Annotated in this window: 49 protein-coding genes and 4 pseudogenes (1 of these 53 cut by a window edge); 33 read left to right on the top strand and 20 right to left on the bottom strand. The window is 72.2% G+C overall.

The features are described from left to right. The 3 genes in view from ADL22_RS13150 to ADL22_RS13140 are tightly spaced (at most 17 nt apart) and all read left to right on the top strand, a layout consistent with a single transcriptional unit that may run on beyond the window. Positions 1–394: the final stretch of an amidohydrolase family protein gene (locus ADL22_RS13150; RefSeq protein WP_066977579.1), read on the top strand. 632 nt of this gene lie to the left of the window's left edge; 394 of the gene's 1,026 nt are visible here — the last part of the coding sequence; its start codon lies beyond the left edge, outside the window; the stop codon is at positions 392–394. Between the two features lies 1 nt (position 395). After that, entirely contained in the window at positions 396–1,328 is a 933-nt protein-coding gene (locus ADL22_RS13145; protein ID WP_066977575.1) for a VOC family protein, read from the top strand. Positions 1,329–1,345: 17 nt separating this feature from the next. Next, a complete protein-coding gene (locus ADL22_RS13140) occupies positions 1,346–2,305 on the top strand; it encodes a fumarylacetoacetate hydrolase family protein (RefSeq protein ID WP_066977572.1) in 960 nt (319 codons plus the stop codon). Positions 2,306–2,314: 9 nt separating this feature from the next. Here the strand turns inward: ADL22_RS13140 and ADL22_RS13135 are convergent, their stop codons facing one another. From ADL22_RS13135 to ADL22_RS13125, 3 genes and pseudogenes are all read right to left on the bottom strand, one after another. Next, a complete protein-coding gene (locus ADL22_RS13135; protein WP_066977569.1) occupies positions 2,315–2,680 on the bottom strand; it encodes a helix-turn-helix domain-containing protein in 366 nt (121 codons plus the stop codon). A 507-nt stretch (positions 2,681–3,187) separates the two neighbouring features. Beyond that, a pseudogene (locus tag ADL22_RS13130) lies at positions 3,188–3,523 on the bottom strand (thioredoxin family protein); the annotation flags it as partial. Positions 3,524–3,527: 4 nt separating this feature from the next. Further along, positions 3,528–3,920 carry a MerR family transcriptional regulator gene (locus ADL22_RS13125; RefSeq protein ID WP_066977566.1) on the bottom strand — a complete coding sequence of 131 codons (393 nt, stop codon included), beginning with the start codon at positions 3,918–3,920 and terminating at the stop codon, positions 3,528–3,530. A 374-nt stretch (positions 3,921–4,294) separates the two neighbouring features. Here ADL22_RS13125 and ADL22_RS13120 point away from each other — a divergent pair, with 374 nt between their 5' ends. From ADL22_RS13120 to ADL22_RS13095, 6 genes are all read left to right on the top strand, one after another. Then, positions 4,295–4,945 (top strand): hypothetical protein, encoded by a 651-nt coding sequence (locus tag ADL22_RS13120; RefSeq protein ID WP_234430672.1) that lies wholly within the window; start codon positions 4,295–4,297, stop codon positions 4,943–4,945. 120 nt (positions 4,946–5,065) lie between these two features. Continuing rightward, positions 5,066–5,809 carry an IPT/TIG domain-containing protein gene (locus ADL22_RS13115; protein WP_066977561.1) on the top strand — a complete coding sequence of 248 codons (744 nt, stop codon included), beginning with the start codon at positions 5,066–5,068 and terminating at the stop codon, positions 5,807–5,809. Positions 5,810–5,906: 97 nt separating this feature from the next. Then, a complete protein-coding gene (locus tag ADL22_RS13110; protein ID WP_079064082.1) occupies positions 5,907–7,298 on the top strand; it encodes an IPT/TIG domain-containing protein in 1,392 nt (463 codons plus the stop codon). A 132-nt stretch (positions 7,299–7,430) separates the two neighbouring features. Continuing rightward, the gene (locus tag ADL22_RS13105) at positions 7,431–8,603 is read left to right on the top strand and encodes a glycosyltransferase (protein ID WP_324615543.1); all 1,173 of its coding nucleotides are present in this window, start codon (positions 7,431–7,433) and stop codon (positions 8,601–8,603) included. Between the two features lie 314 nt (positions 8,604–8,917). Continuing rightward, complete coding sequence (locus ADL22_RS13100; protein WP_066977555.1) at positions 8,918–9,322, top strand: hypothetical protein; 405 nt, start codon at positions 8,918–8,920, stop codon at positions 9,320–9,322. A 479-nt stretch (positions 9,323–9,801) separates the two neighbouring features. Next, positions 9,802–10,659 carry an IPT/TIG domain-containing protein gene (locus ADL22_RS13095; protein ID WP_066977552.1) on the top strand — a complete coding sequence of 286 codons (858 nt, stop codon included), beginning with the start codon at positions 9,802–9,804 and terminating at the stop codon, positions 10,657–10,659. A gap of 109 nt (positions 10,660–10,768) precedes the next feature. Here the strand turns inward: ADL22_RS13095 and ADL22_RS13090 are convergent, their stop codons facing one another. Beyond that, positions 10,769–11,776 carry a tyrosine-type recombinase/integrase gene (locus ADL22_RS13090; protein ID WP_199836282.1) on the bottom strand — a complete coding sequence of 336 codons (1,008 nt, stop codon included), beginning with the start codon at positions 11,774–11,776 and terminating at the stop codon, positions 10,769–10,771. Positions 11,777–12,527: 751 nt separating this feature from the next. On the opposite strand from ADL22_RS13090, the gene ADL22_RS13085 reads away from it, so the two are divergent. From ADL22_RS13085 to ADL22_RS13070, 4 genes are all read left to right on the top strand, one after another. Beyond that, the gene (locus ADL22_RS13085) at positions 12,528–12,734 is read left to right on the top strand and encodes a DUF5988 family protein (RefSeq protein ID WP_066977546.1); all 207 of its coding nucleotides are present in this window, start codon (positions 12,528–12,530) and stop codon (positions 12,732–12,734) included. A 75-nt stretch (positions 12,735–12,809) separates the two neighbouring features. Beyond that, on the top strand, positions 12,810–14,144 hold the full coding sequence (locus ADL22_RS13080) for a beta-ketoacyl synthase N-terminal-like domain-containing protein (RefSeq protein ID WP_079064081.1): 1,335 nt from the start codon (positions 12,810–12,812) through the stop codon (positions 14,142–14,144). A 30-nt stretch (positions 14,145–14,174) separates the two neighbouring features. Beyond that, positions 14,175–20,501 carry a type I polyketide synthase gene (locus ADL22_RS13075; protein WP_066977543.1) on the top strand — a complete coding sequence of 2,109 codons (6,327 nt, stop codon included), beginning with the start codon at positions 14,175–14,177 and terminating at the stop codon, positions 20,499–20,501. A gap of 343 nt (positions 20,502–20,844) precedes the next feature. Further along, a complete protein-coding gene (locus tag ADL22_RS13070; protein ID WP_234430670.1) occupies positions 20,845–21,372 on the top strand; it encodes an ATP-binding protein in 528 nt (175 codons plus the stop codon). Positions 21,373–21,509: 137 nt separating this feature from the next. On the opposite strand, the gene ADL22_RS13065 is transcribed toward ADL22_RS13070, so the two are convergent. Further along, positions 21,510–22,922, bottom strand: a complete 1,413-nt coding sequence (locus ADL22_RS13065; RefSeq protein ID WP_066977540.1) for a transcriptional regulator — start codon at positions 22,920–22,922, stop codon at positions 21,510–21,512. 568 nt (positions 22,923–23,490) lie between these two features. Between ADL22_RS13065 and ADL22_RS13060 the strand changes: the two genes are divergently transcribed. Then, positions 23,491–24,168 (top strand): hypothetical protein, encoded by a 678-nt coding sequence (locus ADL22_RS13060; RefSeq protein WP_066977537.1) that lies wholly within the window; start codon positions 23,491–23,493, stop codon positions 24,166–24,168. 131 nt (positions 24,169–24,299) lie between these two features. Here ADL22_RS13060 and ADL22_RS35340 read toward each other — a convergent pair whose 3' ends face one another. Further along, on the bottom strand, positions 24,300–24,614 hold the full coding sequence (locus ADL22_RS35340) for a hypothetical protein (RefSeq protein ID WP_066977534.1): 315 nt from the start codon (positions 24,612–24,614) through the stop codon (positions 24,300–24,302). Between the two features lie 423 nt (positions 24,615–25,037). Here ADL22_RS35340 and ADL22_RS13050 point away from each other — a divergent pair, with 423 nt between their 5' ends. Beyond that, positions 25,038–25,904 carry a GNAT family N-acetyltransferase gene (locus ADL22_RS13050; protein WP_066977531.1) on the top strand — a complete coding sequence of 289 codons (867 nt, stop codon included), beginning with the start codon at positions 25,038–25,040 and terminating at the stop codon, positions 25,902–25,904. A 584-nt stretch (positions 25,905–26,488) separates the two neighbouring features. On the opposite strand, the gene ADL22_RS13045 is transcribed toward ADL22_RS13050, so the two are convergent. From ADL22_RS13045 to ADL22_RS13020, 6 genes are all read right to left on the bottom strand, one after another. Next, entirely contained in the window at positions 26,489–27,421 is a 933-nt protein-coding gene (locus ADL22_RS13045) for a hypothetical protein (RefSeq protein ID WP_066977528.1), read from the bottom strand. Next, positions 27,418–27,774 (bottom strand): PadR family transcriptional regulator, encoded by a 357-nt coding sequence (locus ADL22_RS13040; protein ID WP_066977525.1) that lies wholly within the window; start codon positions 27,772–27,774, stop codon positions 27,418–27,420. The genes ADL22_RS13045 and ADL22_RS13040 overlap by 4 nt, the downstream gene beginning before the upstream one ends. A 258-nt stretch (positions 27,775–28,032) precedes the next feature. Then, positions 28,033–29,331: an MDR family MFS transporter gene (locus tag ADL22_RS13035; RefSeq protein ID WP_066977522.1), complete on the bottom strand. Its 1,299-nt coding sequence runs from the start codon at positions 29,329–29,331 to the stop codon at positions 28,033–28,035. Continuing rightward, complete coding sequence (locus ADL22_RS13030) at positions 29,328–30,476, bottom strand: PLP-dependent cysteine synthase family protein (protein ID WP_066977519.1); 1,149 nt, start codon at positions 30,474–30,476, stop codon at positions 29,328–29,330. The genes ADL22_RS13035 and ADL22_RS13030 overlap by 4 nt, the downstream gene beginning before the upstream one ends. An 864-nt stretch (positions 30,477–31,340) precedes the next feature. Then, positions 31,341–31,781, bottom strand: coding sequence for a hypothetical protein (locus ADL22_RS36650; RefSeq protein ID WP_066977516.1), 441 nt, complete (start codon positions 31,779–31,781; stop codon positions 31,341–31,343). Positions 31,782–31,958: 177 nt separating this feature from the next. Further along, entirely contained in the window at positions 31,959–32,864 is a 906-nt protein-coding gene (locus ADL22_RS13020; RefSeq protein ID WP_066977514.1) for a LysR family transcriptional regulator, read from the bottom strand. A gap of 138 nt (positions 32,865–33,002) precedes the next feature. Here ADL22_RS13020 and ADL22_RS13015 point away from each other — a divergent pair, with 138 nt between their 5' ends. Both ADL22_RS13015 and ADL22_RS33850 read left to right on the top strand, forming a co-directional pair. Continuing rightward, positions 33,003–33,509, top strand: a complete 507-nt coding sequence (locus tag ADL22_RS13015; protein ID WP_066977511.1) for a nuclear transport factor 2 family protein — start codon at positions 33,003–33,005, stop codon at positions 33,507–33,509. 100 nt (positions 33,510–33,609) lie between these two features. Beyond that, positions 33,610–34,231: pseudogene (locus ADL22_RS33850) on the top strand (SDR family oxidoreductase). A gap of 516 nt (positions 34,232–34,747) precedes the next feature. Here the strand turns inward: ADL22_RS33850 and ADL22_RS13010 are convergent. The 3 genes and pseudogenes from ADL22_RS13010 to ADL22_RS13000 form a co-directional block, all read right to left on the bottom strand. Next, on the bottom strand, positions 34,748–35,488 hold the full coding sequence (locus ADL22_RS13010) for an SDR family NAD(P)-dependent oxidoreductase (RefSeq protein WP_066977629.1): 741 nt from the start codon (positions 35,486–35,488) through the stop codon (positions 34,748–34,750). A 656-nt stretch (positions 35,489–36,144) separates the two neighbouring features. Further along, positions 36,145–36,687 carry a GNAT family N-acetyltransferase gene (locus tag ADL22_RS13005; protein WP_199836285.1) on the bottom strand — a complete coding sequence of 181 codons (543 nt, stop codon included), beginning with the start codon at positions 36,685–36,687 and terminating at the stop codon, positions 36,145–36,147. A 546-nt stretch (positions 36,688–37,233) separates the two neighbouring features. Then, positions 37,234–38,201, bottom strand: a pseudogene (locus ADL22_RS13000) (LysR family transcriptional regulator). 95 nt (positions 38,202–38,296) lie between these two features. Here ADL22_RS13000 and ADL22_RS12995 point away from each other — a divergent pair. Together ADL22_RS12995 and ADL22_RS36115 are read left to right on the top strand one after the other, a co-directional pair. Continuing rightward, the gene (locus tag ADL22_RS12995; protein WP_066977505.1) at positions 38,297–39,454 is read left to right on the top strand and encodes a nuclear transport factor 2 family protein; all 1,158 of its coding nucleotides are present in this window, start codon (positions 38,297–38,299) and stop codon (positions 39,452–39,454) included. Positions 39,455–39,831: 377 nt separating this feature from the next. Continuing rightward, positions 39,832–40,068: pseudogene (locus ADL22_RS36115) on the top strand (SDR family oxidoreductase); the annotation flags it as partial. 634 nt (positions 40,069–40,702) lie between these two features. Here the strand turns inward: ADL22_RS36115 and ADL22_RS12990 are convergent. The 3 genes from ADL22_RS12990 to ADL22_RS12980 are packed head-to-tail and all read right to left on the bottom strand — an operon-like array spanning position 40,703 to position 43,445. Continuing rightward, entirely contained in the window at positions 40,703–41,680 is a 978-nt protein-coding gene (locus tag ADL22_RS12990) for a sugar kinase (RefSeq protein ID WP_066977501.1), read from the bottom strand. Beyond that, on the bottom strand, positions 41,677–42,303 hold the full coding sequence (locus tag ADL22_RS12985) for a bifunctional 4-hydroxy-2-oxoglutarate aldolase/2-dehydro-3-deoxy-phosphogluconate aldolase (RefSeq protein WP_066977497.1): 627 nt from the start codon (positions 42,301–42,303) through the stop codon (positions 41,677–41,679). Before ADL22_RS12985 ends, ADL22_RS12990 begins: the two co-directional genes overlap by 4 nt. A gap of 2 nt (positions 42,304–42,305) precedes the next feature. After that, a complete protein-coding gene (locus ADL22_RS12980) occupies positions 42,306–43,445 on the bottom strand; it encodes a mandelate racemase/muconate lactonizing enzyme family protein (RefSeq protein WP_066977494.1) in 1,140 nt (379 codons plus the stop codon). Positions 43,446–43,726: 281 nt separating this feature from the next. Between ADL22_RS12980 and ADL22_RS12975 the strand changes: the two genes are divergently transcribed. From ADL22_RS12975 to ADL22_RS12960, 4 genes are read left to right on the top strand one after another with little or no spacing between them, the layout of a single operon-like run. Then, on the top strand, positions 43,727–44,404 hold the full coding sequence (locus ADL22_RS12975) for a GntR family transcriptional regulator (RefSeq protein WP_066977491.1): 678 nt from the start codon (positions 43,727–43,729) through the stop codon (positions 44,402–44,404). Next, positions 44,401–45,189: an SDR family NAD(P)-dependent oxidoreductase gene (locus tag ADL22_RS12970; RefSeq protein ID WP_066977488.1), complete on the top strand. Its 789-nt coding sequence runs from the start codon at positions 44,401–44,403 to the stop codon at positions 45,187–45,189. Before ADL22_RS12975 ends, ADL22_RS12970 begins: the two co-directional genes overlap by 4 nt. A gap of 50 nt (positions 45,190–45,239) precedes the next feature. Further along, positions 45,240–45,623 (top strand): sensory rhodopsin transducer, encoded by a 384-nt coding sequence (locus ADL22_RS12965; RefSeq protein ID WP_066977485.1) that lies wholly within the window; start codon positions 45,240–45,242, stop codon positions 45,621–45,623. Positions 45,624–45,678: 55 nt separating this feature from the next. Beyond that, the gene (locus ADL22_RS12960) at positions 45,679–47,124 is read left to right on the top strand and encodes a sugar porter family MFS transporter (RefSeq protein ID WP_066977482.1); all 1,446 of its coding nucleotides are present in this window, start codon (positions 45,679–45,681) and stop codon (positions 47,122–47,124) included. A gap of 185 nt (positions 47,125–47,309) precedes the next feature. Here ADL22_RS12960 and ADL22_RS12955 read toward each other — a convergent pair whose 3' ends face one another. Beyond that, on the bottom strand, positions 47,310–48,194 hold the full coding sequence (locus tag ADL22_RS12955; RefSeq protein ID WP_107116283.1) for a TIGR03619 family F420-dependent LLM class oxidoreductase: 885 nt from the start codon (positions 48,192–48,194) through the stop codon (positions 47,310–47,312). A gap of 458 nt (positions 48,195–48,652) precedes the next feature. Further along, positions 48,653–49,423: an MBL fold metallo-hydrolase gene (locus ADL22_RS12950; RefSeq protein ID WP_066977479.1), complete on the bottom strand. Its 771-nt coding sequence runs from the start codon at positions 49,421–49,423 to the stop codon at positions 48,653–48,655. A gap of 226 nt (positions 49,424–49,649) precedes the next feature. Here ADL22_RS12950 and ADL22_RS36110 point away from each other — a divergent pair, with 226 nt between their 5' ends. From ADL22_RS36110 to ADL22_RS12900, 10 genes are all read left to right on the top strand, one after another. After that, on the top strand, positions 49,650–50,084 hold the full coding sequence (locus ADL22_RS36110) for an N-terminal phage integrase SAM-like domain-containing protein (RefSeq protein ID WP_234430669.1): 435 nt from the start codon (positions 49,650–49,652) through the stop codon (positions 50,082–50,084). A 71-nt stretch (positions 50,085–50,155) separates the two neighbouring features. Continuing rightward, positions 50,156–50,374, top strand: coding sequence for a hypothetical protein (locus ADL22_RS36105; RefSeq protein WP_234430668.1), 219 nt, complete (start codon positions 50,156–50,158; stop codon positions 50,372–50,374). Next, on the top strand, positions 50,371–50,610 hold the full coding sequence (locus tag ADL22_RS36100) for a tyrosine-type recombinase/integrase (protein WP_066977470.1): 240 nt from the start codon (positions 50,371–50,373) through the stop codon (positions 50,608–50,610). Before ADL22_RS36105 ends, ADL22_RS36100 begins: the two co-directional genes overlap by 4 nt. Positions 50,611–50,667: 57 nt before the next feature. Continuing rightward, positions 50,668–51,489, top strand: a complete 822-nt coding sequence (locus ADL22_RS12930; RefSeq protein ID WP_066977467.1) for a HipA family kinase — start codon at positions 50,668–50,670, stop codon at positions 51,487–51,489. Beyond that, complete coding sequence (locus ADL22_RS12925; protein ID WP_066977464.1) at positions 51,486–51,881, top strand: DUF3037 domain-containing protein; 396 nt, start codon at positions 51,486–51,488, stop codon at positions 51,879–51,881. Before ADL22_RS12930 ends, ADL22_RS12925 begins: the two co-directional genes overlap by 4 nt. 287 nt (positions 51,882–52,168) lie before the next feature. Continuing rightward, on the top strand, positions 52,169–52,930 hold the full coding sequence (gene fabG / locus ADL22_RS12920; RefSeq protein WP_066977461.1) for a 3-oxoacyl-ACP reductase FabG: 762 nt from the start codon (positions 52,169–52,171) through the stop codon (positions 52,928–52,930). 43 nt (positions 52,931–52,973) lie between these two features. Continuing rightward, positions 52,974–53,774, top strand: a complete 801-nt coding sequence (locus ADL22_RS12915) for an SDR family oxidoreductase (RefSeq protein ID WP_066977458.1) — start codon at positions 52,974–52,976, stop codon at positions 53,772–53,774. Positions 53,775–53,939: 165 nt separating this feature from the next. Then, positions 53,940–54,914: an aldo/keto reductase gene (locus ADL22_RS12910; protein ID WP_066977455.1), complete on the top strand. Its 975-nt coding sequence runs from the start codon at positions 53,940–53,942 to the stop codon at positions 54,912–54,914. A gap of 169 nt (positions 54,915–55,083) precedes the next feature. Beyond that, positions 55,084–55,752, top strand: a complete 669-nt coding sequence (locus ADL22_RS12905) for a uracil-DNA glycosylase (protein WP_066977624.1) — start codon at positions 55,084–55,086, stop codon at positions 55,750–55,752. A gap of 182 nt (positions 55,753–55,934) precedes the next feature. Then, on the top strand, positions 55,935–56,429 hold the full coding sequence (locus tag ADL22_RS12900; RefSeq protein ID WP_234430675.1) for a hypothetical protein: 495 nt from the start codon (positions 55,935–55,937) through the stop codon (positions 56,427–56,429). The last annotated feature ends 257 nt before the right edge of the window (positions 56,430–56,686 follow it).

The raw sequence follows: 56,686 nt of genomic DNA, 5'->3' as shown, positions 1-56,686 counted from the left end.
CGCCCTCTCCCACCTGATCTTCTCCGGCGTCCTGGACCGCCACCCGGACCTGACGCTGATCGCCGCGCACGGCGGCGGCTACCTCCCCACCCACATCGGCCGCTCCGACCATGCCTGGCGGGCCCGCCCCGACGCCCGCGGCTGCGCGCACCGGCCCAGCAGCTACCTGGGGCGCCTGTACTTCGACTCCCTCGTCCACGACCCGTACGTACTACGGGAGTTGGTCCGCGCCGCGGGACCGGACCGCGTCCTGCTCGGCTCCGACTTCCCCTTCGACATGGGTACCGGCGACCCCGTGGCCGCCCTGCGCGCCGCCGGCCTGCCCGATGCCGACTTCCACGCCGTACGCGGAGCCAACGCGGCGGCTCTCCTCCCGCTTGCGCGAAAGGACTGATATGCGTCTGCTCACCCACCTCCGGCACGTCGACCTCGCCGTGCCCGACTACGGCAGGCAGCTCGACTTCTACGCCGGTGTCTGGGGCCTGACCAAGGTCGCCGAGGACTCCGGCCTCGCCTTCCTGGCCGCCGAAGGCTCGCCCGAGAGCTACGTCATCCGGCTGCGCGAGGCCGCTGAGAAGCGCCTCGACCTGGTCTCGTACGGCGCCGTGGACGCGGCCGCCGTCGACACCCTCGCCGAACGGCTCCTCGCCGGCGGTGTTCAGCTGATCTCCCGGCCGGGCCGGATCGACACCCCGGGCGGCGGCTACGGCTTCCGCTTCTTCGACGTCGACGGCCGCACCCTCGAGGTCTCCGCCGATGTCGGGGCCCGGCGGCACCGCCGGATCGAGGAGAAGGAGGCGATCCCGGTCCGCCTCTCCCACGTCGTGCTCAACTCCCCGGATCTGAACCGGACCAGGGCCTGGTACGAGCGCTTCCTCGGCTTCGCGCTGAGCGACACCCTCAGCTCCCCGCGCATGGGGGAGGTCATGCACTTCCTGCGGATCAGCAGCCAACACCACTCCATGGCCATCGCGCAGGGCCCGCACACCGCCCTGCACCACGTCTCGTTCGAGATGCGCGGGCTGGACGAGTACATGCGCGGGTCGGGGCGGGTCATGCGGGCCGGCTTCCGCAAGATCTGGGGCCCGGGCCGGCACCTGGCGGGCGACAACACCTTCACGTACTTCCTCGACCCGCACGGCAACACCGTCGAGTACACCACCGAACTGGAGGAACTCGACGAGGACACCTGGCATCCGCACGTCTACGACTTCTCCCGGCCGGAGGTCACCGACCAGTGGGGCACCGCCAACCCGATGAACGAACTGGTGGCGAAGGAGTCCTTCAACGACGTGGACCGCGGCGTGTTCGTCGCCCCGCCGGTCTGACCCGCCCTGGAGCCCTCATGCGCTTCGCCAGTTACGCACACCTCGGCCGCCCGCGCCTCGGCGTCGTCGGGGACGGCGGCCGCCTGCACCCCGTCCCCGGCCACGACTCACTCCTCGACCTGCTGCGCGCCGGCCGTCTCCACGAGGCGGGCGCCGCGGCGCTCGGCGCACCCGAGGGCCCGCGGCTGCCGGACGTGGCGCTGCTGCCGCCCCTCCAGCCGCCGACCGTACGGGACTTCGTCACCTTCGAGGAGCACGTGGCGGGCGTCCGCCGCTCCGTCGACGGCACCGCCGGCGTACCGGACCAGTGGTACCAGGCCCCGGCCTTCTACTTCACCAACCCGTACGCCGTCATCGGCCCCTACGACGATGTCCCCGTGCCGCCTGGTTCCGCCGTCCTCGACTTCGAGCTCGAAGTGGCCGCCGTCATCGGCCGCGCGGGCCGCGATCTCACCCCCGGGCAGGCCCGCGACCACATCATCGGCTACACCGTCTTCAACGACTGGTCGGCCCGCGACCTCCAGTCCGCCGAGATGGCGGTCGGCCTGGGCCCCTGCAAGGGCAAGGACACCGCCACCACGCTCGGCCCGTACCTCGTCACCGCCGACGAACTGGAGCCGTATCGCGACTCCGACGGCTTCCTGTGCCTGGCCCTGACCGCCGCGGTCAACGGCGAGGTCGTCGGCCGCGACCTGCTGTCCCACATGAGCTGGACCTTCGAGGAGATGGCGGCGTACGCCTCCCGCGGCACCTGGGTCCGGCCCGGTGACGTCCTGGGCTCGGGCACCTGCGGCAACGGCGGCTGCCTCGCCGAACTCTGGGGCGTACGGGGCGAGCAGTCACCGCCGCCGCTGAAGCCCGGCGACACCGTCACGCTCACCGTCGAAGGCATCGGCACGGTCTCCAACACCGTGGTGCCCGGGGTCGCGCCCGTGCCCCTGACGGCCGCCCGCAGGCGTCCCGGGCCCCGGCGGTGACACCTCGCGTCAGCGATGCCCGCTGTCCCGCCCGCGCTGCGCGTCCGGTTGCGTCTCGCCGTGTCCGCCGCGCAGTTGCTCGTTGATGCGCTGGGCTTCTTCGAGTTGGTCCTCGAGGATGACGATGCGGCAGGCGGCCTCGATGGGGGTGCCCTGGTCGACGAGTTCGCGGGCGCGGGCGGCGATGCGCAGCTGGTAGCGGGAGTAGCGGCGGTGGCCGCCTTCGGAGCGCAGCGGGGTGATCAGGCGGTGCTCGCCCAGGGCGCGGAGGAAGGCGGGGGTGGTGCCGAGCATCTCGGCGGCCCGGCCCATGGTGTAGGCGGGGTAGTCGTCGTCATCGAGGGGGGTGGCGGGGCGGGTACTGCGAGGGGGCATAGACCTCTTCTTCCGGGGGGACGCGTCGGGGGGCCCGGGTGCCGTACGGCACCCGGGCCCCGAGCTTTCACACCATCTGCCGGCTGACCGCGCCGGCTCTTTGCTTCCGCAGGCACCGCCTGGGAGGGCGGGGCTGCGGGGATCGCGGTTGCGTGACCGGGGACCACCTTCCAATCGGGGCCTGCGGTACCCGGGCGGACTGCTTCCTCACCCGGGCGATCCTGATGGCGTTCTGCTCCTTTACCTTCGGTTACTCGGTTGTACTGCTGGATACCGCGGGTACTGCTCGCGGCCTTGCGGGGCCGCGTCCTGCTTCACACCTGCACGGCAGTTCGTCTCTGCCGCGCCTTCTCCGACTTCCTGGTTACGCCACAAAGCTAACCCTGCAACGGGCCAATGTCTACTGCGACCGCGATAGATTTTCTACGTGGCTAATGCACGGAGTTCTGCCGCGGGCAGGATCGGAAGTGTGGCCCCTCCGGTGGAGTCGGACTGATCCTCCCGCTGCACCTCGGCGAGTTCCTGGAGCAGCCTGCGCTTCGACCGGGCGCCCACCATGGACCGCACCGGTTCTCCGTCGCGGAACACCATGAACGTGGGCGCCGATCGCACGGCGTAGGAGAGGGTGGTCCGCGGGCTGGTGTCCACATCGATCTGGACGACCTTGAGCCGGTCGCGCTCCTCTTCCGCGACGGCGTGCAGGACCGGCGCCATCTGGCGGCAGGGCGGGCACCAGTCGGCGGTGAACTCCACCAGCACCGGAAGGCCGGAGTTGAGCACCTCCTCGTGGAAGGTGGCGTCGGTGACCTCCCGCAGTGCCCCGGTCCCGTTCTCCATGGTCATCCCCTCATCCCCTCATCTCGCAGCGCGGTGCCGGTCCGCCGGGCAAGTCCGCCTCCGCCCGCACCAGTTCCGCGGCCACCTGGTCGCGTACCGAGTTCAACTGGCCGATCAGCGCGTCGAGTTCGTCGATCTTGCGGCGGTACTGATCGAGTGACGCCGGGCAGGAGTCCCCCTGCGGGTGCCCCGCCCGCAGGCACTCCACGAACGGCCGGGTCTCGTCCAGGCCGAATCCGAAGTCCTGCAACGTGCGGATCTGCGCGACCAGGCGCAGGTCCTCGTCGTCGTACACCCGGTACCCGTTGACCGCTCGCCGTGCCGGCAGCAGGCCCCGGGACTCGTAGTACCGCAGGGTCCGGGTGCTGACCCCGGCCCGTTCCGCAAGCTCACCGATGCGCATACGAGGACGCTAAACGTTGACGCCGGCGCCAAGGCAACGCACCGGCCCGGCCGGGCAACGCAACCTTCGCGCGGGGCCATCCGGGTGATAGGGGATCGGGGGCATTGCCCGCCTTGCCACCCTGATGGGTTACTGAGGGCGTCCAATCCGGTGAGCCGCCCATCTTCTCCGGGGGAGCAAGTGACGGCGGTCCCTGTTCGCTTCCCGGTTTGGAGTACCAGCCCCGCACCGGTTCGAGGGCGATGCCGCGCAGGTTTCCTCGGCAGAGGATGTGCTTCCACCGCCCGTGCCTTCTGCGGACACGGCGGGAGCACCGGCTCGCATGACCGCCTGGGGGCATCATGCCAACTGCTCGTGCTCTTCGCTCCGCGCTCGTGCTCTGTTCCCTGACCGCGGTACTGGCCGCCGCCCCGGCCACCGCACACGCTCAGATACCCGTCCTGTGCAATGAGAACGCACTGGTGGCCGCCGTCAACGCGGCGAACGCGGCAGGCGGGGACACCCTGGCCCTGGCTCCGTTCTGCACGTACACGCTCACCAGCGCGCACGGCAGCGCCTCGGACGGGCCGGTCGGGCTGCCGCCCATCACCACCCCGATCACCATGGCGGGACTGGGGACGACCATCACCCGTGCTGCCTCGGCACCACCGTTCCGGGTGCTCGAGGTGCAGGGGGACGCGAACGTCCCGGGAACCAACGGCCAGCTCTCCCTGGCCGCGATCACCGTCCGAGGCGGCAACGCCCCGGCCCCCGACCCGGGGGGCGGCATCAGCAACCGGGGTGGCGCGGTGACCCTGGTGTCCAGCTCGGTCACCGGCAACAGCGCCGTGGCCGGCGGGGGCATCTACGTCGACAACGGAACGGTGTCGCTGACGGCCAGCGGCGTCACCGGGAACTCCGCCACCACCGCCGGCGGCGGCATCTACCGCAACTCCGGCGTGGTCAGCCTGCTGGTCAGCAATGTCAGCGGGAATACGCCGGACAACTGCGCCCCCGCGGGGAGCGTTCCCGGCTGCACGGGCTGACGGCCCGGCACCCGCACCGCCGGCCCGCCACCGGCCACGGCGCCGCACGTTCGCGGCGGCCTGAGCGCGCCCCTCCCGGCGGGCCCCCACTCGTCCTGACGACACCTCAAGGAGACCCGCATGCCCATTTCTCCCAACCAAGGCTCCACCGGCGGCGGAACAACCGTCACCATCACCGGCACGAACCTCGCCGGCGCCACCGCCGTCCACTTCGGCTCCAAGCTGGCGACGATCACCGCCAACACCGCGACCTCGGTCACGGTGATCTCCCCCTCCGGGACGGGGACCGTCAACGTCACGGTGACCACCGCGGGCGGCACCAGCAACCCGCTGCCGTTCTACTACGTGGGCGCCCCGTTCAAGTCGAGCATCAGCCCGATCTCCGGGGTCACCGGGGGCGGCAACACGGTCACCATCAACGGCACCGGCCTGTCCACCGCCACCTCGGTGGCCTTCGGCGCCGCCACCGCCGTGCCGACCGTGGTGAACGACAGCCAGCTCACCGTCGTCGTGCCGCCCGGTGCAGGACCCGGGTCGGTCGGCGTCAGCGTGACCACCGCGGGCGGCACCAACAACGGGTTCACGTACACCTACGTCGACGCACCGACCATCGCCACCGTGCTGCCCGCGGCCGGACCGACGTCCGGCGGAACGCCGGTGGCGATCACCGGCACCGGCCTGACCACCACGCAGTCGGTCACCTTCAACGGGGTACCGGCGCCGTTCACCGTGATCAGCGACACCGTCGTTTCGGCCGTCACCCCGCCCGGCGCCGCCGGCACCGTGGACGTCGTGGTCACCACGACCGGCGGGTCCGCGACCGCCATCGGAGCCTTCACGTACACCGCAGGGCCCGGCATCTAGCGATCCGGGTCGCTGAGCCCGGCCGTCCGGCCGGGCAGCGCGGGGACCTGTCCGCCCCCCTCCACCCCCTGGGCAGGTCCCCGCGCCTTCTCGCTCCATGAACACCAGCCACCCCGGGCCGGACCCGGTACGGGCGCCGGCCGACCAGCAGCACGAGGAGCCGATCCCCTTGAGCGCATCCCGCCACCCCTCCAGCACATCGTCCGCACCGGCCGCCGCGGCACCACCCGCGGTCTCCTCCCTGTCGCCCGCCTCGGGGCCGCTCGGGGGAGGGAACAGCGTGACGGTGAACGGCACGAACTTCACCGGAGCCACCGAGGTCCGCTTCGGCGCGAACCGGTCGCCGTCCTTCACCGTCGTTTCCGACACCCGGATCACCGCCATCGCCCCCGCCGGGACCGGGGCCGTCCAAGTCACCGTGACCACCGCCTCGGGCACCAGCTCGCAGTTCGTCACCTACGCGTACACCCAGGTGTCGGGGCCGGTGCTGAGCTCGGTGGCGCCGTCGTCCGGCCCTCCGTCGGGCGGGACGCCGGTGACGCTGACCGGGGCGGGGCTGTCCGGCGCGACGGCGGTGCGGTTCGGGTCGACCCCCGCGTCGTCCTTCACGGTGGTCTCCGACACCCAGGTCACGGCGGTGGCCCCGGCGGGTTCGGGGACCGTGCAGATCACGGTGACGACACCGGGCGGGACCAGCAACGGGCTGGCGTACACCTACGCGACGGTCCCCGCCGTGAGCGCCGTGAGCCCGAACCAGGGGCCGCTCTCCGGCGGGAACACGGTGACCTTGACCGGCAGCAACTTCTCCGGGGCGACCGCGGTCACCTTCGGCGCCACGCCGGCCACCGCCTTCTCGGTGGTCTCCCCGACCACGATCAGCGCCGTCGTACCGGCGGGGCTGCCCGGACCGGTCCAGATCACGGTCACCGGGCCCGGCGGAACGAGCTCCCCGGGCGTCACCTACTTCTACGTCGCGGTCCCCGTCCTCAACGATGTCCAGCCCGGCTCCGGCCCGCTGGCCGGCGGCAACACCGTGACGCTCACCGGGAGCCATCTCCTCGGCGCGACCGCGGTGCGGTTCGGGTCAACGGCCGCGTCGTCCTTCACCGTCGTCTCGGACACCGCCATCACCGCCGTCGTGCCGCCCGGCTCCACGGCGGGCGCGGTCCCGGTCACCGTCACCACCCCCGGAGGGACCGGCGGCGGAGTCTCCTATCTGTACCTCGGGGCGCCCGTACTCAGCGCGCTGAGCCCGGCCCAGGGGCCGTTGTCCGGTGGCGAGACCGTCACCCTCACCGGCAGTGGGCTCGGCGCGACCACCTCGGTGCGGTTCGGTACCGTCCCCGCCGCGTTCACCGTGGTCTCCGACACCGCGGTCACCGCCGTGGCCCCGCCCGGGCCCGCGGGACCGGTCGGCGTCACGGTCACCGCCCCCGGCGGAACCAGCGCCGCTGTGACCTTCACCCGCGTCCCGCCACCGGTGATCTGAGCGCCGGGTGCGGGCCGACCGCCGCCACCGCCCGGGGGACAAGCGGTCGGCGGCCGAGAGGAGTTGGCCGTGCGCACGCTCATCGCGTCCGCCGGTTCGTATGGGGACGTGGCACCGTACACCGGCTTAGGAGTGCGTCTGTCGGCGGCCGGGCACGAGGTCGTGGTCGCCACCCACGAGCGGTACGCCGGCCTGGTCCGCCGTTGCGGGCTGGGCTTCCTGCCGCTGCCGCTCGACCGCGGTCCGGCGGCGCGGGCCCCGCACCGCGGACACCGCGCACCGACCAGGAGGCCCGGCCTGTCCGGCATCGAGCAGATACGGCTGGTACGGGACCTGGGGCCGGTGATGGCCGACGCGCTGGCGGACGCCTGCGCGGGCGGCGCGGAGGCGCTGCTGTACTCCAGCAGCCTGGCGCCCCTGGCGCTGGTGGCGGCGGAAGGGCTGGGGCTGCCCAGCGCGGGGGTCTTCCTCCAGCCGCTGGCGCCGACCCGGGAGTTCCCCCCGGTCATACACCGCGTTCCCGCGCTCGGTCCGCTGGGCAACCTGGCCGCGGGCCGCGGTGCCCAGGCAGTGCTGGACCACGTCTTCGCCCCGGCGGTGCGGTACTTGCGGCGGCGGATGGGGGTCACGGCGGAAGCCGTCGCGCTGCGCCGGGCGATGACGCCCGTGTGCCACGGTTTCAGCCCCAGGGTGGTGCGCAGACCCGCCGACTGGCGGCCGGGCATGGAGGTGGTGGGGTACTGGTGGCCGGCGTCCGATCCCGACTGGACGCCGGACGCCGGGCTGGTGGAATTCCTGCACTCCGGCCCGCCACCGGTATTCGTCGGTTTCGGCAGCATGGCTCCCGGAGACCCCGAAGAGCTCGGCCGCCTGGTGGCCCGCGCCCTGAAGCTCGCCGGGGTGCGCGGCGTGGTGCAGACCGGCCCGGCCGGACCGGCCCTCCGGGGCCCGGACGTGCTGACGATCGGCGAGGTGCCGCACGACCGGCTCCTGCCGCACATGTCGGCGGTGATACACCACGCGGGAGCGGGCACCACCGCGGCCGGACTGCGGGCCGGGGTGCCGGCGGTGCCGGTGCCGATGATCCTGGACCAGCCGTTCTGGGCGTCCCGTCTGACGGCCCTCGGGGTCAGTCCCGGCGCGGTGCCGGTGCGGCGGCTCTCGCCGGAACGGCTCGCGGAGGCCGTACGGCGGGCCGTGTGCGATCCGCGGTACCGCGAGCGCGCGCAGCGCCTCTCCGCGCTGATCGGCGCCGAGGACGGGGCCGGGGAAGTCCTCGCCGCGGTCGAGCGGTTGGTGCGCTGAGCCGGTGACGGCCGCCTGCTCCGTCCCCCAACTGCCGTATTCTCAGCGGGAGTTGCTCCAATAGGGTGAAGTGGAGCAATTCCTTGACGCGGGGGATGCCTGGCTTGGTTAACTGGGCCCATCCGAACCGGCGGGTCGCCCACCCTTTCTCCGGGAAGTCGGCGTCCGACACCCGCCCGCTCGCGCCTCAACAGGCAAACCTCTGGCGGCAGTTGCCACTTCCCCTGCGGTCCCTCGGCAGAGGGGCCCGGCGTTCCCCCCGGTACCAATCCGCCTCGCCACTCGGCGAGGACACCTCCGCATGGGAGTTCCACATGAACCGCATCCGCATCGTCACAGGCACGGCCACCCTCGCGGCGGCTCTCGTCCTGGGCGCCGCTCCCCTGGCCTCGGCCGCCGCCCCCGCCCGGGTGGCCGTCTCGGCCTGCGTGACCGACCTCCAGGCCGCGCAGTCCTCCAACAACGCCGCCATCTCGGCCGACCAGGTCAACAACACCGCGGCGGCCCGCAACCACAACCTGTCCACCGCGACCTCGCTGCTCTCCGCCGCGGTCGACTGCCTCGGGCAGCCCTCGACGGTGACCGCCAACGTCCTCACCGCGACGACCAGCAACGCGGCCGCGGTGGTGTTCAACCTGCTCGGGGCGTCGGGCGCGGCCCTGGACTCCGAGCGGTCGACGGCCTCGGCGATCAGCCAGGCCCTCGCCAACGCCAGCTGACCGCAGGGTGATCAAGTGAGTGCCCGGGCCCCAGGCCCGGGCACTTCGCCGTGTCCGGCTCACGGCCCCGGCAGGCTTCCGCACCCCGCCCGGCCGTCACGGCGGTGGAGCGACCGACCCCGTTCCGGCGTATCGGTTGTCATTCCACCGGAACGCACGCTGAGCCGAACGAGTGGCTCCGCGTCAATGGCATTGTCTGGCGACAACCCTTCTGGGTTACTGGTAATGCCTGGTTGGCGGGCCGTCCATCCCCCGCGGGCTTCAGTGGTCGGCCACCCCCGGTCCCCGCGTTCGGGACCGGGCGGGAAGCCCGGCAGCGCGACGGCCCTCATCGCTCGCGGTGAGCGAGCCCTGACCGCCCCCTCGGCGTTTCCCCGCCGGTACGGCCGGCTGCTGTCCGTGCCCGGACCTCCGGCTCACGCACCACACCGGTCGTGAGCCGGGCCGGGCGACAAGCCGCAGACAGCAGGAGGACTTCCGTGTCCACACCCACAACCCACCCCACTCCGCAGGCCCAGCTCCAAGTCCCGCCGTTCCCGCCGTTCCCCTTCCCGGGCCTCGGCCCGGTGCTGCTCGCCGTGCTGCCGAACTCCGGCCCGGTCGCGGGCGGCAACACGGTGACGCTGTTCGGACTGGGGCTGGCCGGCACCACCAGCGTCCTGTTCGGCAGCACGCCGGCGACCATCGTCGGCCAGGACCCGCTCGGGCTGACCGTCACGGTGCTGGCCCCGGCACACGCGGCGGGCGCCGTGCAGGTCACCGCCACCAACGCGGCGGGGACCAGCAACCCGGTGACCTACGTGTACGTGGCGCCGGCGGGCCCGCAGGCCACGCTGATCATCCCCACCAGCGGTCCGGTCGCGGGCGGCACCCCGTTCGCCATCATCGGTTCCGGACTCCAGAACGGGAGCGTCACGTTCGGGGGCACCCCGGCGACCGTCCTGGGTACCGACCCGAGCGGCACGGTGCTGTTCGGCACCACGCCGGCCGGGCCGGTCGGCGGCGGCAACGTCCCGGTCGTCGTGACGACTCCGGGCGGCAGCGCGACCGTCCCCGGCGGGTTCACCTACCTGCCGGTCGTCCCGCCGCCCCCCATCGTCACCGTCCCGATCACGCCTGTCTCCGGGACCGCTGGCCTGACCTTCACCATCACCGGCACCAACCTCAGCGGGGCCACCGTGCTGTTCGGCGCCACCCCCGCCACCGGTGTCACCGTCAACGTGGGCGGGACCGTCATCACCGGCCTCGTCCCGCCCGGGACGCCCATGACGACCGTCCCGGTGACGGTCCAGACCCCGGGTGGCAGCGTGAGCGCCGGCACCTTCACGTACCTGTGAGGTGACGGCCCTCCCCAGGCCCAGGCCCCGGCGCACGGCCCCAGGCCGCCGGCGCCGGGCCTGACGGGGAGCGCGCGGTGAACCAACCCCCGTCCGGTCCCCGTCCCGTTCAGGGACGGGGACCGGACCTTTGCGGCGGCACCCCCGGGGACGCCTCCGGTACGGGGCCGTCAGCCGGGGGGAGATAGCGCCGGAGCTCGGCCGGGGAGGGACGCTCGGCCACGTCGTTCAGCACGGACAGCGGCACACCGGCGGCGGCCAGCCATGTCAGTCCGGTGGGCCGCAGGTCCTGGCGCAGCAGGAACTCGTGCCCGAGCTCCACCACGACCTCGTCCCAGCCGGTCGCCTCCCTCAGCAGCGGGGTGGAGAAGCGGCCGCCGGTCGGCCCGGTGAACAGCCGCGCCTGCGGGGTGTGGCGGGCCGCCCGCAGCCTCGCGGCGAGCAGCATCCGGGCCGCCGGACGCAGCGGCACGGTGCGCCGGCTCTTGCCCCGGTACCCGCAGTCGCGCAGCCCGCCCGGCACGAAGACCGTGTGCCGGCACACGTCCCAGGTCCAGTCGACCGGGTCGATGTCCCCCGCGCGCAGCGCCGACACCTCACTGAACCGGGAGGCCGTCCAGGCCGCGAAGCGCACGATGTCGCCCCAGCCCTCGTAGCCGTCCGGGGACCGCTGGACGAGCCGGGCCGCCAGGCGGTCGAGCGCCGCCGGGCCGGGCAGCGCCAGCGACCGCGGTGCGGTCCGTTCGCGCTGGGCGCGCTGGTACTCCCGCTGCCAGCCGATGATGCGGGCGGGGTTGGCGTCGAGGAGGCCGTCCCGTACGGCTTGTTCGAGGACCCGCACCAGCACGGCCAGGCTGTTCTTCACCGTCGAAAGACCGCACTCATCGGCGATCCAGCAGTGCAGCGCCCGGTTGACGGCCCGCCGGGTCATCGCGCGGACCGGTACGTGCCCCAGGCTCGGCAGGACCCGCAGCCGCCACCCGGCCTCGTACGGGCACATCGTCAGCGGCTCCAGCCCGCGCATCGCCGTGGCCCACCGGGATTCCCCGTACTCGGCGAGGGACATCGTGCCGCCGGCCGCCGCGCGGGGAGACCGGTGCGAGGAATCAATCGTCATTCTCGAAATAGCCCTTGTCTGAGGTGGGTTGGGGCCGTGCCGGATGGCGGGATGTATTCGTACGGGCCCGGAACGGAGCTCTCCCTCACCGAAAAAGACTGCCGAGGCAACCAAATGCGCGGCGGCCGGCGTCCTGTTTTCGCAGGAGGCATGGGAGGGCTGCGCCGGTCATGGATGAATTAAAAGCATCCGGCAATGCCGGTGCGCAAGTCGCTTGGTGTGCGTCAGCGGTTTTTCGCGCTGCTCCGAATGGGTGGCCTTATCGGTTGACTGTTGTCGCCCGACCTGAGCCCGTGGATAACTTGACGCATCCAACCGGTGGGCCGCCCACCCTCTCCGGGGAGCGGCATCCGGCCTACTCGTCGGCCCGGCCCAGTGCCTGGTTGCGAGTTGGACCGTTGCCGTATGGGCGTCCCCGGCAGAGGGTTTTGGATCCGTCAGCCGGTGCCGGTATTTCCGGCACCGGCTGATCGGCCCCACCTCAGCCAGGGGGCGTCATGCGATCGATTTCCGCGTGGTGGCCGATGCCCCGGACGCCACACGCGGCAGCGGCTTCCGCTTTCCCCGCTGCCGGCGGCGGCCGCCGGCCGGCACGGCCCGGCAGTACGCCGGGCCCAGCCCTCGCCGCCGCTCCGCCACCCACCGCCCCGCGGTGACCTCCGCGCAGGTTCCCCCACCGCACCTCTGCACCGCCATCGGCCGGAAGCCCGGCCGTGGCCCGCGAACCCGCGAATGAACCCCGGAGTGGACCATGCCACGGAAGAGCATCGTGATTCTCGTCGACGAGCCCGGGGGAACAGCCCTTCCCCATATCTCCGATAACGATGTCCGGGATCCGGTACGCCTCGTGCGCGGCAGCGGATACGAGCGTTTCGAATTCTACGGCGAATACGCGGAGCTGGACGGTGAACAGGTCCCCGTGTATCGCTGGCATTACCGCACGTCTATTGCCGAATAGGCGTCGCGCTCCCGCAGAAAAACCAGTTCACAGGGGACGGTATCCGACGGTCCCCGTGAGGGACGGAGTCCTGCCATGCAGCCGCAATCCAGGTATCCCGAAGACTACGACACCGGCCGGCGGGCCGTGGTGACCGGTGTCGGGTTCTGCCTACCCGGCACCAACAGACCGGTTTTCACAGCCGATCAGGCGTGGGAGGTCGCCGCGAACGGCCGGTCCTGCCTGCAGTACGACGAGGTCTACTACGGCACCGTCGGCCTGACCCAGGAAATGTTCGACGAGACGTTCCCCGACCTTCCGCCGTTCTTCTCCCGCCATTACACCGCGGCGCACCGCTACGGCCTGCTCTCGCTGGCACATGCCTGCGAGGACGCCGGGCTGGACTTCCGCGGCGGAGAACTCGGCAACGCGGCAATTCTCGTCGGACGCGGGGGAGTGGACGCCAACATCGACAGTTATCTGTCGGTGCTCCGCGCCGACCCCGCGACGACCAGCGCCCCGGAGGCCATGGAACTGTTCGTCGCGGCGCAGCAGGCGGTGACCCCCTCCGATGTCGCCCTGGTCCAGTCGGCGCTGGTCCGCTCCAACGGCCCGGCCTACACCGTCTCGTGCGGCTGCGCGTCGTCCGCCGTGCAGATCGGCCACGCCCGGCAGATGATCACCCGCGGCGAGGCCGATATCGCCGTCGTCACCGGCGTCGACGTCTTCAACATGCGGCTGATCCAGAACATCCAGCGGCTGCTGCACGGGGCCCAGCAGACGTACGAGTCCGTGCGGACGCCCGGGATGCCCGACGCGGTGCCGTCGTTCCTCTCCCTGATGCGGCCCTACGACCGCCGGGCGAGCTCCATCAACCACGGCGAGGGCTCCGCCACGCTGATCGTCGAGAGCTGGGACCACGCCGTCCGGCGCGGTGCGCACCTCTACGGGCAGATCCTCTCCACGGCCATGACCCGCGACGGCCTGGCCAACCCGCTCGCCTGCGACGAGACCGGCGCCGAACTGGCCGCCGCGGTCCGCCGCTGCCTGGGCGACCGCTGGGACCTGGGCAACATCCCGTACGTGCACGGCGGCAGCGACGGCAATGTCGTCGTCACCGCCTTCGAGGCCGCCGCCGTCAAGGAGCTGTACGGGGAAGGCCGGAGCCCGCTCGTGACGTCCCAGGAGGGCTGCTTCGGCCACAACGGCGCGCCGGCCGGCTGCGTGGGCACCGCCCTGACGCTGATGATGATGGAGCGCGGCCAGGTCTGTCCCACCGCCAACTGCGAACAGCCCGCCGACGGGCTGACCTTCGACCCCGTCCCCGGAGTGCGGCCCCGCCCGCTCGACTTCGACTACGCGCTGACCCTCAACTACCAGGTCGGCGGGGTCAAGAACGCCATCCTCCTCGGCAGCACGCAGGCCGTGTGACCGCGCCCCACGCCAACGTACGGAGATCCGATGAGCAACCACACGCTTCCGCCGGCCGCCGCGCCGCAGGCCCCCTCCGATACCGAGCGCATCGCCGTGATCGGCATGGGCTGCCGCCTCCCCGGGGACACCGCGTCACCCGCGGCGCTGTGGCGCCTGCTGGCGGAGGGCCGGGACGCGGTCGGCGCGCTCCCTCCCGAACGCCGCCGCCTCCTCCAGGGCGAATCGCTCGGCCGGGGAGACCCCGGGACACCGGCCTCCCCGCCGGGCGGCTACCTGCGCGAGGTGGCCGGCTTCGACGCCGCCTTCTTCGGCGTCGCGGGCCGGGAGGCCGATGTGCTGGACCCCCAGCACCGCCTGCTGCTGGAAGTCACCTGGGAGGCACTGGAACACGCCGGCCTCCCCCCGGAGCGGATGCACGCCACACCGACCGCCGTCTTCACCGGCATCAGCTACGGCGACTACATGGACCAGCTGACCGGAACACCCCACGAACTCGAGGGGTCGATCCTGACCAACGGCCACTGCGTGGCGGCCGGCCGGGTCTCCTACCTCCTGGGCCTGCACGGGCCGAGCGTGGCCCTGGACACCGCCTGCTCCTCCTCCCTGGTGGCCGTCCACATGGCGCGCCAGGCACTGTGCGCCGGCGAATGCGATCTGGCGCTGGCCGGCGGCGTCACCCTGACCTTCCAGCCGCGCGTCACCCGCTCCTTCGCCAGGATGGGCATGCTCTCCGCCGGCGGCCGCTGCCGCACGTTCGACGCCGGGGCCGACGGATTCGTCCGCGGTGAGGGATGCGGCGTGGTGGTGCTCAAGCGCCTGCGCGACGCCGTACGGGACGGCGACCGCGTGCTGGCGGTGATCCGTGGCTCCGCGACCAACCAGGACGGCTCGTCCGACGGCCTCGCCGCTCCCTCGGCCGCCGCCCAGCGCGCGCTCTACCGGGAAGCCCTCCACCGGTCCGGGACCGATCCCCGCGACGTCGGGATGGTGGAGACCCACGGCACGGGAACGCCGGTGGGGGACCCCGTCGAGTTCGCCGGCCTGGCCGACGTCTACGGCGACGGCCCGGGGCGCTGCGCCCTGACCTCGGTGAAGACCAACCTCGGACATCTGGAACCGGCCGCCGGCGTGACCGGGCTGATCAAGGCCGTGCTGTGCCTCCAGCGCGGCGCCGTCCCGGCGAACCTCCACTTCCGCCGCTGGAACCCGGCCATCGCGGCGGACGGCACCCGCTTCTTCGTCCCCACCGAGCTGACCTCCTGGCCCCTTCCGGCGCAGCGCCGGCTGGCGGCGGTGTCCTCCTTCGGCTTCTCGGGCACCAACGCCCACGTCCTGCTGGAAGAGGCGCCGGAGCCCCCGGCCCCCCGGCGCCCGGAGGAACCGGCCCCGGCGGCGCCCGACGTCTTCCTCGTCCCGGCCGGCTCGCCCGGCGCCCTGCCCGCCGCGGCCGGCGCCCTCGCCGACTGGCTGACCGGCGAGGGCGCGCAGGTGCCCCTCCGGGACCTCGCGCACACCCTGGCGCTGCGGCGCTGCGCCGGCCGCGGCCGGATGGGCGTGGTGACCACCGGCCGCCGCGAACTCCTTTCCGCGCTAAGGGCGTTCGCCGCCGGCGAGCGGCATCCCGCGGTCGTCACCGGGGCGGTGGACGCGGCGGTCGAGCGGCGCCCGGTCTGGGTGTTCTCCGGCCACGGCTCCCAGTGGCCGGGGATGGGGCGCGGTCTGCTGCGTACCGAACCGGCCTTCGCCGAGGCGCTGGACGAGGCCGCCGCGCTCATCCGGTCCGAGAGCCGGGTGCCGGTCCTCGACATCATCCGGAAGGGGCGGCCCGTCAAGGGCTGCGGTGAGGTCCAACCGGTGCTGTTCGCGCTGCAGATCGCGCTCGCGGCGACCTGGCGCTCGTACGGTGTCGAACCCGCCGCGGTCATCGGCCACTCCATGGGCGAGGTCGCGGCGGCGGTGGTGGCCGGAGCGCTGACGCTCGCCGACGGGGTCCGGGTGATCTGCCGCCGGTCCGGCCTGCTCAGCGACATCGCGGGCACCGGCGGCATGGTGAGCGTGGGCCTGAGCGCCGACGCGGTCCGCGAGGAACTGGCCGCCTGCGCCGCCGAATCCGTCTCGGTCGCCGTGCTCTCCTCACCGGACACCACCGTGGTGGCCGGCCGCACCGCGGAGGTGAGCCGGCTGGCCGCCGCCTGGGAGGCCAGAGGGATCGCGGTCCTCCCGATCGCCGTGGACGTCGCCTCCCACTGCCCCCTGGTCGACCCGGTCCTGCCCGCCCTGCGCTCGGCACTGGCCGGGCTCCGGCCCCGGCCGCCCGAAGTGCGGTTCTACTCGACGGCGGTGGAGGCCGGTGCCACCCCGTCCTTCGACGCCGACTACTGGTGCGACAACCTCCGCCGCCCGGTCCGCTTCGCGGAGGCGGTGGCCGCCGCGGCGGCCGACCGGCACCAGGTCTACCTCGAACTCTCGCCGCACCCCATCGTCTCCCACTCCGTCGAGCGGAGCCTGTCCGGACTGGCCACCTCCCCGGCCGTGCTGCCCACGCTCCGCCGCGACGAGGACGAACCGGCCACGCTGCGCACGCAGTTGGCGGCGCTGCACTGCTCCGGCGTGCCGGTGGACTGGCGGCGCCTCTACGACGGCGGGAACCTCGTCGACGCGCCCACCCTCACCTTCGACCGGCGCCACCACTGGGCCGAGGCCGCCCGGCCCCCGGCTCCGGCCGCACCGGCCGCCACCGGCCTGCCCGGCCACCACACCGAAGTGCCCGGCGAGCCCGTACGGCACTGCTGGCGCGCCGATGCCGGCGTGGACGCCCTGCCCTGGCTCGCCGACCACCAGGTCCACGGCAGCCCGGTCATGCCCGGAGCGGCCTGGTGCGGTATCGCGCTCGCGGCCGCCACCGAGGTCTTCGGAGCCGCCCCGCACGAAGTGGACGTGACCGACGTCCACTTCGAGCAGCTGCTGCGCCTGGACCGGCACACCGGCGTCAGCACCGTCGTGACGATGGCCGCACCGGACCGGGCGCACTGCCAGATCCTCACCCGGGGCGAGGACGGTGACTGGGAGCGCCAGGCCGACGCGGTGCTGCACCGGCTGACCGTACGCCCCGCCCCCCGGCCCCGCTCCATCGAGGCTTTCCTGGTGCGCCACCCGGTGCGGCTCGACCCCGCTGACCTGTACCGGAACCTGCGCGGACGCGGACTGGAACACGGTCCGGCCTTCACCGGCATCACCGAACTGCGCACCGAACGCCACCACGGCAGCTACTTCGCCAGGATCACCGTGCCGCCCCGGGCGCACGACCCCGCTCCCGGCCTCCCCGTCCACCCCGTCCTGCTCGATGTCTGCGCCCAGCTCGCGGTCGCACCGCTGATGCACGAGGACGACACGGCCCCGGTGCTGCCGGTGGCCGTACAGGCGGTACGCGTCCTGGGCGACCCCGCGCGGGCCGAGTACTGCCACGCGCACATCGGCGAGCACGCGCCGGACGGCGTGGTGGCCAACGTCCGCCTCCTGGACGGCGACGGCGCGGTCGTCGCCGCCGTCAACGGCCTGCGGTTCGTACGGCGGGCCGTCCGGGACGAGCCGGCCGCGGCGGACTGGCTGCTGGAGATCGGCTGGCAGCGCTCCGGCCGGGCCGCGGCCGAGGACGGCCGGGCGCCGGGGAGCTGGTTCCTGGTGGGGGAGGCCGACGGGTCGGCCCGGGTCCTGGCCGCCGCCCTGCGCTCCCGCTGCGCCCGGACGACTGTCTGGGACCGCCCGTTGGACGACACCCCCCTCGAAACGCTCCGCGACTCGCTCGGCGAACGCCTGGCGGCCGGACTCGAACCCCCGCGCGCCGTGGTGCTGGTGTGCGGGCGGCGGAGCGCCGCCGAGCCGGCCGGGGAGTCCCTGCGCCGCACCCGCCGCCTGCTCGCCACGGTCCAGGCCATCGCCGCGGGCCCGGCGGCGCCGCGGCTCCACGTCCTCACCCAGGGCGCCCGCAACGTCCTGCCCGACGACACCGTCGACCTCGGACAGAGCGCCCTGCGGGGGCTGGTGCGGGTCGCCGCCCTGGAGCACCCCGAGCTGCGCCCCACCCTCCTGGACACCGACCCCCGGCACGCCGACCCCGCGGACGTCGCCGAGGAGTTGCTGGCGGACACCGAGGACGACGAGGTCGCACTGCGCGCCGGCGAGCGGTGGGCGGCCCGGCTGCGGCGCGCCCCGGCCGGGCAGGAACGCCCCCCGGCGCACTGCACGGTGCGGTACGGCGTCGACGGCTTCCGGCTGCGCGCGGGCCGGTTGGGAGACCTGTCGAGCCTGGAGTACGCCGTCGCCGGGCGGCGCCCGCCGCGGCGCGGCGAGGTCGAGGTGCGGGTCACCGCGGCCGGTCTGAACTTCCGGGACGTGCTGACGGCGATGGGCCTGCTCCCCGGCGACGAGGACGTCCGCTCCCGCATCGGCTTCGAATGCGCCGGGGTCGTCAGCGCGGTGGGGGAGGGGGTCGAGCACCTCGAAGTCGGGGACGGGGTGGTCGCCGTCGAGCTGCGGGGCGGTGCGTTCGGCTCGTTCCTGACCGTCCCCGCCGAGGGGGTGGCGCCGATCCCCGCCGGCCTCGACCCGGTCACCGCGGCGGGGCTGCCGATCGCCTTCCTGACGGCCTGGTACGCCCTGCGGCATGTCGCGGGGCTGAAGTCGGGGGAGCGGGTGCTGATCCACTCGGCCACCGGCGGCACCGGACTGGCGGCGATCGCGGTGGCCCGGTCGCTGGAGGCCGAGGTGCTGGCCACGGCCGGCAGCGAGGACAAGCGCCGCTACCTCCGCGGTATGGGCATCCGGCACGTCATGGACTCCCGGTCCCTGGACTTCGGCGAGCAGATCCGCGAGGCGACCGGCGACGGCGTCGACGTCGTGCTCAACTCGCTCTCCGGGGCGGCGATCCGCACCGGGCTGGAGACGCTCCGCCCGTTCGGCCGCTTCGTGGAACTGGGGGTGCGCGACATCCTCTCCGACGCCCCGATGGGCATGCGGCCGCTGCGCCACAACGTCACACTGCGCACCGTCGACCTGATCGAACTGCGCCGCCACCGCCCCGGCGCGTTCGCCGCGGTGTGGCAGGAGGTACTCGACGCCTTCGGGGCCGGGCAGCTGACACCTCTGCACTGCACCGAGTACCCCCTGCCCGAGGCCACCACGGCCTTCCGCACCATGGCCGCCGCCGACCACCTCGGCAAGCTCGTACTGACCGTGCCGTCCTCCGGGCAGGCCCGCGCGGTGCTGCCCGAACTGGACCTGCCGGTGCGCGAGGGCGGGGCGTACCTCGTCACCGGCGGACTGCGCGGAGTGGGACTGGCCACCGCGCGGTGGCTGGCCGAGCAGGGCGCCGGCCACGTCGTCCTCAACGGGCGCACGCCCCCCTCCCCGGAGGCGGCACGGCAGATCGGGGCCCTGCGCAAGGGCGCCACCAAGGTGACGGTGGTCCTCGGCGACATCGCCGAACCAGGCACCGCGGAGCGGCTGGTGACGACCGCGGCGTCCGGCGGCCACCGCCTGCGCGGAGTGGTCCACTGCGCCATGGTCCTGGACGACGCGGTGCTGGCGAACGCCACCGACGAGCAGCTGGAGCGGGTCTGGCGGCCGAAGACGGCCGGTGCCTGGCGCCTGCACCAGGCCACCGAGGGCTGCCCGCTGGACTGGTTCGCGGCCTTCTCCTCGATGGCCTCCCTCCTCGGCAACCCCGGCCAGGGCGCCTACGCCGCGGCGAACTCCTGGCTCGACGGGTTCGCGGCCTGGCGCTCCGCCCAGGGCCTGCCCACCCTGGCGGTGAACTGGGGCCCGTGGGGCGAGACCGGCGTCGCCACCGACTTCGGCCGGCGCGGCTACCGCACCATTCCCACCGACGAGGGCATGGCCGCGCTGCGCTGCCTGCTGGCCCAGCGGCGGGTGCAGACCGGGGTCCTCCCGGGCCCCGCGGACACCTGGCTGCCCGCCGCCGGCCGGCACCTGCCCTTCTTCCGCGACGTCCAGGCCGGGGGAGCCGCCGCGCCGCCCCCGGCTCCCGAGGACGGCGCGGACCTGCCGGCCCGGCTCGCCGCCCTCCCGGCCGGCCTGGCCCGGAGAACGGCGCTGGAGGAGTGCCTGGCGGACCACGTCCGGGCGGTGCTGCGCCTCGGGGACGGTGCGCTTGACCCCCAAGTGCCCCTGAAATCCATGGGGTTCGACTCCCTGCTGGCCCTGGAGCTGCGGGCCCGCATCGAGCGGACCTTCGCCGTCTCCGTGCCGCGCAACTTCGTGTGGCAGCACCCCACACTGGCCGAGCTCGCCGCGGGTGTCGCGGACCGGCTGGGCCTTGAACCGGACGCCTCGTAAACACCTCCCGAGCCGCGGTCCTTCCCGTTCGGCGGGCACCTCCACGGTGCCCGCCGAACGCCGTGCGGCCGAACGCCGTGCCACCGGACGGCGGTTGACCGGCCACGGCGCGAAATTCTGTGGAATTCGCCTTTCCCGCACAACGTTTTCTTGCGGTGATACTACTTCGCTTCGCTTTATCACCGCACCCCTTCGCATGCCCCGGAACGCGCCTTCCGTAATGTCTTGGTCACTGCTTCACTGAGGAGAGGAAATCGGCCGAGGGATTCCCGGCGTAAAAGCGCCGGAGAGATTCCGCTATTGGCATCGGGGGCCCGAGAGGAAGCTTACGGAAGGGGTAGTCGTGTTACCCAGCACACAAGAAGCCGGTATTCACCTGACAGCCCGCCAGGTCGAGACCTGGCCCGGCGCGAAAGCCGCGGTCATTCCGTCCGACCGGTGGCGTTCCAGCAAGCACGCCACCTTCAGCCTGCCGCCTCTGGAGCGCTCGGTGCCGGTCTGCCGGGCCCTGGTCCGCGCCTGGCTGGACGGGCAGCGGATCCGCGGTGAGGACACCCGCTACCTCGTCCTGCTCGTGCTGTCCGAACTCGTCACCAACGCGATCCAGCACTCCGGCACGCTGCGGGTCACCTGCCGGCTGCGCCGGACCGCGGACGAGTTGTCCATAGAGGTCCACGACGGCGGCGGGACCCCGTGGGTGCCGCGCAGGCGGTCCCCCGACCCCGGCCAGGAGCGCGGCCGCGGCCTCGACCTGGTCGCCAGGTCCTGCACCCGGTGGGGCCGCCGGACGGGGCCGGACAACGGGTGCGTGGTCTGGGCGGCGGTGCCCCTGTCCCCGGGCGCGCCCGCCGGTCGCCTCCGGCAGCCGTGAACCGCCCGGTGCGCCCGTCCCACCGCGCGCACCGGCCGCGGCCGCGCCCCGCGGCCGGTGGCCGGGCGGGAACCGGCGGCGCCGTCCCCGGCGCCGTACGGACCGCCCGGCCACCGGCGGCCCGTTGCCGCCCCGCGCTATTCGCTGCTCACGCGCTGGGCCGGGACGTGCGCTTCGTTCTCCTTCAGCAGGGCGTCGAACTCGCACGCCGGTCCGGTATCTCGGTACGGGCGGAGCGCCGCCAGGAAGCGCTCCAGATAGCGCCGGCCCAGCGCCGACCGCAGCTGCCGCAGCAGGCCCACGGCCTCCTCGGCCACCCGGCACCCCTCCTCCACCTCACCGGCCTGCACCTGCGCCGTCGCCAGCAGCAGCAGATCGATCGTCCGCCGGCGCACCAGCGACCTCGGATGCCGGGCGAGCGCCTCGGCGGCCCGCCGGGCGGCCTGCCGCGGCTGCCGCAGGTCGCGGTAGCAGTGCGCCAACTCGTCGGCTAGATAAGCCCGGTTGAAACGATTCAGCCACTCGGGTCCGCCGACCGGGTCCGCATGGGCCATCGCCTCCAGCGCCTTGTCCCTGAGTATTCCGAACATCCGGGAGTCGCCGAGCAGGGCGTAGCCACGTGCCTCGGCCGCGTAGAACAGCGCCTGTGCGGCCGGTGGAGCCTGCCCGCGCGTCCCCTCCTGCGCCGCGCGGGCGAGCTGTACGGCCTCCCGGGCGCAGCCCGCGTCCACCGCGAGCCGGCTCAGCCCCGACGCGAGCACATAACCGCCGAAGCACCGCTCGTCCGCCGCCTGCGCGAGGCGCACCGCCTGGATGTAGTACCGCTGCGCCAGGCCGGGCCGGCCGGTGTCCATCGCGGTGTACCCGGCGAGCTCCGTCAGCCGCGCGGCCGCGGCGAAGAGCTGCCGCCCGGTGGCCTCGCCGTAACTCCCGCCCAGTAACCCCGACACCACGCTGTGCAGGCACGACACCAGCACCGGGCGCACGTACCCGCCCCCCATCCTGTGGTCGAGTTCCGCGAGCGCCCGGGTGGTCATCAGCACCAGCTCGACCTCGTCCGGCCCGGCTCGCGGCCCCAGCCGGTGGCTCCTGGCCACTTCCGGGTCCACCGCGCTGATCAGCCAGTCCCGGGTGGGTTCGACCAGCGCGGACGCCCCCATCGTCGTACCGGACAGCGCCTCACTCGACTCCGCGTCCATCTGCCACAGTTCGCGGACCTGCTCCAGCGCGTCCGCCACATCGGCCGCGAAGTGCAGGCCGACACCGCAGGTCACGCTGTTGCCGTTGGCCATCCCGATCTCGTCGGTGGACACGGTGCGCCCGAGCCTGCTGCTCAGGGCCTCGGCGATGATGGCCGGGACCCGCCCCCGGGGTTGCTGGCCGCGCAGCCACCGGCTCACCGACGTCTTGTCGTACCGCAGATCGAGCCCCTGCTCCTGTCCCAACACGTTCACCTGCCGGGCGAGGGCCGAGTTGGACACCACCGCCTCCTGGATGAGCGACCGCAGCCGTTGATTGCTCTGACGTGGGACGACGGGGCGGCCGGTCATCGGCGTGGGCCTCCAAGAACGTGCTGACGAATCATTACCTTGGCATATCCAGTTTTCTGGACCGGGAGGGTCATTACCCAACAACGAGGAATGATTCGCCATGACCACAGTCAAGTCACCGCCACAGCATCGCGCACAGTAGCGCGGGCGCACTGGGCCCCCCCGGGCGCCGCCTGGTTGCGTTTGCCGCCGCGCTCACACCCCCCGAGCGCCCGCGCTCCGTCGCGCACCTCCGCGGCACCTCGACATCGCTCACCGGCGGTCGTTAGCGTGCCGTTCCTTCCCCCGGCGCCGCGCCGGGCCGGGCCCCGAGGCCGGCCAACGGCGCGGCACGCCGTCCGCGGCCGACCGCGCTCGACGAGGAGCCCGAACCCCCTTTCGTCCCGCGCCCCGCGGCTCTCGCCTGATGCCGCACCGCACGCGGGCCACGCGCCGGGAAACCGCCACCCGCATCGGACAGATCGTGCGAGGGATCCCCCCTCGCCTGCGAGCGCGCCGGCCTCCGGCGCCGAACGGCGGCGCACCTATCCATGCACCCAGAGGGATGTACCGAAGGAGAGGACACGCATTGACCCACCGAGGTCTCGCTACCGCTGTCGCACCGCCCCAGGGCGGAAACGGTTCGCTCCCGCTCGCGGGTCCGGGCCGGACCACCAACTTCGACCGGAACTTCTGGCTGGCCGACCCGGCCTACCTGGCGCAGGCCGAGGAACTCGCCGCCGTATTCCAGCAGGCGATCGATCCGCGATCCCTCGTCTTCCATGCCGGAAAAGCCCTGGAACTCGCCCAGGGAATTCCGAACGCGGCCGTCCTCAGGGCCGCCACCCACACCTTCACGCGGAAAGCCGCACCCGTCCCCCTCCTGGTCACCGAACTCAAACGGCTGCTGAGCGCGACCCTGGGAGTCCGCATATCGGCCGGCGGATTCTGGCAGCAGGCCACCACGGCGCTGTTCCGCGCGTTCGCCGACCCGCATGCCGAGGAGAACGGCGCATGGGTCCGCGTCCGCGAAGAAGAGCGCGACCGCACGCATTTCCTCGCCCATCTGCTCTTCGCCGTCCAGAACGGGAACACCGGTGCCACCTTGGTCGCCATGCCCTTCGACCTCGACGTCACCCTGCACAATCCCCGACCGGCGATGGGGCCCGTTCGCCGGGAAATCGCCGGCCGCTGCGAGATAACGGTCCGGACGCTCAGCCTGATGCAGGCGCTGCGGGCCCACCCCACCCGTCCGCTCCTGCCGTGACTCCGCCTTCCGCGGCGCGCGCCAGGAGATGCCCCGGACGAACTCCGCTCACGCTCGGGCAGTTCACGGTCGCATCGTCGGCAGGCCGTGCGCTTCAGGTGGCGCGGGCTCTCGCCCCGCCCGGGGCGGAGTCAGGGGAGGAGGCGGGCGCGGAGGGCGGCGCGGCCGGGCAGGCGGGGGCCGAGGGCCACGGCCAGACCGGTGCGGGGGCCCGGGCCCCCGGCCTCGTCGCCGCTGAGGGCGCGGTCCAGCGCCCGCAGGTCCACCCCGAGCAGCAGCCCGCTGCCCAGCCCCGCGGCCTCGGCCGCCAGGTGGAGCCGGGCCCCCAGGGCGCCGGTCCGCAGGTGGGCGCGGCGCAGCGCGTGGGGTCCGTGCCGGCCGAGGTCACGCTCCGGGTGCCAGGACAGGGCGGGCACGGCGGCGTGCGTGAGGTCGTGATTGTGCATGGCGTAGTCCGACGCCCGCAGGGGGGCGGCGGGCGGCCCGGGCAGCAGCCGGCCAGGAGGCGCGCCCGAGCCGGGCGGCCGCCGAGCCCGATGGATCGGTGGAGTCCGCACGGTAGGTGGAGTCCGTACGGTAGGTGGAGTCCATACGACGACCGGCCGGCCCTCGATAGAGGTGATCGTTCCGATCTGCCAGTCGCTGGGCCAGCTGCCGGGCAGCTCTCCGGCGGCGATGCCGTGGGATGTCTCTTCGCGCTCGCTGCCGGTCGGATACCGCTCTGATCGCGCCTGCGGGGCGAGGTGGACGCCTCCGCTCTGGCACGGGGGAAGACCCGAACTCGCGACTGATCCGGAGCGGCTACACCACGCGACTGAAAGGCGTTGAGCAAGTGCTCCCCGAGCCGAGGTCATCCGGGACCATGGAGCATGCTCCCGGATGACTGGCACCTCACCCAAGACGTCGACGGCTTCCTCGCCCGAGCCGGGGACTTCCTGCGCTCGCGGCCCGCCCTGCACAACACGCCGCTGACGGACATCGAGAAACTGCGGATACGCGGGACAGTCCAACACGACGCCGAAGCCCCCGTCTTCGGCCGGCTGGAGGCAGGAGGCGAAGTCCGCGCGATCTTCTATCTCACTCCGCGCGGCCGCCTGGGCCTCACTCCCCTCTCTGCCGAGCAGACCGACGCCCTCGCTGCTCACCTGGCCGGCCTCGGACACTCGCCCTCCGACGTCATCGCGGACCACGACACGGCCGGTGCTTTCGCCGAGTCATGGCAGCGGCACACGAGCGCAGCACCGGTACTTTTCTGGCGGACCCATCTCTACCGTCTCGGCACGCTCACCCCACCGCAGCCGCGCCCAGAGGGCCGGGGGCGCATCGCAGGCGGGCAGGACCGTGAGCAAGTCGTGCGCTGGTGCCGTGAGTTCTGCGTCGATGTCGGGGAACAGCGTTCCATCGACTTGATCGATGCCGGCTCCTGGGACGACTCGCGCTTCGGCGACAGGCACTTCACGTTCTGGGAGACCTTGGAGGGCACCCCCGTCTCGATGGCGGCCGCGACCTCGATCGTCGGCGGCATGGTCCGGGTGGACCCCGTCTACACCCCGGCCAACCTCCGGGGCCATGGCTACGCGGGCGCTGTGACGGTCGAGGCGAGCAGGGCAGCGCTGGCCGCGGGCGCGACAGACGTTGTCCTGTTCACGGACCCGGACAACCCCACCAGCAATGCCCTCTACCAGCGCATTGGGTACGTCCGTGTCGCCGACTTCGCCGGGTACAAGTTTTCCTGAGACGGGCCACAAGGCGGGTGGAGGGGTATGACCGACGCCCTCCGCGGCCGCCGCGAGGCGGTTGACGAAGGCGGTGGCGCGCCGGTCGAGGTAATGGGCGTTGAGGGGATCATTGGTGCGGACGGCGAGAGGACTGCGACCCGTGCCCGTAGACGCACGGTCTCGTCGTGCTGTGCGGCCAAGCGCGAGACGGCGAGTCCCTTGAACGTGGTGAGCTCGGCAAGGCTCTCGCCCTGCTGAGTCAGGCGTTCCTTGAGCTCGACGACCTTGGGCGTATGGCTGGCCCAGGAGTCCCCTGATCTTCTTCTTTATTTGTTTGATCTTGAATTCGCCGGTGCATTGCCGCCTGGTCATCGCAGGTCTTCCGTCGTTGTTGAGGATGTGGAGCGGCATGGAAGCGAACCGGTGGTCAGGTATCGAGTGCGTCCCTGCGAATGTTCCCGGGCGTGACACGTGAGATGGGGATGCCGGCCGGATCGGATCGGCTGTCTCCCTCTCCAGGCGTTCGAGATGGGAGTGAACGGCCTTCGGCCGGCGGCCCGGCGTGGTGGCCGGCTGGTGCTGCCGACCGGCCTTGGAGCCCGTTATGCCGCGGTCGGTGGCGGCACCTGGACGCGGCGACGGCGGGCGCGGACGAGAGAGACCGCGCTGCTGAGCACCACCACGAGCAGGGCGCCCACGCCCGCGGGGGAGAGCGGGTGGAGCAGCACCGCCGTCATCTGCAGTGCGACGGGAAGCAGGGCCACCGACAGACCCGCGGCGGGCAGCCGGTCACGCCTGCTGAAGAGCAGAGCGACCGCGAAGGCTCCGGCCCAGAGCGTATGGGTGATCAGCGGGCCGCCCGTCAGGGGGTGGTAGACGCTGACGAGCAGCGCCACCCACAGTGCGACGGCCAGCGCGGTGGTGCCCGCGATCGCGGTGCGCTGTGGCCGGGAGGGGGCGAGCAGGTCCCTGGGGGCGGCGAGGACGACGGCGCCGGTGAGCAGCGGCACGGCCAGGTTCAGCGCGGCGCTCGCGTAGGTGCCGGCGAAGAGGTGGGCGAGCAGGAGCAGGGGGAGGTCGGCCAGTCGTAGGGCGGTCGCCGATACGACCAGCGTCCGGGCGGCGGTCCAGCGCCCGGTCCAGACGGCGGCGAGGGCCGCCAGCCAGAGCAGCGCCATGAGGCCCTGGTTGGCCAGGAGGAGCACGCCCGGGAGGGAGGCCGCGTGCGGGACCCGGACGCCGGGGGCGAAGAACCACAACAGGTTCGCCACGCTGCCGCCCGTCGCGATGGCGACCGTCAGCGGTGCCGCATGCGCCAGGACCTGGCCGGCGGTCCGGTCGGAGCCCACGCCGGTGCGCCGCCGCAGGCCGTGGCCGGCGACGTCGAGCGCCTCCCGCAGCCGGCCGAGGGTACCGGCGTCCTTGGTGGCCTCGGCGTAGATCGCGCTCAACTCGGCTTCGTGCTCGGCGCGGTAGGCGGCCGGGTGGCAGCGCAGGGCCCAGCGGAAGGGGCGCGGCGCGTGCTGCTCCGTCATGCCAGGGCACCTTTCGCGCGGACGGCGGGGACGTTACGGGCGGCCATCCGGCGCTCCGCCTCGGCGACGACGGCGCGCAGCCGCTCCATCTCGGCGGCCAGCGTGGAACGCCCCGGCTCGGCGAGGGCGTAGACCTTGCGGGCCCGGCCGTCGACGACCTCCTCGCGCTCGATCCGGATCAGGCCCTGCTGGAGCAGCCGGTCCAGCGCGCCGTAGAGAGTGCCGGTGCGCATCCGCACGCGGCCCTGGGAGATCGCGTCGATCTCCTGGATCAGTCCGTAACCATGCCTGGGCTCGTCGGCCAGGGCGGTGAGCAGGAGCAGCGTCGGCTCCTGAAGCGGTCGGTCACTCATGCTGCCTATATATATCGGCGACCGGCATATGTTGTCGAGTGGCGTATCTGCTGTGCGGTACGTACGCGGAGCTCGATATGGCCCGTTGGGGGTGCTCCGCTTTTAGGGCGCGGGGACGAAATACGGCTGGGGTGAGGGGAGTTGGATGAGCGCGGCGTGTAAGCGCGGTCACCGTCGAGCGGTGGTGGCGGATCGGGTGGGGCAGGGAGGGAGGGGCGGGCGCTGTCGGCGTCCGCCCCTCCTACCGGCGGTCCGGGGTCAGGTTGTTGCGGGCCGCGGTTGTGGCCTGGGGGCCGTGAGGCGGCCGGTGCGGTGCAGGCCGTGCACGGCGGTGGCGCATGCCAGGCCGAGGGCGGACAGCGAGATCCATGGCAGGGCGGACAGGCCCGCGGAACGGGCGGCGTCCAGTACCGCGCCGGTCAGGAGGTTCCCGAGGGTGATGCCGATACCGCAGATGGTGTTGTAGAGCCCGTAGTGGGTGGCGACGAGCCGGTCGCCGGCGAGGCGGACGAGGGTGTCCATCTCGAAGGGGTAGGCGATCATCGTGCCGAGGGCGAGGAGGAGTGCGGCCAGGGCGGGGGGTACGACGGCGAGCAGCCAGCGGCTGACGCCGGGCCCGGGTACGGGCGCGGCGGCGGCCACCAGCAGGGGCACGAACGCGGCGCCCATCACGGCCAGGCCCCGGGCCAGCGCCTGGCCGGGCTCGTAGCGGGCCTTGCACCACGCGGTCACCCGTGTCTGGCCGAGGATCGTGCTCAGCCCGGAGACGGCGAACAGGATGGCGACCCCCGCCGTCCCGGCCTCGTCCGCACCGCCGAGCCTGCGTACCTCCAGCGGCAGCGCCAGGTAGACCTGGAAGGACAGCACATAGGAGCCGATCATGGCCACGGAGAAGAGCAGGAACGGCCGGTTGGCGAGGATGGCGCGCCACTGCGCGAGTACGCCCTCCGGACCGGCGCCCGGCCGCCGCTCGCCGTTCTCCGCCCGGCGGGCGGGCAGCGCGCGGATCTGCACGACCGACAGCAGCGCGAAGACGCCGGCCGCCACCAGGCACGTCGCGCGGAAGTCCACGCCGGTCAGCACCATGCCCACGAGCGGCCCCAGCAGAATTCCCGCCTGGTAGAAGACGTTGAACAGCGCGAACGCCTCCACCCTGCGCTCACCCGCGTCCGCGGTGAGGTAGGCGCGCACCGCCGGGTTGAACAGCGCGCCCGCGAGCCCGGTCGCGGCCGAGGCGGCGACCAGCGCGGGCAGCGAGTCCACCAGGCCGAGCGTCGCGAAGCCCGCGGTGCGCAGCACGCAGCCCGCGACGATCACGGGCTTGTAGCCGAGCCGGTCGGCGAGCGTTCCGCCGACCAGGAACATGCCCTGCTGGCTGAAGTTCCGCACGCCCAGAACGAGTCCGACCATCCAGCCGGCGAGTCCGAGGGCGCCGGACAGGTGGGCGGCCAGGTACGGCATCAGCATGTAGAAGCCGAGATTGATGGTGAACTGATTGACCATCAGCAGCTGGACGCTGCGCTCGTACGAACGCGTCTGCGCGAGGATCCCCTTCACGTGGCGTCCTCCGCGGTGCCGGTGCCGGTGGCGGTGGCGGTGCCGAGGGTGAGCGGGTCGGCGACGTCCGTGCACCGGGTCCAGTGGTGGACTTCCTTCTCGTCGGCGCGGCCGATCACGTCCGGTTCGGCGGGCGGTGGTACGTCCAGGAGTCCGTGCGCGGCGCAGTAGTCGTCGTCGTACACCGTGCCCAGGTAGCGCTGCGGCCCGTCGGGGAAGACCGCCGCGATCCGCATGGCGGCGGGCAGGGTGCGCGCCAGCCAGCCGGCCACCAGCGCCACCGCGCCCACGCTCCAGCCTCCGGTGGCGTAGTGCGAGGCCGCGAGCCGGCGGCAGGTCCACACCGCCTCGTGCGGGGCGACCCAGTGGACCTCGCTGAAGGAGTCGTAGGCCACGTTGCGCGGGTAGATGCTGGAGCCCAGACCGCGCATCAGCCGGGTGCGCGCGGGCTGCCCGAAGATGGTCGAGCCGACGGTGTCCACACCGACGATCCGGATGTCCGGATAGAGCTGGCGCAGCACGCGGCCCACGCCGGCCGAGTGCCCGCCGGTGCCGACGCTGCAGACCAGTACGTCGATATGGCCCAGCCCGTAGGCGAGTTCGAGGGCCAGCGGGGTGTACGCGGCGGTGTTGTCGGGGTTGTTGTACTGGTCCGGGCACCAGGAGTGCGGGTGCCGGGCGAGCAGGTTGCTGACCCGGTCGCGCCGCGCCTGCTGCCAACCGCCCGTCGGATGGGGATCGGTGACGATGTCGACCTGGGCGCCGTAGACGCTGAGCAGCCGCGTCATGGACGGCTCCAGGCCGGGGTCGGTGACCAGGGTGACGGGGTGGCCGTACACCATCCCGGCCAGCGCGAGGCCGAGACCGAGGGTCCCGCTGGTGGATTCGACGATGCGCCCGCCGGGCCGCAGATCGCCGCGGGCACGGGCCCGCTCGACCATGTACAGGCCCGGACGGTCCTTGATTCCGCCCGGATTGAAGCCTTCCAGCTTCGCCCAGAAGCCGCGGCCCGCCGGAGCCAGCGGCTCGGACACCCGCAGCAGCGGTGTGTTCCCCACCAGCGCCGGCAGTGCGGAACGATCAGGTGTGGCAGCGGCGTTCGCCAGTGACTGCAATTCCTTCGACTGCGATTGCTTCCACTGCATTTCTTTCGACTGCATTTCTTTCGCTCTCGCTCGATGAATGCCAGGGCATGCCCATCTCGCGCCGGGGATCCAGGACGGTCGGCCGGCCGGACGGTGGTCGGTGGCCGGTCCGGGTGCGTGGATCCGTGGACGCGGCAGTCGGCGGGGCCGACTGCGAGCGAGTGATCTAGATGCGCCACCGGCAGCTGTGCCCGAGCACTGTCCGGCCCGTGCGTGCCCTGCGGCGACGGCATGGACGAGGACGCCGGTTGCGCGAGGGTCGTACGACGGCGAGGGCGCCGGCGACGGGGCCCGCCGTGTCCCCGGGGGACCGCTCCGCCGTTCGGGCCGGCGCGGACAGGGCCCGTTCCGGGAAGCACTCCTCGTTCCCCTCGTGGGGGTGGGGTGCGTGCGGCTCCACGTCGCCCGCCGTGGCGGTGGCGGTGGTCGTAGCGCTGGCGATGGCGGCCACGGTGGCGGCTGGAGCCGGCTCGTTCGGCCGCGCCGCCGCCCCGTGCGCGACGGCGCACAGGCCGAGTACGACGAGCGGCCCGCCGCATACGAACGCGACAAGCCAGCGCGTCCACCGCGCAACGGTCACGTCGTCGCGCCGGACAGGTGGCGGCACAAGGGTGGGGAGCGGCACGGGTCCTCCGGACGCCTGACCTCTCCGGGCCGCGGCAGACGGTGTGGCCCGGGCGGACAGGGGGGAGTGGGGACAGGGGGGAGCGGGGGCAGGGGGCGACAGCGCTGTTGCGAGGGGCGGGACCGTGCCGGTGGTTCCGGGCCCGCCACCCGTCGCGCACCGGCGGCGGTCCGTGCGCCTCACCTATGAGGAACGGGCGTGGACGGACGGACGGCCGGACGGGTGCGAGGTGCCGGCTGCTAGACCTGCCGCACCGCGGCTGATCTGACGACCGGCGACGACAGCGCGGAGTGCTCCGGCTCCTTGGTGACGTGTGTGGCCGGTGCCCGTTCGGGAGCGGGGGTCGCGCCGGCCGCCGGTGCGGAGCAGGGGGCGGCCGCCGCCGGAGCCGGTGCCGGCTGCGGCAGCGCGGGAAGACAGTGATCGCCCGGATGCGCCGGGCCGTGAACGCCGCAGTGGTCGTCCGGCGTCATGCCATGCGGTCCGCCGGGTACGTCCGAGGTGCCGTGGGCCACCGCGCGCGGCACCGCAACGGTCGCTGCCGAACCGGCCACCGCGTCATCCCGGAAGACATCGGGGCATGCGCCGTGCGCGAGGACGACGCCGAGCAGCAGCGCGACCAGGGGCAGCAGCCGGGCCAGCCGGAGCAGCGGACGCGCAGCGGCACGGGCCGGCTTCATGCGTCGAGGTGCCGCGGCCGTCATCACGCGGTGATGCTAACCCCGTTCCAGCGATCATTCACCAACTCCCGGGATTTCAGGGGTGAATGATTCCGTACGTGACCGGATGTCGGTGGTGACAACTCCGCCGTAGGGCGCCGATCCCGCCCCTGCTGCTCGGCGATGCCGCCGGCAGTCTCAGGGAGCAGCCGCCGGCTCTCCCACCACGGCGAGTGCGGCGTCGCTGAAGGCGCGAACGCGGGCGGAGGCGCCTTCGGTGAGCCACACCAGGCCCCATTCCACGGGTGCGGCATCCGCGAAAGGCACATAGGCGACATCGGGGCGGGCGAAGTAGCGCCTGGTGTGGGCGCCGACGACGGCGACGCCCTCTCCCGCGCCGACGAGCGTGAGCATCTCGGTCAACGTCATGGCCGACGGGCCGAGGGCGATGGGCCGCCCGGCGGGGGTCCGGCGCGGCGCGCGATCGTCGCGCAGCGAGTCCGGCAGCGTCTCGGGCATCTGGAGCACGGTGACGCGGGCCAGGTCTTCCACGGAGACGGTGGTGCGGCGGGCGAAGGGATGGGCTGTCGGTACGGCGAGCATGCGGGCTTCCCGCACCAGCACCGGCCCCATGGCGATGCCCTCCTCCCGCACCGGATGGCAGGTCAGCGCGATGTCCACCTCACCGCCGCGCAGCCACGGGAGGACTTCCGGCAGCCGCGCTTCACGGATCCGCACGTCGCACTCCGGGTGCCGGGTACGGAATTCCTGCGCGGCCCCGACCAGCAGCTGGCCCGCGGCCGGCCCGTCGAAGGCGACCCGCAGGAGGCCGGTCAGGCCACGTCCGGCATCGACCGCTCGCCCGAACGCGGCCGTGATCCGGGACCAGGCGGGCCGTGTCTCGTCGTACAGCTGCCGCCCGACCGGCGAGAGTTCCACGCGGCGGCTGGTGCGGTGGAACAGCGGGACGCCGATGCGGCGCTCCAGTTTGGCGATGGTCTGGCTGATCCGGGCGGTGGAGACGTGCAGCCGCTCGGCGGTGCGGCCGAAGTGCAGTTCCTCGGCGAGCGTCAGGAACGCCTCCAGCTCGTACCGCTCCAACATGCCCACGCCTCCATCGTTAATCGGGGCTTCACGACCGTTGCACAGGTACGCGTTGATGCCCCATCCGGCCCGCAGCAGGATCGAAGGCGTCGGAAGAAGACCATCCGGCACACCGCCTGACCTGCACAGGAGAACATCATGTACGTCACCCGCGACCGCGCCCTGACCGCCCCCGCACACGACACCGCCGCGGTGGTCGCGGAACTCAGGGACCGCGCGGAGATCACCGACGCGCTCCACCGCTTCGCTCTCGGCCAGGACCTCAAGGACAAGGACCTCTTCGCTTCGGCCTTCGCCCCCGACGCCGAACTGGACTTCCGCCCGGCCGCCGCGAAATGGGGCGCCGAGCCGCCGCTGATGTCGGGGCGCGACACCATCGTCACCACCATCCTGGGGATGTTCACCGGCCGGGTGGACACCACCCACCAAGTCACCAACGCGCGGATCGCCATCGACGGCGACACCGCCCGTCTCACCGCCCTGGTGGAGGCGCAGCATCTGCTCACCGCCGACCCGGCCAAGCACGCACTGCTGAAGAACCCCTACGACGTCGACCTCGTCCGCGACGGCGACCGCTGGGTCATCCGCCGGCTCCGTATCGACAACACCTGGTTCACCGGTGAGCCCACCGCCATCTTCGGCTGATACCCGGACCGCCCCGGACCCGCGGGACCGATGAAGTCCGCCCTGGGGCCCGCGCCTCACACCCTCGCAATCCCCGACACCTCCTTCCGGAAGGCATGACATGAAAAAATTCGCTGTGATGGGCGGGACCGGGCGGATCGGCTCCGAGATCGTCAAGGCCCTCGTCCAGGCGGGGCACGAAGCCCTGCCGCACGCACGGTCCACCGGCGTCAACCTCCTCACGGGCGAGGGGCTCGTCCCGGCGCTGGCGGGCGCCGATACCGTCATCGACGCAACGCAGTCGCCCACCACCGACGAGGCCGCCGCTGACTTCTTCCGGACCGCGACAGGCAACCTCCTCCCCGCCGCCGAGCAGGCCGGCGTCCGGCACGCCGTCCTGCTGTCCATCGTCGGCGTGGACCGCGTGCCCGACCTCGGCTACTACCGGGCCAAGGTCCTTCAGGAGGATCTGTTCACGACCGGGCCGGTCCCGTATTCGATCGTCCGCGCCACCCAGTTCTTCGAGTACCTCGACGAGATCATGTCCTGGACCACCGAGGGCGCCACCGTCCGGCTGCCCACCACCTTGCTGGATCACCCTCGCCACCCGAGACGACGGCCGCACCATCCTCCCCGACGACACCGCCGGCCCCTTCGCCACCGCATCCGGGGACGCCCTCACCACTGCCGCATACGGCGCCCACATCGCCCCCACGCACTACCGCGACTGGCTCGCCAACTGACCACCGGGCAGGGGCATGGCGGTCATGCCGTTCAGCTCCTGATATCGGGCGTGGAGCTGTTCCGCACGACGGGCGGCCGTGTGAGTGACCGAGAGGGCCGACCCCGGCCCCCACCTCCAGCACCCGCAGCGGAGTCCGCGCGGACCGGCCGGCCAGCACTTCGCGCAGGGCCGCCGCGGCCATGGCGTTCACATAGCGGCTGGTGGTGTTCTCCCGGTACGCGCTGTCCGCGGTATCCATGGTGCCGTCGGGGGAGAGCAGCGCTTGCAAGGCGGTTTCGCCGCGCAGCAGTGCCGGAAGATGTGCGACACCACTCCCCCCTTGACCTTCACCGCCGAGGCAGCCGCGATCAGGCACCTCGCGGCCCAAGCCCCACCCCACCCTATGGAGATAGTTATCGTCTTCAATCATCTGAGATGCGGTCCGGGTACTCGCCAGTCGCGCATCTCGGTGCCGTGGCAGGGGCGTTGGGGGTCGGGCGGGACTTGGCATGCCCATCGCAGCCCAGTCCCGGAGTCAGCCGATCGCGAGCTGTCCGCCGCGTGCCTCGAGCACGGCGCCGGTGATGTAGCTGGCGCGGGAGGAGGCAAGGAACAGAACCGCTTCCGCGATTTCTTCAGGGTCTGCGACTCGCCCCAGTACGGTGGTTCGCCCGATCACCTGGAGGGTTTCATCTCCCATCTCCTCCGTCCCGGGGGTATGGACGGGGCCCGGGGCCACGGCGTTCACGCGGACGCCCTGGGCGCCGAACTCGTCAGCCCATACTCGGGTGAGGAGTTCGAGTGCGGCTTTGGACGCCCCGTAAGCGCCCGCTTTCCGCGTCGGCGTGGTGGCCGCCGCTGTGCTCAGACTCACGATGGCGCCACGCCCGCGCGCAGCCATTCCCGGGGCGAGGGCACCGACCAGGAGCATCGGCGCGCGTGAGTTGACGGCCATGTGGGCGTCGAACATCTCGGCGGTGGTGTCCGGCGTACTGGCGAACCGGTAGATGCCGGCGTTGTTGATCAGAATGTCCACCTCGCCTGCTTCAGCGGCAAGTCGCAGGACATCTTCGGAGCTGCTCAGATCCGCGGCAACGAACCGGGCCCTCCCGCCTGCGGCAGCGATCTCATCGACGAGCTCAGCGCCTCGCCGCTCGTCCCGTCCGTGCACGATGACCGAGGCCCCCAACGCTGCCAGGCGAAGGGCGATGGCCCGGCCGATGCCGGCGGTGGCGCCGGTGACAAGAGCCGTGGATCCGTCCAGTTCCGCAGTCATGGAAAGCTCCTCCACGCCGAGAGGAACGACATGCTGTGGGCCGTTCCTCGTGTAACTGGTGATCCTGATGGTTCGGTCCATGGCGGGGACGGACCCACGCCGGGCCGATCGTTGACCTTGGTCGCCAGTCGGCGGCGGACGGAAGCAGCGTCGCAGGTGGCGGCCTCGTCCGGTCGACCACGGCCCGCTGCCAGTTCTGAGTGACGAAGGAGATGTCGACAACCCGGCCGTCCTCACCTCCCGCGCTGAGGTACTCACCGCGAGCCGCCTGGTTGCCGGCGCGTACTCGGACTCGTCACCCGGCATCTACGTCCCAACGGCAGGAACACCGTGTTTCTTTCGCCATACTCGCCGTCGCCGTGCAGATCGAGCGCGACGACCGGGACAAGGAACTACACAAGAAGACCGAGCACCTATCCGCGCCTCACCAAGCGTGACGCCGAACGACGCCCCCAAGGCGCCGATTGCGCATCACACGCCGAACCGCCCCGCGCCACCACACTGCGCACTCATGACCGGATCGAGTACGCGGATGGCTGCTACTCGGTCGGCGACGCCACCTTTGGGGTGTCAACCGGCGCCGCAAGGGCACCGGCCCCACCCGGCCGCACTGGGGCGGCCGCCCTCCCGGCAGCGGTCTGACCGTCTGGCGCGGATCAGATGTCGCCCTGGACGAGGGCGTGCAGGTGCTCGTCATGCCACCCGTCCGCGTGCAGCAGCGCACTGCGCATGGTGCCTTCGAGGGAGAACCCGGCCTTGTCCGCCACCCGGCAGGACGCCGGGTTGGCCACCGAGTGACACAGCCGCAGGCGATGCAGGCCAAGGTCGTTCAGGGCCCACTCGCTGACGCGTTTCGTGGCCTCGGTCACCACGCCACCACCGCGCGCCGCGGGAAGGATCCAGTAGAGGATTTCGGCGCTGCCGCCGCTGAGGTCGATATCGCCCCACCCGATCAGTCCCACGGCCTCGCGCCCCGGTCGCGCGATGGCCCAGATCGCGCTCACCTCGGCCTGCCACCGCTCGTGCATCCGTGCGATCCTGCGGCGCGCGTCTTCCGGGGTCTCCACCAGCAGGCGGTTCCACTGGCGGATTGCGGGCTCCTGGCCGGCGGCCACCAAGACGTCGGCGTCGGACAGCCGCCAGGGGCGCAGTTCCACATCGCCTGGAAGGCCGAGCACCGGCTGCTCCACCTGGGCCATCCGGCCCGCGGGGACGACCGCTGGTATGCCCGAGTTGGAGATCACCACGGCATCGTGCCACAGCCGTAAGCCGCGAGACCCGCCAGCCGGTGCCTCAACGATCAACCCGGCGAACCCATGCGGTCACGGCACCAGGAGGAGACCACCTACCTGAGCATCCGAGCCCGACTGCTCTTGAGTTCCCTCAGGGGCGATTGACGAGATCCCGCCGATCTCCTTCAACGGTCGGGACCTTCGTCGCTTTCGGGACCTGTTCGGGGTGGTGGATGGCAGCGGTCTTCGGTAGGAGCTGAGTCGGCTGGCTGCCGCAGGCTGCTGAGGGCATCACGGCCGGCCCCGGAGCTCCGGCGCCGGCTGCGTTCAGGTGGTGGGATTGTTCCTCTCGCGTGGCTTCATCCGGCGGGCGGGGGTGGTGTCCGATTCCTGTAGCCGGAGCCTCCTCTGGTACCGCCGGTTGCTGGGGCACGGTGTCGGCGTAATTGGCGTCGGTGAGCCGGGTGTTGGGGCGGCGTCCCGACCCGCCGATCCCGACCCGCCGATCCCGGCTCACGGCTCCGTGATCTCGTCGTGAAGCCGCGCAGCGGCGTGGTCGTCCGTCGCGCCAGACCGGTGAGGAGCCTGGGCTGGACGGATCGATGCGAAGGCCGCGGCGAGCAGTTCGAGCAGGGTCGCTGCGCGGGGGTGGGCGTCGCGGCGCGGTGTGATCGTGTAGATGCCGCGGGTAGGGGGATCCACAAGGCTGACCGTGGTGACGTCGGCCCTCAGCGCGCGCGTCAGCGCTCCGGGGATCAGTGCGATGGCGTGACCGGTAGCGACCAGCGCCAGCTTGCCGGGCAGATCGGCCGCGGTGAGGTCGATGCGGGCACTGACTCCGGCGCGGGCGGCGTGCTGGCGCAGCAGCGCCGCAGAGCCGTCATTGTCCTCGACCCAGGTCTCGTCGGCCAGCGCCTCAATGCGCACCGGCCCCCGCCCGGCCCGCGGATGGCCGGAGGGCAGTACAGCAACCATCTCGTCCAGCCCGAGGAACCGGCGTTCGACCTGCGGGGCGTCGGCCAGCCCCGGCGGAGCGTCGGTGACGACGGCGATATCGAGATCGCCGGCGACCACGCGGCTGTGCAGCTGTGCGCTCAGACCGGGGAGCAGGCTCCACCGAACCGGTCCGGCCTGCTTCAGCAGGCCCCGGACGGCCTCAGGAACGATTCCCGCCGCGAGAGACGGCGTCGCTCCGATGGCCAGGGGCCGATCACCCCCCCGTCACGTACGTCTCGTACCGCGCGGACGGCGCGGTCGGCCTCGTTGAGCGTGGCCAGGGCATGGCGCCGGAACACCTCGCCGGCCGGCGTCGGACGCACACCACGCGCATGGCGCTCCACCAGCGGCACGCCGAACTGCCGCTCCAGCCCGGCGATCTGCCGGGAGACGGCCGACTGCGTGTGATTCAGTTCGGCTGCCGCCGCCGACAGCGATCCGACCCGGCACACGGTCACGAAAGCCCGCCACACAGTCAGATCCATGGCGGCAGTATGCCCAGCCGGTATTCGGGCGCCGCAGGGCGGGCATGTGAAATCTGCGCTTGTCGCATCTCTTGAGGTGCACCACTGTGGCGCGCATGACCACACCGCACACGATCGCCGTCCTCGGTCTGGGGCGCATGGGCGGCGCGATAGCGACACGACTGGCCGCCCAGGACTGGGACGTCGTCGGCTGGACCCGCTCAGGGCGCACATCGGGCACCGTCAAGACGACCGACGATCCGAACGAGGCCGTGGCCCAGGCAGACCTCGTACTCCTGGCACTGTTCGACGGCCCGGCCTGCGAACAAGTCCTCGGCGACGTCCGTGGCTCACTGCGCACGGACACGATCGTGCTCAACACCAGCACCATCGCCCCCGCCGAAGCGACGAGGCTGGCCCGGCACCTCGGCCCGTCCTACGTCCACGCGCCCCTGCTCGGCTCGGTGCCGGCGGCCGCCGCCGGCACCCTGCGGATCCTCGCCGCCGCCGACCAGAACGCACTCGACCGAGTCCGACCGGTTCTGGAAACGCTGGGCACCGTCCGGCGCGTGGACGACGCCTCCACCGCCGCCGCGCTCAAGCTGATCGCCAACAACAGCCTCGCCGGAGCCCTCCTCGCGCTGCGCGACTCACTGCGGCAAGCCGACGCCCTCGGCCTGCCCCGTGCTCAGACCCTGGACATCCTCGAACTCGGCCGGCTCGGCGGCCTCGTGACCCGCAAGCGCCCCTTTCTCCTCGGCGCCCCAACCGCTGCCACGGCCGAATTCGCCATCGGTGCGCTGGCCAAGGACATGGCATTGCCGGCCGCCGCGTCGGACACCCCGTTGCGCAGCGCGACCGGCCTGGCCGACACTCCCGCCGCCCCCGAGGCCGATATCGCCATCGCCGCCACGGTCCCCGCCGTAAAGGACGCCGTATTCGAACCACTCCGCGCCTACATCCGCGGACACGCCACCGGCGACCCCACCCACTTCCGCGACGCGTTCCTTCCCACCGCCCACATCGAAGGGATCCGCGACGGCGCATTCGTCTCCTGGCACCTGGACGAGTACTGCACCCTCTTCCAGGGCCGGCCGGCCCCGGACGAACCGTCCCGCACCCGCCGCATCGACGCCATCGACGTCCACGGCACCGTCGCGACCGCCACCATGACGCTCCAGCACGGCGTGGACACGTTCACCGACATCTTCCTGCTGGTCCTCACCGACGGCCGCTGGCGCATCGCCAACAAGGCGTATCACCGCCACGACTGAAAACGGGAACCGATCCATGCCATCGAGCCCCACTCGTGAACACCCCTGAGTGCCCTCACACATCGGTGATGAGACCGCGGACTCCACCGCTTGGTCCTCTCTCCGCCGACTGTTTCTTCGACGCGATGGATGCCGGCCTTCCGGCTGTGGCTCGTTCCTGGCTGCGTTCATCTCTGGGTGGCAGCGTTCGTCGAGGGGTTCCGGGCCACTTGGTGAGCAATTGGCTCGTGAATATTGACGAGAAGTGACGGCAGTGACGTCGGCTGGGAACGCGGGGCAGCCGGCTGGCCGTCAGGCCGGCCAGCCCCTGAGGTGCGCCGGCGAATGCCTCTGAGTGCGGGTATGGACGTGCTCGGCGGTGCGTCCCCGGTAACCGGATGGCCCCTCCGGTAGTGTCGGCGAGACTCTTGGCGCCTTCTCGGATGGCGGGGGACAGGATGATCCTTGTGACCGGTGCGACCGGCACCATTGGCCGGTACCTGGTACGGGCGCTTGCGGAGGCGGACGTACCCTTTCGGGCGCTGGTGCGGGACGCGCGCAAGGGCGAGGAGCTGGACTGTGACTTTGTGGTCGGGGACTTCGACGATCCGGTGTCGATGCTGTCCGCCCTGAAGGGCGTTGACACGAGGCGTGCGCGTAGAGGCGGACCGGCCGGGCCGGGACTCTGCCGGCGATGGACGACCCGAATCCCCTCGCGCAGACGACGGGCCAAGGCCAGTCTGTCCAGCAGCGGCCGTACCTGCTCGCAGAAAGCCGACCTGTTCAACGGGGATCCGCTCAGCACAGCGGCGCACCAGCGCCTGATCGACGCACGCGGCGGACGAAGCCCAGGCGTCAGTCGGCTCGCCGAGCGCCGCGGACACGTCAACTCGCCGGCGTCGGCCTGCGAGAACGCCGCCTCGCCATCGGCGGACGCAGCCGCGAGGGCATCGAGATGCGTCAACCGTCGCCGCACACTGCCCGTTCGTTGCCGTCGGCCGCGCAACGGCTTCGCGGAACTCCGGCGAGGAGGAGACGGCCTGCTCGATATGTGTCAGCGTGTCCGTCTCGGGCTACGGCGGTGCTCGACAAGCCGACCACCAGCACCGAACTCCACACCGGGGAACCCGAGCGCATCGGGGGCGAGATCGCGGAGCACATCGGGATCTGTCTCGGCGGCTGACGGCGGTGAGCGACGCGGGTGGCGGCGCGACCCGTCGGCGAACTCGCCCACCACCGCCGGCGGAAGGCCGCTCGCGCGGCGGGCGGTCAGCGCACGACCGGATCGGCGCCGTCCAGGAAGGCCGACAGGTCGCGTCTCGTCGGTGTGCCCTCCCAGTCGCCGGTGTTGAGGCAGGCCAGGGCGCCGCACGCGTTGGCCTGTCGCAGCCGTTCGACCGGTGAGCGATCCTCCAGCGCGGCCGCGAGATAGCCCGCGACGAACGCATCGCCCGCACCGACGGTGTCCACCGGTTCGACGGGGAAGGCCGCGGCTTCCTCGTATGCGCCGTCGCGGTGGGACGCGGCGCCCGCGTCGCCTCGTTTGAGGACGACTTCACGCGGCCCGGCGTCGGCGAGGGATGCCAGAAGGGCGGAGTCGCCGGCGACGGGGTGCCGGCCCGTCCGGTCGCACAGCAGTGAGAGTTCGCCGTGTCCGCCGAAGACGACGTCGACGAGGGGGAGCAGCCGCTGGAGCCCCTCGCGTGCCTCGTCGACGCTCCACAGAGCCGACCGGTAGTTGACGTCGAGGCTGACCCGTACGCCGTGTTGGCGGGCCGTCACCGCTGCCTGATGGGCGAGATCCGCGCTCGTCCTGGACAGTGCCGGGGTGATGCCGGTCAGGTGCCGCAGCTCGATGCCCTCGAACAGCTCCGGCCTCAGGAGTTCCGGGGACATCGCGCTCGCCGCGCTTCCGGACCGGTAGTAGGTGACGCGAGAGGCGCCCGGAACCCGGGATTCCTTGACCATCAGCCCGGTCGGTCGTTCCGCGTCGACCTCCGCGGCGAGTTCCACGTCCTCGGCGCGCAGCGCGGCGAGGACGGCTTCGCCGATCGCGTCGTCGCCGACGCGTCCCAGCCAGAGCGCGCCGACGCCGAGGCGGGACAGCCCGATCGCGACGTTCGTCTCCGCGCCGCCGATCGTGATGCGCGCGGAGGCCCCGGCCCGCAGGGGGCCGGTTTCTCCCGCCCGGACGAGACCCATCGTCTCGCCGAGCGTCAGCACCCGAGGGCGCGGCCGTACGTTCATGTGATCACGTCCTCGCCGATCGCCTCGGCAAGGCGCCGCATGCGGTCGGTGAGGGTCCGGAGCGACCCGCCGTTCAGCGCGTCGCCGATGAGAGGTCCGCCCATGGAGACGGCGGCCGCTCCCGCGGCCAGCCACGCGCGTGCCTCTGCCGCACCGATCCCGCCGGACGGCACGGCGCGCAGGTCCGGGAAGGGCCCGCGGAGCTGCCCCAGGTATGCGGCTCCGACCGCGGACGCGGGGAAGATCTTCACCAGGTCCGCGCCCGAGGCCGTCGCGGTCATCACCTCGGTGGGCGTGAGCGCGCCCATGATGACCGGCACGCCGTGCTCGTGCGCCGGCTCCGCCGCCGCGCGGACGATGCCCGGAGTGACGAGGAACCGCGCACCGGCGTCGAGCGCGGCTCGGGCCAGCACGCCGTCGGTCACGGTGCCGACACCGATGCGCGCGATGTCGCCGACGTCCGCTCGCAGGCGGCTGACGACGTCGAGCGTTCCCGGCGTGGTGAGCGTGAGCTCGATCTCGCGGACGCCTCCGGCGACGAGTGCGTCGACCACAGGGCGGTAGCGGTCAGCCGACGGGGCGCGGAGGACCGCGACGACCTTCGACAGGGGTGTGGTCGGCATGCTCACGCCTCCGGGTCCGCGAACGCGGGCCGGGTGCCGTACTTCTCGACCGCCTCGGGGTCAAGGGACACGCCGAGTCCGGGGCCGGAGGGGATGTCGAGGCATCCGTCGGCATCAAGTCGCCAGCCCCCCGCGACCAGGTCGTCCACATAGGCCGAGCCGGTCTTGTACTCGACGAGGTCGGTGGACGCGAGCGCCGACGAGAGCTGCAGATCGGCGGCGAGACCGATGGCCGTGTTCCATCCGTGCGGGATCAGGCGGATGCCGAGGTCCTGGGCCTCCCAGCCGATCCGTCGCGACTCGCTCAGACCGCCTCCCTTGGTGGTGTCGGGCTGGACGATGTCGAAGGCGCGGCGCCGCAGGTAGGGGGAGAAGCTCTGCCTGCGGGTGAGGACCTCGCCGCCGCTGATGGGGACGGGTGAACCCGCGCGGAGTTCGGCGAAGCCTTCCAGGTCGTCCGGCGCGAGGGCCTCCTCGAACCAGGCGACGTCGTAGTCGGCGAGCATCCGCGCGGTTCGCTTCGCCCATGCCAGGCCGCCGGGGAAGAAGCCTTCGGAGCCGCCGGCGTCGACAGCGAGCAACCGGTCGCCTATCGCGGCGCGGGCGGCGGCGACGGTGCGCTCGTCGGTGGCGGCGTCCACCCGTCCGAACTTCCACCAGCCGATCTTGAACGCGGTGAATCCCTGCTCCACGAGTTCGGTGAGGTTGTCCGTCATCGGTCCGGCCTCGTCCATGAGCACCGACGCGTAGGGGCGCACCCGGGTGCGGTGGCGCCCGCCGAGCAGCCGGCCGACCGGCTGACCGAGCGCCTGACCGGCGATGTCCCACAGGGCGATGTCGATCGCGCTCGTCGCGTGCGTGAGCGCCCCGCCCCGGCCCATCCAGAACGCGGTCTGGTGCAGCGTTTCGGTGATCCGCTCGACCTCCACCGGGTCCTGTCCGACGAGGTGCGGGAGCAGCAGGTCGATCGCTCCCCGGACGAGGTTCTCGGTGGTGAACGCGCTTCCGATGCCCGTGACGCCTTCGTCGGTGTGGACGGCGACAAGCGTGTGCACGACATCGTCCGGGCGCAGTTCGTTCGACCAACCACCCTCGGGGGTCGCCCCGCGAAGACCGCATGTCTCGACCCTGGTGATTCTCATGAGTGCCTCTCGTGACGGGTGCCATCGCCGCGGACGCCGACGAGGCGGGCGGCGGCTGTGTTCGGGACCGTACCCGACCGAGCGGTCCATTGTCGACAATCGACTATTCGGCTACAGTCTGCCGGACCGCCCGCCGCACCCGCCCCGGGAGGCACCACCGGAAGGCGCCATGCGACAAAGCCCCGTTCCCCCACCCTTCGCCCCTGGCTCGCCCTCCTCCGCACCCCCGGGAGCCGCCGAACCGGATTGTCGACAAAGTACGATCCTGCTACGCTCCGGCCATGTCTGGTCTTTCCGCGGTTCCCCCGCTCCCCTCCGCCGCCCTCGCCTCCCGCCGCGAAACCGTGGCGGACGTCCTCCGCGAGGCCATCACCTCGGGCCGTCTCCAAGCGGGCCAGAAGCTCACGGAGTCGGGGGTCGCCGAACAGCTGGGAACGAGCAGGGCGCCGGTCCGCGAGGCGCTGCGCCAGCTGGAGCAGGAGGGCCTGGTGGTCTCCTACCCGTACCGCGGTACGGAGGTGCTCGGCGTCTCCCAGGAGGAGATCGAGAACGTTCTCGTACCGGTCCGCCTCTCCCTGGAGAGGTTCGCCTTCCGCAAGGCGATGCCCCGTCTGACCGACGCGGATTACGCCCATCTCCAGTCGCTCGTCCACAACATGGAGGAAGCGGCCGACGCGTCCGACGCGGCGCTGCTCGCCGACGAGGACATCCGCTTCCACGAGGCGGTCGTGACCTTGTCGGGGCAGCAGCACTGCCTGCAGATCTGGCGGTCGATCCAGCACCGCGTGCGCGCCTACTTCCGGCGCGACGCGAGCCACTACCCGGACCCGACCGTGGTCGCCGGGCAGCACCGCGAGCTCATCGACGCGCTTCGCGCGGGCGACGAGCACGCACTGGACCGCGCCGTCACCGCCCACATCCAGACCCATTCCAGAACCACCGAGGACTCCTCCGAATGACCAGAACGATCGTGATCACCGGCGGCGGAAGCGGCATCGGCCGCGCCACCGCCTTCGAAGCCGCACGCCGGGGCTGGGCCGTCGGCGTCCTCGACCGTGACGGCGAGAGCGCCGAACGGGCGGCGGCCGAGGCCCGGCGCGTCGGCGCCCGCAGAGTCTGGTCGGCCGCGGCGGACGTCACCGGCGAACGGGAGCTCATCGACGCGTTCGGCGCGGCGAGCACCGCACTGGGCCCGGTGGACGGGGTGATCGCGAGCGCCGGCATCGAGGTCAACGCGCCCCTGACACAGATGCCTCTCGACACATGGCGCTGCGTTCTCGACGTGAATCTCACCGGCGCCTTCCTGACCGTACGCACGGCCGCGCAGGCTCTGCGGGACGCCGGGAGGCCGGGCTCCCTCGTGTGCGTGTCCTCCCCTTCCGCCTTCGTCGGCTTCGCGGGCGGCTCGAACAGCGCGTACGGAGCGTCCAAGGGCGGAATCTCCGCGTTCGTGCGGGCGGCCGCCATCGACCTCGCCCCTCACGGCATCCGCGTCAACGCGGTCGTCCCCGGCGCCACCGACACTCCGATGCTCTACTTCGGCCTCGACGGTGACGCGCTCGAAGCGGAGCGCGCGCGCTTGAGGGACGCCGCGGCACGGCAGATCCCGCTCGGGCGGATGGCCGACCCCGCCGAGATCGCGCGTGCCGCCGCCTGGCTGCTCTCCGACGACGCCTCGTATGTCACGGGCAGTCACCTGGTCTGCGACGGCGGCCTCATGGCCAAGAGCGCGAACGATTTCTGACCGGACTCCTGACCAAACCCGAGAACCCACCGCAGAAAGGCCGAACTCACATGACAACTCCGGCGATCGGCGCCACGACATGGGTGGTCGCGGACGGCTACATTCCCCCGAGCAGCACCGGACCGGCACCCGCGATGACCAGCCATGACAGCATCTGCATGCTCAACGCCGGCGACGCCCCCGCACACGTCGCCGTCGAGGTCTTCTACACCGACCGCGAGCCGGTCGGCCCCTATGAACTCACCGTTCCCGCCCGCCGCGCACACCACCAGCGGATCAATGATCTCCGCGGCCCCGAGCCGATCCTTCCGGGCGTCGACTACTGCCTCGTGATCCGGAGCGACCACCCCATCGTCGTCCAGCACACCCGCCTCGACTCCCGACAGGCGGAGAACGCGCTGATGTCCACCATCGCCTACCCCTCCTCCCGGTGATCCTCCCTGTGAGCAAGTTGGTCGACAATCCACAATCGACAAGGATCGGTTCCTCATGTCCCACGCACGCCCCGGAGAGAGCGGCCGCCTGACCCGTCGGGTGGCCGCGATGGCGGTGGCCGCCGCCATCGGCGGCTTCCTCTTCGGATTCGACACCGCCGTGATCAACGGCGCCGTGAACGCCATCGAGACCAACTTGGCGCTGGACTCCATCGGACTCGGCACCATCGTCGCCGTCACCCTGCTGGGCGCCACACTCGGTTCCCTGACCGCCGGCTGGCTCGCCGACCGCATCGGGCGACCCCGCACCATGGCGGTCGCCGGCGCCGTCTTCCTCGTCGCCGCGATCGGCTGCGGCCTCGCCCACGGCCTCTGGGACCTGGCGATCTGGCGCCTGCTCACCGGCTACGGCGTCGGATTCGCGACAGTGACCGGACCGCTCTACATCTCGGAGATCGCTCCGGCGAACGTGCGCGGCCGCCTCGCGTCGCTCCAGCAGATGGCCATCGTCCTCGGCATCTTCGCCGCTCTCCTCTCCGACAGCACGATCGCGGTCGCGCTCGAAGGCGCGGACGCGCGGGCGTTCCTCGGGCTCCCCGCGTGGCGGTGGATGTTCATCGTGGGCATCGTGCCGGCCCTCGTCTACCTGGTCATCGCGCTCACGGTCCCCGAGTCGCCGCGGTTCCTCGTCGCGCGCGGGCGAGCCGCCGAAGCGCGCGACGTGCTGCAGAGGCTCCAGGACATCACGGCCGAAGAAGCCGCCGTGCTGACCGACCGCATGGCCGCGACGCTGCGGACCGACCGCTCCGCCCGCTTCCAGGACCTCCTCGACCGGCGGCGCGTCCTCCTCCCCGTCGTCTGGGTGGGGATCGGGCTCGCGGCCCTTCAGGCCCTGGTCGGCGTCGACGTCATCTTCTACTACTCCACGTCGCTGTGGCAGTCGGTCGGCTTCGGCGAGTCGGCGGCGTTCGCGCTGTCGGTGCTGAGTTCCTTCGTGAACGTGGCCGCGACGGTGGTCGCGATTCTGCTCATCGACAGGGTGGGCCGCCGCCGGCTGCTGCTCGCCGGATCGACGGGCATGTTCCTGAGTCTCGTCACGGTGGCGGTGGGCTTCTCCACCGCCACCATCGCCGCGGACGGTGAGCCCGCGCTGTCCGGGACCTGGGGGCCGGTCACTCTTGTCGGCGCGAACCTCTTCGTCGTGGCCTTCGCCGTCTCCTGGGGTCCGGCCGTCTGGGTCCTTCTCGGCGAGATGTTCCCCAACCGCATACGCGGCCTTGCGCTGTCGGCGTGCGCCGCCGCCAACTGGCTCGCCGGTGTCCTGCTCAACTTCACGTTCCCGAGCCTGCGCGACCTCTCCCTGGCGGGAAGCTACGGGGTCTACGCGTTCATGGCCCTGCTCTCGTGGCTGCTCGTGTTCTTCTTCGTCGGTGAGACGAAGGGGCGTTCACTGGAGGACGTGCGGGAAGACGCCACACCCGTGACCAGCCCACTGAAGTGAAACGCGCCGGCGAGGCGCCGGACGCCGCGGCGCTCATGCCCGGCCCGGCCCCCCGCCCCGGATCCGGAAGGTGCTCCGGGGCGCCTGCGGGGCCGCCCACCCTGTAGCGAGAAGGGCATCCGCTGGGGCGGACGCCCCCTGGAATCGGCAGCTTGATCAACCTGGCGGCCTTCCCAGCCACGGCATCAGGTGAGTCGCGGTGCCACCTCGGCTGCGACCCACTCCATAGCCTTCTCGACATGGTCGGCCGCGACAGGCAGCCACAGAGTGCAAGCAGTGAGCCCTGCTTCGGCGAGCCGCCCGAGGTCGTCGGCGACACTCACCGCAGTGGGCGCAGTGCCCCCGAGCGGCCGTCCCGGTGGCGCAACCGCCGCGGGGAGACCGGGCGGAGTAAGGAACGCGGCAGAAGCGAGCGTCAGCCGGTCGGTGTTCTCTGCGCCGGCGAGGTCACCGAGTCGGCGCCGGACGTCGGTGACCTCTGCGGCGTCGGCGCCGACGCCGTACCAGCCGTCACCGAAACGCAGCGCCCGGCGCAGGGCGGCGTCGCTGTAGCCGCCGACCCACACGGGCGGACCCCCGGCGGTAACCGGAGGCACTCCCAAGTGCGCGGCGCGCAGTGTCGTGAACGGCCCGTCGAAGTCTGCGGGTCGCCGGGTCCACAGGGCCTTGGCAGCGGCGAGGTGGTCGTCGGTGCGTGCACCGCGTTCACGGGCGGGTACCCCGACGGCATCGAATTCGTCAGGATTCCAGCCGGTGCCGACGCCCAGGATCAAGCGGCCTCCGGACACGACGTCCAGGGTGGCCGCCTGGTTGGCGAGCACCAGCGCAGGGTAGTACGGCGCGACGAGTACGGACGTCAGCAGCCGCAGGCGCGTCGTCGCCCCTGCGACGGCCGACAGCAGAACGAGCGGGTCCGTGTCGAGGCCGAAGCCGCTGTCCAGGAGGCGGTTGCCGACCGCAACGTGGTCGAAGCCCAAGTCTTCGGCATGGAGTGCGGCGCGGAGCACGCTGGCTCCGTCGTCGAGCGGCCAGCGCGGTTGAAGGGAAACGCCGAGGCGCAGCAGGGGCATGAGGTTGCCTTTCGATGGCAGTCCGATGGCGACACGACGATCACTGACCGCCCTGTCGCCACTCCCAACTCCCGCACCGCCCCCATTTCATCCCGGCCGGGATACAGCGGATCACCTGGCACTCCGTATGGCCCTCGCTGACGAACGCCGTGACCCGGTAAGCCGGTGAACCTTCCCGGTCAAAGCCCTAGTTGCGGCGCGGGCGCGGCCGGTCAGGACGTCACACGCCTACTCGGCAGCCAACCGGCCTGGGCAGATCCGCCAAGCGCCGCTGACGGCGTTCCGAAGGGGCGCATCGGGTGCGCTCGGAGCCGTAGCCCGCGTGCATCGACGAGGGCTAGCCGCGCGGTGCCGAGCATCACGCAGATAGACGCTGGCGCCCGCCTCGTCGCCCTCGTCCGCGCTGGCGCCCGTTTCGAGCGGGGCTGCCTGGTCGAACGCCCCGCGCCGGGCGTGGCTTACCCGATCGAGAAGGTGGTACCGGGAGCGGCGTAGTCGATGGGACCGTCGAACCGCGCCGAGGCGCGCGCCACCGCTTGCCGCGGTGTGAGGAAGCGGCCGACGTGCGTGACGATCAGTCGGCCCGCTCCGGCCGTGCTGGCTGTATTGCCGGTGTCCTCGGGTGTGTGGTGCACCTGTTCCCCCTCGGCCGGTGCCTGGGCGCTCTCGGCTTCACACAGCAGCACATCACATCCCTCGGCCAATTCGGTCAGGCTCGGGCACGGCGCCGTGTCCCCCGAGTACACCAGCGACTTGCCCGCCGTCTCGATGCGCACGGCGAAGGCCGGAATGCCGTGCGACACCGCCCGGCTGGTCAGTTGGAGCGAGCCAACGTCCGCCCGATGCCCGTCGTGCAACTCGGTGACCGCGAAGGCGGATTCGATCGGGCTGCGGGCCGGGGTGTTGGTGAGGAAACTGGCCAGCCGGCCGGCGATTCCAGGCGGTCCGTAGAGAGGGATCGGCGCTGCGAGGCGGATGTCCGCGTAGAGGGCGCCGTAGTAGGCGGTGAGCAGGTCCGCGCTGTGGTCGGCGTGCAGATGCGAGATCCAGATCGCGTCGAGCTCATCCAGTCGCACATGACGCTGGAGCGGCCCGAGCGTCCCGCTGCCCGCGTCCACCCAGATACGGGTGTCCCCGCTCGACACCAGATAGCCCGAGCACGGGTTGTCCGCGCTCGGGTACGGCGTCGCGCAGCCCAGGACCGTGAGGTGAAGAAGCTCGTCGCTCATCCCGAGATCCTAGAACGCGCGATCCACAAGTCCGCCAGGGCGGGAAGTCCCCTGGGCAAGGCCCGCCGTGGTGATCAGCTTGCCGAGCTGCCGCGGGCTGGGCCCAGTGGAGCGGATGACCGCGTCCAAGGGAGGTTCCGTTCGTCAGGATGCTGCGGGAGATCTCCGGTGCCTCGTAGTGGACCAGGCACCCGTGGTACGGGAAGTCGACGTCCGGCGGAACGTCGTGGCCGCGAGCCAGGTCGGCGGGCTCGCGCGGATGCCGCCCCGGTTGCCATCGGTCGAACAGGCTGGTGCCCGGGTGCCACGGCTGGGCGTTCCAGCTGACCCGCGCGACGGATCCATCACGCTGGCCGACTTCATCGCGATGCACTGGTCGCCGGAACGGGGTGGTGCTCCGAAGACCCAGCAGAACCGTGGGCGGAGAGCGCGGCTCCACATTGTCCCGCATCTCGGCGAGTTGCCGCTGAGAAGTATCACCCCAGCGGAACTCCGTTCATACATAGCGAAGCTGGAAGACACTGTCGCCTCGGTCGGATACCGGCGCGGCATCCTTTCCGAACTGTCCAGCGTCCTGGAAGCGGCCGTTGACGACAAGCGGCTTGCCAGGAACCCTATGCACGCGAAGTCCGTCTCCGCCAGGGCGAGGTTTTCGGATTGAGTCCGGAGGACATCGACTTTGCCAGGGGTGCGCTTCACATCCGGCGTCAAGTGCGGTCCAGCAAAGGGAAGTTGTACTTCGCGCTGCCGAAGGGCGGGAAGGTCCGCGCCGTTGATATGCCGTCGTCGGTTGCTGACGAGTTGAAGCATCACATCGAAGAGTTCCCTTCCGTGGAAGTGGAGCTTCCCTGGGGCAAGCCGGAGTCCGGTAGGCGGCGGAAGGTGCTCCTGCCGCTCACCACCCGCTTCGGAAACGCGGTGTCCGCGAACACGTGGAACACCTACACGTGAAACCGGCACTGGCCAAGGCCGGCATCATTGCGTCGCGCGCCAAGGGGGCGAAGCAGTGGCAGTGGGAGGCGGCTCCGAAGGGCGGCTTTCGCGTCCTGCGTCACCCTTATGCCTCCGTCTTGCTGGAGGCGGGGGAAACCGTGGTGACCGTCGCGCAGTGGCTCGGGCACTCCTCTCCGGTGATCACTCTCGGTTACTATGCTCACTTCATGCCGGAGGCGGTTCCCGGGGAGTGATCGTTTTCGGTCGACCTACGAAGGTAAGGGGAATGATCCGTGGAGCCTGGAAAAGCGTTGAGGGAGGTGGTGGCGACTCGCTATGTCACGCCGTTGCGGGAGGGTGGGTCGCTGCCGGGGATCGTCGAGGGGGACGATCTCGGGACGTACATCATGAAGTTCAGCGGGGCGGGGCAGGGGCGGAAGGCGCTGATCGCGGAGGTTGTCTGCGGGGAGTTGGGGCGGCGGCTCGGGCTGCGGGTGCCGGAGTTGGTGCGGATGGAGCTGGATCCGGTCATCGGGTTGAGTGAGCCGGATCAGGAGGTTCAGGCGCTGCTGAAGGGCAGCGGGGGGCTGAATCTGGGGATGGATTACCTTCCGGGGTCGCTGGGGTTCGATCCGCTCGCCTTTGAGGTGGGGGCCCGGGAGGCGGGCCGGGTGGTGTGGTTCGACGCGTTGATCAACAATGTGGACCGGTCGTGGCGCAATCCCAATTTGCTGGTGTGGCACGGGGAGTTGTGGCTGATCGATCATGGCGCGGCGATGATTTGGCATCATAATTGGCCGGCTGCGGAGAAGGGTGCGGCGCGGCCGTACGACGCGTCTGACCACGCGTTGGCGACGTTCGGGCCGGATGTGGCGGGTGCGGCGGAGGAGTTCGTGCCGCGGGTCACCGAGGAGCTGCTGGCGGAGGTCGCGGCCCTGGTGCCGGACGAGTGGCTGGCGGACGAGCCCGGTTTCGACTCGCCGGACGAGGTGCGCCAGGCGTATGTGCGGACGCTGCTCGCGCGGGCGCACAGCATCAGCGACCGCATCGTCATCGGGGAGCCGACGAAGGACAAGCCTTCCCAGGCGCCGGCGTGGCTGGCCGCCAAGCTGCCGCGGAGGGCCGTGAAGTGAGTGGACTGCACAACGGGCGCGATGTCTTCGAGTACGCGCTGCTGAAGGTCGTACCGCGGGTCGAGCGCGGCGAGATGATCAACGCGGGGGTGGTGGTGTACTGCCGCGCGCGGCGGTTCGTCGAGGCCCGGACGTATCTGGACGAGGCGCGGCTGCTGGCGCTGGACCCCTCGGTGGACGTGGCGGGAGTGCGGGCGGCGCTGCGCGCCGTGGAAGGTATCTGCGAGGGCGGGGCGACGGCCGGACAGGCGGCCGGGGAGGACCCGGGGCAGCGGTTCCGGTGGCTGATCGCGCCGCGCAGCACCATCGTCCAGCCGGGGCCGGTGCACACCGGGCTGACCACCGATCCGACGGGGGAGGCGGAGCGGTTGCTGGAGTTGCTGGTGCGTTGAGCCGGTGCGCGGAAGTGGTGTGGTGACCGGTGTGCTGTGACGGTGCGTTGACCGGGGTGCTGAACCGGTGCGCTGTGGCAGTGAGGGGACGGGTTTTCGGTGAGCCCGTCCCCTTCGGCGTGTCGGGGAGTGTCGTGGCGTGGTGGGGCGTTGACAGGGGGTGGCTGGGCTTCTAGCGTCAGCCCTGCTGAGGCTACTAAGCGGTTGCTCACCTGTTGCTCACCTGGTGCGGCGGCCGCCTGACGTGGGTCCGAGGTTTCGACGAATCGAGGGTGAGGAGAACCCGCATGTCCACCACCGAGCAGCGTGTCGCCATCGTGACCGGCGCCGCCCGCGGCATCGGCGCGGCCACCGCCGTCCGCCTGGCCGCCGAGGGCCGCGCCGTCGCCGTACTCGACCTCGACGAGACGGCCTGCAAGGACACCGTCGAGAAGATCACCGCGGCCGGCGGTACGGCCGTCGCGGTCGGCTGCGACGTCTCGGACAGCGACCAGGTGGCGGCCGCGGTCGAGCGGGTCGCCTCCGAGCTGGGCGCGCCGACCGTGCTCGTCAACAACGCCGGGGTGCTCCGCGACAACCTGCTGTTCAAGATGAGCGACAGCGACTGGGACACGGTCATGAACGTCCACCTGCGCGGCGCGTTCCTGATGTCCCGGGCCTGCCAGAAGCACATGGTGGACGCGAAGTTCGGCCGGATCGTCAACCTCTCCTCCAGCTCGGCGCTCGGCAACCGCGGCCAGGTCAACTACTCCGCCGCCAAGGCCGGCCTCCAGGGCTTCACCAAGACCCTCGCCATCGAGCTCGGAAAGTTCGGCATCACCGCGAACGCCGTCGCGCCCGGCTTCATCGCCACCGACATGACCGCCGCCACCGCCGCCCGGGTCGGCATGGACTTCGACGACTTCAAGGCCGCGGCCGCCACCCAGATCCCGGTCCAGCGCGTCGGCGCCCCCGAGGACATCGCCAACGCCATCGCCTTCTTCACCGGCGAAGCGGCCGGATTCGTCTCCGGCCAGGTCCTGTACGTCGCCGGCGGCCCGCTCTGCTGACCGCCGTACCGACCGCAGGAACCGACGAGCAGGAGAACGGGACATGACCGAGCAGGACGGGACGGACCGGGCCGCGGCCGGGCAGGACGGCGGGCAGCCGCCGCTCTCCGGCAAGGTGGCGCTGATCACCGGCGCCAGCCGCGGCATCGGCTACGGCATCGCGGAGGCGCTGATCGCCCGCGGCGACCGCGTCGTCATCACCGGACGGAACGAGGACGCCCTGAAGGAGGCCGCCGCGAAGCTGGGCCCCGACCGGGTGCTCACCGTGGCCGGCAAGGCGCACGACGAGGCGCACCAGGCGCTCGCCGTCGAGCGGGCGATGGAGACCTTCGGGCGGGTCGACCACCTGGTCAACAACGCCGGGACGAATCCGGTGTTCGGCCCGATAGCCGACCTCGACCTCAATGTGGCGCGCAAGGTCTTCGAGACCAATGTCGTCTCGGCCCTGGGCTTCGCCCAGCGGGTCTGGCACGCCTGGCAGAAGGAGAACGGCGGCGCGATCGTCAACATCGCCTCGATCGCCGGGGTGGCCCCCTCGCCGTTCATCGGGGCGTACGGGATGAGCAAGGCCGCGATGGTGAACCTCACGCTCCAGCTGGCGCACGAGTTCGCGCCGGTGGTGCGGGTGAACTCCATCGCGCCCGCGGTCATCAAGACCAAGTTCGCGGCCGCGCTCTACGAGAACCGCGAGGAGGAGGCGGCGGCCGCCTACCCGATGGCGCGGCTGGGCGTCCCGGAGGACATCGGCGGGGCGGCGGCCTTCCTGCTGTCGGACGCGGCCGGGTGGATCACGGGGCAGACGCTGGTGGTGGACGGCGGGCTGTTTTTGAACGCGGGGGTGTGAGGGCACCGGGCGGCCACCCCGGTCGCCCGGCCCGCCCCGGGGAGCTGTCCCCCGGCGGCCTCCCGATTTGCCTTCGGGTGCGCTCCAAGAGGCAGAGTCCCGGTGCCGGTCCCGTCCGGGGGCCGGCACCGTTCCGCGTCCGCGGGCCTGCCAGGGAGAGAAGCCATGCACTACCGGACGCTCGGGGACCGGACGCCCGGCGGCGGGCCGCGGATCAGCGCCGTCTGCCTGGGCACCATGACGTTCGGGACGACGGTGGACGAGCGGACCGCGTTCGCCGTCCTGGACCGCTTCGCCGAGGCCGGCGGCACCTTCCTCGACACCGCGAACAACTTCGCCTGCTGGGTGCCCGGCGCCACCGGCGGCGAGAGCGAGCGGGTGGTCGGGCGCTGGCTGCGCAGCCGCCGCGCCGCGGACCGCACGGTGATCGCCACCAAGGGCGGCGCCCGGCCCGACCCCGCCCGCGGTCCCCACTGGCCCGGCAACGCCGAGGGCCTGGGCGCGGCCGCGCTGCGTACCGCACTGGAAGGCAGTCTGCGCCGCCTGGGCACGGACCGGGTGGACCTCTACTCCGCGCACGCCGAGGACCGCACCGTCCCGCTCGCGGAGACGGCCGGGACGCTGGCCGGCTTCGTCCGGGACGGGCGGGTGGGGATGCTGGGGCTCAGCAACCACGCGACCTGGCGGCTCGCCGAGGCCCGGCAGCGAGCCGCCTGCCTGGGCCTGCCCGGCTTCCGCGCCGTCCAGCAGCGGCACACCTATCTGCGGCCGCGCCCGGAGCCGGCGGCCGGCCTCCAGCGGGACGCCGACGAGGAACTGCTCGACTACGCGGCCGCGCACCCCGACCTGACCCTGCTCGGCCACTCGCCCCTGATGGCGGGCGGCTACGCCCGGCCGGACCGGCCGCTTCCGGAGCGTTACGACCATCCCGGGTCGGTGATCCGGATGCGGGTGCTGGCGGAGGTCGCCGCGGAGTGCGGGGCGACCGCGAACCAGGTCGTGCTGGCCTGGATGATGGGCGGCGAGGTCCCGGTGGTGCCGGTGCTCGGGGTCAGCTCGGTGGCGCAGCTGGACGAGTGCCTGGCCGCGCTGGACCTCGATCTGGACCCGTATCAGCGGGCCCGGCTGGACACCGCGTGAGGGCCGGGCGGCCTGACGGGTCAGGGCCGGGCGCGGCCGGGCGGCCGGGGGCGGGGGAGCGGGCCGGGGCGGCGGCCGATGGCCCGTGGCGGGGATTGTCAGTGGTCGCCGGTAGGTTCTGTCAGTGAGAACGCAACGCACAACGGAGGTTGTTGACGTGGTCACCGACATGCTGCCCGAGTCCTGGCGCGGGGTCCTGGGCGAGGAGCTGGCGAAGCCCTATGTCACCGAGCTGCTCGACTTCGTCGAGCAGGAGCGGGCCGCCGGTCCCGTCTACCCGCCCCGCGAGCAGGTCTTCGCGGCGCTGGAGGCCACGCCCTACGAGCAGGTGAAGGTCCTCATCCTCGGCCAGGACCCGTACCACGGCCCCGGCCAGGGCCACGGCCTGTGCTTCTCCGTCCAGCCCGGCGTCAAGACCCCGCCGTCGCTGCGCAACATCTACAAGGAGATGAAAGAGGAGCTCGGCCACCCCGTCCCGGACAACGGCTACCTCATGCCGTGGGCGAAGCAGGGCGTTCTGCTGCTCAACGCCGTGCTCACCGTCCGCGGCGGCGAGGCCAACTCCCACAAGGGCAAGGGCTGGGAGAAGGTCACCGACGCGGTGATCCGCGCGGTCGCCGACCGCCCCGACCCGGCCGTCTTCGTCCTGTGGGGCAACTACGCCAAGAAGAAGCTGCCGCTGATCGACACCGAGCGGCACGCGGTGGTCCAGGGCGCGCACCCCTCCCCGCTGTCCGCGAAGAAGTTCTTCGGCTCCCGCCCCTTCACCCAGATAAACGAGGCGATCGCCGCCCAGGGCCACGCCCCGATCGACTGGCGCATCCCCGACCTGGGCTGACCGGCCGCGCCCGGCGCGCCGCGTACACCGCGCGCGGGCTCCCGGCGGCGGTTAGCGTCGGGGGGAGCCAGTGGTGGCTTCGGTGAGGACGGGGCGAGAACGGGGAGCGCGCGGTGGCGGAGCAGGGCGGCCGGCAGGCGGAGCACGAGGACGGGGTGCTGACCCGGATCGGCCAGGCGATCATGCTGCACCGCGCGGGCGACCGCGAGGAGGCCCGCAACCGCCTCGCCGCGCTGTGGCAGGAGATCGGCCCGCGCGGGGACGCCTTCCACCGCTGCGCCCTCGCGCACTACATGGCCGACACCCAGGACGATCCGCGCGATGAGCTGTACTGGGACCTGCGGGCCCTGGAGGCGGCGGAGTGCTTCGTCACGGACCGGTCCGCGCGCTCCGGCGCGGCGGGGGGCGGTCCGGCCGGCGCGGCGCGGTCCGCCGGCGGCCCGGGCCCGGGGGCACGTCAGCCGCTCGCCGCGCTGCGGGCGTTCTTCCCGGCCCTCCACCTCGACCTCGCCGCCGACTACGCCGGTCTCGACCGCCCGGCCGACGCCCGCGCCCAGCTCCGGCGGGCCCGCGCCTCGATCCGCGCGCTCGCGGACGGTGAGTACCGCCGCCGCCTCACCGCCGCCATCGAGCGCCTGGAACTCCGCCTGGAGGGGGCGGCGGGGCCGTTCCGGTAGCCAGGCTGTCCGTTCCGGTAGCCGGGGTGCCCCGGCCCGCCCCGTTGGCGGGCGTGCCCGGCCGGCCAAGGGGTCTGGCACCCGCGGTGGCGCGCAGCGGCGTCCCGGAGGGGCCACCGCCCGCGGCCGCGCGGAGCAGCCTCCGCAGGGGCCACCACCCGGAGTCGCCCCGCGCCCCCGTCCTCCGCCCGGCCGGCGAACTCGCCGAGTCCGGCCGCGGACTCCAGCTCGTCAACCGCCTCAGCGACTCCTGGGGC

This window comes from Streptomyces sp. NRRL F-4489 (assembly GCF_001509485.1).
GTDB lineage: Bacteria > Actinomycetota > Actinomycetes > Streptomycetales > Streptomycetaceae > Streptomyces.
This window is presented reverse-complemented; position numbering and strand designations above follow the sequence as displayed.

Excerpts from the sequence above, each read along its gene's own strand:
- ADL22_RS12955 (WP_107116283.1), bottom strand. The coding sequence starts at position 48,194 with ATGCCCCTGCTGCGCCTCGGCGTTTCCCTTCAACCGCGCTGGCCGCTC.
- ADL22_RS13075 (WP_066977543.1), top strand. The coding sequence starts at position 14,175 with ATGAGCAACCACACGCTTCCGCCGGCCGCCGCGCCGCAGGCCCCCTCC.
- ADL22_RS13145 (WP_066977575.1), top strand. The coding sequence starts at position 396 with ATGCGTCTGCTCACCCACCTCCGGCACGTCGACCTCGCCGTGCCCGAC.
- ADL22_RS12960 (WP_066977482.1), top strand. The coding sequence starts at position 45,679 with ATGTCCCACGCACGCCCCGGAGAGAGCGGCCGCCTGACCCGTCGGGTG.
- ADL22_RS13135 (WP_066977569.1), bottom strand. The coding sequence starts at position 2,680 with ATGCCCCCTCGCAGTACCCGCCCCGCCACCCCCCTCGATGACGACGAC.
- ADL22_RS12980 (WP_066977494.1), bottom strand. The coding sequence starts at position 43,445 with ATGAGAATCACCAGGGTCGAGACATGCGGTCTTCGCGGGGCGACCCCC.
- ADL22_RS13080 (WP_079064081.1), top strand. The coding sequence starts at position 12,810 with ATGCAGCCGCAATCCAGGTATCCCGAAGACTACGACACCGGCCGGCGG.
- ADL22_RS12915 (WP_066977458.1), top strand. The coding sequence starts at position 52,974 with ATGACCGAGCAGGACGGGACGGACCGGGCCGCGGCCGGGCAGGACGGC.
- ADL22_RS13015 (WP_066977511.1), top strand. The coding sequence starts at position 33,003 with ATGTACGTCACCCGCGACCGCGCCCTGACCGCCCCCGCACACGACACC.
- ADL22_RS36650 (WP_066977516.1), bottom strand. The coding sequence starts at position 31,781 with ATGAAGCCGGCCCGTGCCGCTGCGCGTCCGCTGCTCCGGCTGGCCCGG.
- ADL22_RS13125 (WP_066977566.1), bottom strand. The coding sequence starts at position 3,920 with ATGCGCATCGGTGAGCTTGCGGAACGGGCCGGGGTCAGCACCCGGACC.
- ADL22_RS13020 (WP_066977514.1), bottom strand. The coding sequence starts at position 32,864 with ATGTTGGAGCGGTACGAGCTGGAGGCGTTCCTGACGCTCGCCGAGGAA.
- ADL22_RS13085 (WP_066977546.1), top strand. The coding sequence starts at position 12,528 with ATGCCACGGAAGAGCATCGTGATTCTCGTCGACGAGCCCGGGGGAACA.
- fabG (WP_066977461.1), top strand. The coding sequence starts at position 52,169 with ATGTCCACCACCGAGCAGCGTGTCGCCATCGTGACCGGCGCCGCCCGC.
- ADL22_RS12950 (WP_066977479.1), bottom strand. The coding sequence starts at position 49,423 with ATGAGCGACGAGCTTCTTCACCTCACGGTCCTGGGCTGCGCGACGCCG.
- ADL22_RS13065 (WP_066977540.1), bottom strand. The coding sequence starts at position 22,922 with ATGACCGGCCGCCCCGTCGTCCCACGTCAGAGCAATCAACGGCTGCGG.
- ADL22_RS12990 (WP_066977501.1), bottom strand. The coding sequence starts at position 41,680 with ATGAACGTACGGCCGCGCCCTCGGGTGCTGACGCTCGGCGAGACGATG.
- ADL22_RS13140 (WP_066977572.1), top strand. The coding sequence starts at position 1,346 with ATGCGCTTCGCCAGTTACGCACACCTCGGCCGCCCGCGCCTCGGCGTC.
- ADL22_RS13030 (WP_066977519.1), bottom strand. The coding sequence starts at position 30,476 with ATGCAGTGGAAGCAATCGCAGTCGAAGGAATTGCAGTCACTGGCGAAC.
- ADL22_RS13100 (WP_066977555.1), top strand. The coding sequence starts at position 8,918 with ATGAACCGCATCCGCATCGTCACAGGCACGGCCACCCTCGCGGCGGCT.
- ADL22_RS13110 (WP_079064082.1), top strand. The coding sequence starts at position 5,907 with ATGAACACCAGCCACCCCGGGCCGGACCCGGTACGGGCGCCGGCCGAC.
- ADL22_RS13090 (WP_199836282.1), bottom strand. The coding sequence starts at position 11,776 with ATGACGATTGATTCCTCGCACCGGTCTCCCCGCGCGGCGGCCGGCGGC.
- ADL22_RS13005 (WP_199836285.1), bottom strand. The coding sequence starts at position 36,687 with ATGGCCCAGGTGGAGCAGCCGGTGCTCGGCCTTCCAGGCGATGTGGAA.
- ADL22_RS12985 (WP_066977497.1), bottom strand. The coding sequence starts at position 42,303 with ATGCCGACCACACCCCTGTCGAAGGTCGTCGCGGTCCTCCGCGCCCCG.
- ADL22_RS13040 (WP_066977525.1), bottom strand. The coding sequence starts at position 27,774 with ATGAGTGACCGACCGCTTCAGGAGCCGACGCTGCTCCTGCTCACCGCC.
- ADL22_RS12970 (WP_066977488.1), top strand. The coding sequence starts at position 44,401 with ATGACCAGAACGATCGTGATCACCGGCGGCGGAAGCGGCATCGGCCGC.
- ADL22_RS12910 (WP_066977455.1), top strand. The coding sequence starts at position 53,940 with ATGCACTACCGGACGCTCGGGGACCGGACGCCCGGCGGCGGGCCGCGG.
- ADL22_RS12995 (WP_066977505.1), top strand. The coding sequence starts at position 38,297 with ATGACCACACCGCACACGATCGCCGTCCTCGGTCTGGGGCGCATGGGC.
- ADL22_RS35340 (WP_066977534.1), bottom strand. The coding sequence starts at position 24,614 with ATGCACAATCACGACCTCACGCACGCCGCCGTGCCCGCCCTGTCCTGG.
- ADL22_RS13010 (WP_066977629.1), bottom strand. The coding sequence starts at position 35,488 with ATGACTGCGGAACTGGACGGATCCACGGCTCTTGTCACCGGCGCCACC.
- ADL22_RS13045 (WP_066977528.1), bottom strand. The coding sequence starts at position 27,421 with ATGACGGAGCAGCACGCGCCGCGCCCCTTCCGCTGGGCCCTGCGCTGC.
- ADL22_RS12975 (WP_066977491.1), top strand. The coding sequence starts at position 43,727 with ATGTCTGGTCTTTCCGCGGTTCCCCCGCTCCCCTCCGCCGCCCTCGCC.
- ADL22_RS13050 (WP_066977531.1), top strand. The coding sequence starts at position 25,038 with ATGCTCCCGGATGACTGGCACCTCACCCAAGACGTCGACGGCTTCCTC.
- ADL22_RS13115 (WP_066977561.1), top strand. The coding sequence starts at position 5,066 with ATGCCCATTTCTCCCAACCAAGGCTCCACCGGCGGCGGAACAACCGTC.
- ADL22_RS12900 (WP_234430675.1), top strand. The coding sequence starts at position 55,935 with ATGCTGCACCGCGCGGGCGACCGCGAGGAGGCCCGCAACCGCCTCGCC.
- ADL22_RS12905 (WP_066977624.1), top strand. The coding sequence starts at position 55,084 with ATGCTGCCCGAGTCCTGGCGCGGGGTCCTGGGCGAGGAGCTGGCGAAG.
- ADL22_RS12965 (WP_066977485.1), top strand. The coding sequence starts at position 45,240 with ATGACAACTCCGGCGATCGGCGCCACGACATGGGTGGTCGCGGACGGC.